General features: G+C 72.3%; 57 protein-coding genes and 1 tRNA gene (1 of these 58 running past the window's edge). 32 read left to right on the forward strand and 26 right to left on the reverse strand.

Annotated elements, in window-relative coordinates:
* Positions 1–31: 31 nt before the first annotated feature.
* From ACFYZR_RS02370 to ACFYZR_RS02380, 3 genes are all read right to left on the reverse strand, one after another.
* On the reverse strand, positions 32–157 hold the full coding sequence (locus ACFYZR_RS02370; RefSeq protein WP_229358432.1) for a SapB/AmfS family lanthipeptide: 126 nt from the start codon (positions 155–157) through the stop codon (positions 32–34).
* Between the two features lie 54 nt (positions 158–211).
* Positions 212–2,884, reverse strand: a complete 2,673-nt coding sequence (gene lanKC, locus ACFYZR_RS02375) for a class III lanthionine synthetase LanKC (protein WP_391903758.1) — start codon at positions 2,882–2,884, stop codon at positions 212–214.
* Between the two features lie 231 nt (positions 2,885–3,115).
* Positions 3,116–3,949, reverse strand: coding sequence for an NAD(P)H-binding protein (locus ACFYZR_RS02380; protein WP_391903761.1), 834 nt, complete (start codon positions 3,947–3,949; stop codon positions 3,116–3,118).
* A 139-nt stretch (positions 3,950–4,088) separates the two neighbouring features.
* On the opposite strand from ACFYZR_RS02380, the gene ACFYZR_RS02385 reads away from it, so the two are divergent.
* Positions 4,089–4,586 carry a cupin domain-containing protein gene (locus tag ACFYZR_RS02385; RefSeq protein WP_126913925.1) on the forward strand — a complete coding sequence of 166 codons (498 nt, stop codon included), beginning with the start codon at positions 4,089–4,091 and terminating at the stop codon, positions 4,584–4,586.
* Positions 4,587–4,708: 122 nt separating this feature from the next.
* On the opposite strand, the gene ACFYZR_RS02390 is transcribed toward ACFYZR_RS02385, so the two are convergent.
* The 3 genes from ACFYZR_RS02390 to ACFYZR_RS02400 form a co-directional block, all read right to left on the reverse strand.
* Complete coding sequence (locus ACFYZR_RS02390; RefSeq protein WP_391903764.1) at positions 4,709–4,948, reverse strand: ferredoxin; 240 nt, start codon at positions 4,946–4,948, stop codon at positions 4,709–4,711.
* Positions 4,941–6,422 (reverse strand): aldehyde dehydrogenase, encoded by a 1,482-nt coding sequence (locus ACFYZR_RS02395; RefSeq protein ID WP_391903768.1) that lies wholly within the window; start codon positions 6,420–6,422, stop codon positions 4,941–4,943. Before ACFYZR_RS02395 ends, ACFYZR_RS02390 begins: the two co-directional genes overlap by 8 nt.
* A gap of 120 nt (positions 6,423–6,542) precedes the next feature.
* The gene (locus ACFYZR_RS02400; protein WP_391903771.1) at positions 6,543–8,057 is read right to left on the reverse strand and encodes a serine/threonine protein kinase; all 1,515 of its coding nucleotides are present in this window, start codon (positions 8,055–8,057) and stop codon (positions 6,543–6,545) included.
* A 358-nt stretch (positions 8,058–8,415) separates the two neighbouring features.
* On the opposite strand from ACFYZR_RS02400, the gene ACFYZR_RS02405 reads away from it, so the two are divergent.
* The 8 genes from ACFYZR_RS02405 (at position 8,416) to ACFYZR_RS02440 (ending at position 17,660) form a co-directional block, all read left to right on the forward strand.
* The gene (locus ACFYZR_RS02405; protein ID WP_391903774.1) at positions 8,416–9,672 is read left to right on the forward strand and encodes a prenyltransferase/squalene oxidase repeat-containing protein; all 1,257 of its coding nucleotides are present in this window, start codon (positions 8,416–8,418) and stop codon (positions 9,670–9,672) included.
* Entirely contained in the window at positions 9,669–10,334 is a 666-nt protein-coding gene (locus ACFYZR_RS02410) for an SCO2322 family protein (protein WP_391903777.1), read from the forward strand. Before ACFYZR_RS02405 ends, ACFYZR_RS02410 begins: the two co-directional genes overlap by 4 nt.
* Positions 10,331–11,566 carry an energy-coupling factor transporter transmembrane component T gene (locus tag ACFYZR_RS02415; RefSeq protein WP_391903779.1) on the forward strand — a complete coding sequence of 412 codons (1,236 nt, stop codon included), beginning with the start codon at positions 10,331–10,333 and terminating at the stop codon, positions 11,564–11,566. The genes ACFYZR_RS02410 and ACFYZR_RS02415 overlap by 4 nt, the downstream gene beginning before the upstream one ends.
* Positions 11,563–13,173: an ABC transporter ATP-binding protein gene (locus ACFYZR_RS02420; protein WP_391903781.1), complete on the forward strand. Its 1,611-nt coding sequence runs from the start codon at positions 11,563–11,565 to the stop codon at positions 13,171–13,173. The genes ACFYZR_RS02415 and ACFYZR_RS02420 overlap by 4 nt, the downstream gene beginning before the upstream one ends.
* The gene (locus tag ACFYZR_RS02425; RefSeq protein WP_391903784.1) at positions 13,170–14,024 is read left to right on the forward strand and encodes an ECF transporter S component; all 855 of its coding nucleotides are present in this window, start codon (positions 13,170–13,172) and stop codon (positions 14,022–14,024) included. The genes ACFYZR_RS02420 and ACFYZR_RS02425 overlap by 4 nt, the downstream gene beginning before the upstream one ends.
* Before the next feature lie 605 nt (positions 14,025–14,629).
* A complete protein-coding gene (locus ACFYZR_RS02430; protein WP_391903786.1) occupies positions 14,630–16,066 on the forward strand; it encodes a flavin monoamine oxidase family protein in 1,437 nt (478 codons plus the stop codon).
* Positions 16,067–16,173: 107 nt separating this feature from the next.
* Positions 16,174–17,412 carry a cytochrome P450 gene (locus tag ACFYZR_RS02435; RefSeq protein ID WP_391903788.1) on the forward strand — a complete coding sequence of 413 codons (1,239 nt, stop codon included), beginning with the start codon at positions 16,174–16,176 and terminating at the stop codon, positions 17,410–17,412.
* Entirely contained in the window at positions 17,409–17,660 is a 252-nt protein-coding gene (locus tag ACFYZR_RS02440) for a ferredoxin (RefSeq protein ID WP_391903791.1), read from the forward strand. The genes ACFYZR_RS02435 and ACFYZR_RS02440 overlap by 4 nt, the downstream gene beginning before the upstream one ends.
* Positions 17,661–17,710: 50 nt before the next feature.
* Here the strand turns inward: ACFYZR_RS02440 and ACFYZR_RS02445 are convergent, their stop codons facing one another.
* Positions 17,711–18,880 carry a steroid 3-ketoacyl-CoA thiolase gene (locus ACFYZR_RS02445; protein WP_391903793.1) on the reverse strand — a complete coding sequence of 390 codons (1,170 nt, stop codon included), beginning with the start codon at positions 18,878–18,880 and terminating at the stop codon, positions 17,711–17,713.
* A 263-nt stretch (positions 18,881–19,143) separates the two neighbouring features.
* Here ACFYZR_RS02445 and ACFYZR_RS02450 point away from each other — a divergent pair, with 263 nt between their 5' ends.
* The 4 genes from ACFYZR_RS02450 to ACFYZR_RS02465 all read left to right on the forward strand — a co-directional run bounded on the left by ACFYZR_RS02450 (position 19,144) and on the right by ACFYZR_RS02465 (position 22,497).
* Positions 19,144–20,379: a cytochrome P450 gene (locus tag ACFYZR_RS02450; RefSeq protein WP_391903795.1), complete on the forward strand. Its 1,236-nt coding sequence runs from the start codon at positions 19,144–19,146 to the stop codon at positions 20,377–20,379.
* A 223-nt stretch (positions 20,380–20,602) separates the two neighbouring features.
* Complete coding sequence (locus ACFYZR_RS02455; protein WP_391903798.1) at positions 20,603–21,223, forward strand: DUF6230 family protein; 621 nt, start codon at positions 20,603–20,605, stop codon at positions 21,221–21,223.
* Positions 21,210–21,680, forward strand: a complete 471-nt coding sequence (locus ACFYZR_RS02460; RefSeq protein ID WP_391903800.1) for a DUF6114 domain-containing protein — start codon at positions 21,210–21,212, stop codon at positions 21,678–21,680. The genes ACFYZR_RS02455 and ACFYZR_RS02460 overlap by 14 nt, the downstream gene beginning before the upstream one ends.
* Before the next feature lie 154 nt (positions 21,681–21,834).
* Positions 21,835–22,497, forward strand: a complete 663-nt coding sequence (locus ACFYZR_RS02465) for a hypothetical protein (protein WP_391903803.1) — start codon at positions 21,835–21,837, stop codon at positions 22,495–22,497.
* Between the two features lie 34 nt (positions 22,498–22,531).
* On the opposite strand, the gene ACFYZR_RS02470 is transcribed toward ACFYZR_RS02465, so the two are convergent.
* Entirely contained in the window at positions 22,532–24,637 is a 2,106-nt protein-coding gene (locus ACFYZR_RS02470) for a bifunctional glycosyltransferase 87/phosphatase PAP2 family protein (protein ID WP_391903805.1), read from the reverse strand.
* A 175-nt stretch (positions 24,638–24,812) separates the two neighbouring features.
* Between ACFYZR_RS02470 and ACFYZR_RS02475 the strand changes: the two genes are divergently transcribed.
* From ACFYZR_RS02475 to ACFYZR_RS02485, 3 genes are read left to right on the forward strand one after another with little or no spacing between them, the layout of a single operon-like run.
* Complete coding sequence (locus ACFYZR_RS02475) at positions 24,813–25,496, forward strand: TetR/AcrR family transcriptional regulator (protein ID WP_391903807.1); 684 nt, start codon at positions 24,813–24,815, stop codon at positions 25,494–25,496.
* Positions 25,497–25,521: 25 nt separating this feature from the next.
* Positions 25,522–25,860 carry an antibiotic biosynthesis monooxygenase family protein gene (locus tag ACFYZR_RS02480; RefSeq protein WP_391903810.1) on the forward strand — a complete coding sequence of 113 codons (339 nt, stop codon included), beginning with the start codon at positions 25,522–25,524 and terminating at the stop codon, positions 25,858–25,860.
* A gap of 56 nt (positions 25,861–25,916) precedes the next feature.
* Positions 25,917–26,420 (forward strand): GNAT family N-acetyltransferase, encoded by a 504-nt coding sequence (locus ACFYZR_RS02485; RefSeq protein WP_391903812.1) that lies wholly within the window; start codon positions 25,917–25,919, stop codon positions 26,418–26,420.
* A 126-nt stretch (positions 26,421–26,546) separates the two neighbouring features.
* Here ACFYZR_RS02485 and ACFYZR_RS02490 read toward each other — a convergent pair whose 3' ends face one another.
* Entirely contained in the window at positions 26,547–28,631 is a 2,085-nt protein-coding gene (locus ACFYZR_RS02490) for an MFS transporter (protein ID WP_391903815.1), read from the reverse strand.
* A 215-nt stretch (positions 28,632–28,846) separates the two neighbouring features.
* Here ACFYZR_RS02490 and ACFYZR_RS02495 point away from each other — a divergent pair, with 215 nt between their 5' ends.
* The 3 genes from ACFYZR_RS02495 (at position 28,847) to ACFYZR_RS02505 (ending at position 30,797) form a co-directional block, all read left to right on the forward strand.
* On the forward strand, positions 28,847–29,506 hold the full coding sequence (locus tag ACFYZR_RS02495; protein WP_391903817.1) for an HAD-IA family hydrolase: 660 nt from the start codon (positions 28,847–28,849) through the stop codon (positions 29,504–29,506).
* Between the two features lie 40 nt (positions 29,507–29,546).
* Positions 29,547–30,152: an AAA family ATPase gene (locus ACFYZR_RS02500; RefSeq protein ID WP_391903820.1), complete on the forward strand. Its 606-nt coding sequence runs from the start codon at positions 29,547–29,549 to the stop codon at positions 30,150–30,152.
* Positions 30,153–30,221: 69 nt separating this feature from the next.
* Entirely contained in the window at positions 30,222–30,797 is a 576-nt protein-coding gene (locus ACFYZR_RS02505) for a Uma2 family endonuclease (RefSeq protein ID WP_391903823.1), read from the forward strand.
* Positions 30,798–31,020: 223 nt separating this feature from the next.
* Here the strand turns inward: ACFYZR_RS02505 and ACFYZR_RS02510 are convergent, their stop codons facing one another.
* The 3 genes from ACFYZR_RS02510 to ACFYZR_RS02520 form a co-directional block, all read right to left on the reverse strand.
* A complete protein-coding gene (locus ACFYZR_RS02510; protein ID WP_391903826.1) occupies positions 31,021–31,293 on the reverse strand; it encodes a GntR family transcriptional regulator in 273 nt (90 codons plus the stop codon).
* Between the two features lie 77 nt (positions 31,294–31,370).
* Positions 31,371–31,544, reverse strand: a complete 174-nt coding sequence (locus ACFYZR_RS02515; RefSeq protein WP_391903829.1) for a hypothetical protein — start codon at positions 31,542–31,544, stop codon at positions 31,371–31,373.
* A 127-nt stretch (positions 31,545–31,671) separates the two neighbouring features.
* A complete protein-coding gene (locus ACFYZR_RS02520; protein ID WP_391904363.1) occupies positions 31,672–32,139 on the reverse strand; it encodes an NUDIX hydrolase in 468 nt (155 codons plus the stop codon).
* Between the two features lie 19 nt (positions 32,140–32,158).
* Between ACFYZR_RS02520 and ACFYZR_RS02525 the strand changes: the two genes are divergently transcribed.
* The 4 genes from ACFYZR_RS02525 (at position 32,159) to ACFYZR_RS02540 (ending at position 34,325) form a co-directional block, all read left to right on the forward strand.
* A complete protein-coding gene (locus ACFYZR_RS02525) occupies positions 32,159–32,938 on the forward strand; it encodes a GntR family transcriptional regulator (RefSeq protein WP_391903831.1) in 780 nt (259 codons plus the stop codon).
* A gap of 131 nt (positions 32,939–33,069) precedes the next feature.
* Positions 33,070–33,249, forward strand: a complete 180-nt coding sequence (locus tag ACFYZR_RS02530; protein WP_391903834.1) for a hypothetical protein — start codon at positions 33,070–33,072, stop codon at positions 33,247–33,249.
* On the forward strand, positions 33,249–33,536 hold the full coding sequence (locus ACFYZR_RS02535; RefSeq protein WP_391903837.1) for a DUF6255 family natural product biosynthesis protein: 288 nt from the start codon (positions 33,249–33,251) through the stop codon (positions 33,534–33,536). Before ACFYZR_RS02530 ends, ACFYZR_RS02535 begins: the two co-directional genes overlap by 1 nt.
* A 138-nt stretch (positions 33,537–33,674) precedes the next feature.
* Complete coding sequence (locus ACFYZR_RS02540; protein ID WP_391903840.1) at positions 33,675–34,325, forward strand: hypothetical protein; 651 nt, start codon at positions 33,675–33,677, stop codon at positions 34,323–34,325.
* Positions 34,326–34,329: 4 nt separating this feature from the next.
* Here ACFYZR_RS02540 and ACFYZR_RS02545 read toward each other — a convergent pair whose 3' ends face one another.
* Positions 34,330–34,911, reverse strand: a complete 582-nt coding sequence (locus tag ACFYZR_RS02545) for a TMEM165/GDT1 family protein (RefSeq protein WP_391903843.1) — start codon at positions 34,909–34,911, stop codon at positions 34,330–34,332.
* A gap of 210 nt (positions 34,912–35,121) precedes the next feature.
* Positions 35,122–35,916 (reverse strand): ABC transporter permease, encoded by a 795-nt coding sequence (locus ACFYZR_RS02550; RefSeq protein WP_391903845.1) that lies wholly within the window; start codon positions 35,914–35,916, stop codon positions 35,122–35,124.
* Between the two features lie 250 nt (positions 35,917–36,166).
* Here ACFYZR_RS02550 and ACFYZR_RS02555 point away from each other — a divergent pair, with 250 nt between their 5' ends.
* The 3 genes from ACFYZR_RS02555 (at position 36,167) to ACFYZR_RS02565 (ending at position 38,318) form a co-directional block, all read left to right on the forward strand.
* Positions 36,167–36,808: an HNH endonuclease family protein gene (locus ACFYZR_RS02555; RefSeq protein WP_391903848.1), complete on the forward strand. Its 642-nt coding sequence runs from the start codon at positions 36,167–36,169 to the stop codon at positions 36,806–36,808.
* 214 nt (positions 36,809–37,022) lie between these two features.
* A complete protein-coding gene (locus ACFYZR_RS02560) occupies positions 37,023–37,508 on the forward strand; it encodes a DoxX family protein (protein ID WP_391903851.1) in 486 nt (161 codons plus the stop codon).
* Between the two features lie 213 nt (positions 37,509–37,721).
* Positions 37,722–38,318 carry a DedA family protein gene (locus ACFYZR_RS02565; RefSeq protein ID WP_391903855.1) on the forward strand — a complete coding sequence of 199 codons (597 nt, stop codon included), beginning with the start codon at positions 37,722–37,724 and terminating at the stop codon, positions 38,316–38,318.
* A 32-nt stretch (positions 38,319–38,350) separates the two neighbouring features.
* Here ACFYZR_RS02565 and ACFYZR_RS02570 read toward each other — a convergent pair whose 3' ends face one another.
* Both ACFYZR_RS02570 and snpA read right to left on the reverse strand, forming a co-directional pair.
* Positions 38,351–38,878, reverse strand: a complete 528-nt coding sequence (locus tag ACFYZR_RS02570) for a DUF1990 family protein (RefSeq protein WP_391903857.1) — start codon at positions 38,876–38,878, stop codon at positions 38,351–38,353.
* Between the two features lie 103 nt (positions 38,879–38,981).
* Positions 38,982–39,653 (reverse strand): snapalysin, encoded by a 672-nt coding sequence (gene snpA / locus ACFYZR_RS02575; protein WP_391903860.1) that lies wholly within the window; start codon positions 39,651–39,653, stop codon positions 38,982–38,984.
* Positions 39,654–39,907: 254 nt separating this feature from the next.
* On the opposite strand from snpA, the gene ACFYZR_RS02580 reads away from it, so the two are divergent.
* Positions 39,908–40,891 (forward strand): LysR family transcriptional regulator, encoded by a 984-nt coding sequence (locus tag ACFYZR_RS02580; protein ID WP_391903862.1) that lies wholly within the window; start codon positions 39,908–39,910, stop codon positions 40,889–40,891.
* A 129-nt stretch (positions 40,892–41,020) separates the two neighbouring features.
* Positions 41,021–41,566 carry a GNAT family N-acetyltransferase gene (locus ACFYZR_RS02585; RefSeq protein WP_391903865.1) on the forward strand — a complete coding sequence of 182 codons (546 nt, stop codon included), beginning with the start codon at positions 41,021–41,023 and terminating at the stop codon, positions 41,564–41,566.
* A 75-nt stretch (positions 41,567–41,641) separates the two neighbouring features.
* Here ACFYZR_RS02585 and ACFYZR_RS02590 read toward each other — a convergent pair.
* A tRNA-Val gene (locus tag ACFYZR_RS02590) sits at positions 41,642–41,713 on the reverse strand.
* 171 nt (positions 41,714–41,884) lie between these two features.
* On the opposite strand from ACFYZR_RS02590, the gene ACFYZR_RS02595 reads away from it, so the two are divergent.
* The 3 genes from ACFYZR_RS02595 to ACFYZR_RS02605 all read left to right on the forward strand — a co-directional run bounded on the left by ACFYZR_RS02595 (position 41,885) and on the right by ACFYZR_RS02605 (position 44,345).
* Positions 41,885–42,658, forward strand: a complete 774-nt coding sequence (locus ACFYZR_RS02595) for a DUF4097 domain-containing protein (RefSeq protein WP_391903868.1) — start codon at positions 41,885–41,887, stop codon at positions 42,656–42,658.
* A gap of 74 nt (positions 42,659–42,732) precedes the next feature.
* Entirely contained in the window at positions 42,733–44,109 is a 1,377-nt protein-coding gene (locus tag ACFYZR_RS02600) for a hypothetical protein (protein WP_391903871.1), read from the forward strand.
* 14 nt (positions 44,110–44,123) lie between these two features.
* Positions 44,124–44,345, forward strand: a complete 222-nt coding sequence (locus tag ACFYZR_RS02605; protein ID WP_391903873.1) for a zinc ribbon domain-containing protein — start codon at positions 44,124–44,126, stop codon at positions 44,343–44,345.
* Between the two features lie 20 nt (positions 44,346–44,365).
* Here ACFYZR_RS02605 and ACFYZR_RS02610 read toward each other — a convergent pair whose 3' ends face one another.
* From ACFYZR_RS02610 to ACFYZR_RS02625, 4 genes are read right to left on the reverse strand one after another with little or no spacing between them, the layout of a single operon-like run.
* The gene (locus tag ACFYZR_RS02610) at positions 44,366–45,031 is read right to left on the reverse strand and encodes an O-methyltransferase (protein ID WP_391903875.1); all 666 of its coding nucleotides are present in this window, start codon (positions 45,029–45,031) and stop codon (positions 44,366–44,368) included.
* A 52-nt stretch (positions 45,032–45,083) separates the two neighbouring features.
* The gene (locus ACFYZR_RS02615; RefSeq protein WP_391903878.1) at positions 45,084–45,896 is read right to left on the reverse strand and encodes an HAD family hydrolase; all 813 of its coding nucleotides are present in this window, start codon (positions 45,894–45,896) and stop codon (positions 45,084–45,086) included.
* A complete protein-coding gene (locus ACFYZR_RS02620; protein WP_391903880.1) occupies positions 45,893–48,445 on the reverse strand; it encodes a phosphoribosyltransferase in 2,553 nt (850 codons plus the stop codon). The genes ACFYZR_RS02615 and ACFYZR_RS02620 overlap by 4 nt, the downstream gene beginning before the upstream one ends.
* On the reverse strand, positions 48,442–49,629 hold the full coding sequence (locus ACFYZR_RS02625) for an HpcH/HpaI aldolase/citrate lyase family protein (protein WP_391903883.1): 1,188 nt from the start codon (positions 49,627–49,629) through the stop codon (positions 48,442–48,444). Before ACFYZR_RS02625 ends, ACFYZR_RS02620 begins: the two co-directional genes overlap by 4 nt.
* 232 nt (positions 49,630–49,861) lie before the next feature.
* Between ACFYZR_RS02625 and ACFYZR_RS02630 the strand changes: the two genes are divergently transcribed.
* Complete coding sequence (locus tag ACFYZR_RS02630) at positions 49,862–50,755, forward strand: TerD family protein (RefSeq protein ID WP_391903885.1); 894 nt, start codon at positions 49,862–49,864, stop codon at positions 50,753–50,755.
* A gap of 51 nt (positions 50,756–50,806) precedes the next feature.
* Here ACFYZR_RS02630 and ACFYZR_RS02635 read toward each other — a convergent pair whose 3' ends face one another.
* The 5 genes from ACFYZR_RS02635 to ACFYZR_RS02655 form a co-directional block, all read right to left on the reverse strand.
* Positions 50,807–51,550 (reverse strand): Tellurium resistance, encoded by a 744-nt coding sequence (locus tag ACFYZR_RS02635; protein ID WP_391903888.1) that lies wholly within the window; start codon positions 51,548–51,550, stop codon positions 50,807–50,809.
* Positions 51,551–51,647: 97 nt separating this feature from the next.
* Positions 51,648–52,799, reverse strand: a complete 1,152-nt coding sequence (locus tag ACFYZR_RS02640) for a DUF475 domain-containing protein (protein ID WP_391903891.1) — start codon at positions 52,797–52,799, stop codon at positions 51,648–51,650.
* A gap of 46 nt (positions 52,800–52,845) precedes the next feature.
* Positions 52,846–53,421: a TerD family protein gene (locus ACFYZR_RS02645; protein WP_189452058.1), complete on the reverse strand. Its 576-nt coding sequence runs from the start codon at positions 53,419–53,421 to the stop codon at positions 52,846–52,848.
* A gap of 143 nt (positions 53,422–53,564) precedes the next feature.
* Complete coding sequence (locus ACFYZR_RS02650) at positions 53,565–54,140, reverse strand: TerD family protein (protein WP_391903894.1); 576 nt, start codon at positions 54,138–54,140, stop codon at positions 53,565–53,567.
* 181 nt (positions 54,141–54,321) lie between these two features.
* Positions 54,322–54,555 carry the 3' portion of a peroxiredoxin gene (locus tag ACFYZR_RS02655; protein WP_391903897.1) on the reverse strand. 225 nt of this gene lie beyond the right edge of the window, so only the last 234 of its 459 coding nucleotides appear in the window; its start codon lies beyond the right edge, outside the window; the stop codon is at positions 54,322–54,324.

Consider the following 54,555-nt stretch of genomic DNA (forward strand, 5'->3'; position numbering starts at 1 on the left):
CCCACCCTGAGCGGTCACCCGCGAGCGTGGGTCACAGGCACAGCAGCACGCTGGCGGTGCTGATGCACGAGAGCAGGCTCACGGTGCTCTGCCCGCCGCCGCCGTGGCCACCGTCGTGGCTGTCGGACTCCATGCTCTGAAGGTCGAGAAGCGCCATGGCTCTGATTCCTTTCATGGGGACGGATGCAACTGGAACAGGTGGAGCGGTTGGTCACGACTCCACGACGTGGTGGAGCCGGCTCTGGGGCCCCTTCGGGGGCGGGAGGAAGGGCAGGCGGGCCGGGCCCTCGACCGATCCGAGCGCGAGCAGACAGCCCGCCGTGCCCGTCGCGAGGTCCATCGACAGCCGCATCATCTGGCTGCCGGGGAAGGCCAGTTCGCCCTGGTAGGGGATGCCGTACCAGCCCAGGGCGGCCACTTGGGCCGCGAGGTCGGCCGGGGCGGCGCCCGGCGCGGTGGTGCGGCCGAGGTGCCAGATCATTCCGGCGCGGCCCTGGAAGAGGCCGGGGTGGGCGTAGAAGCGGGACCGGGCGGCGGTCAGGATGGCGGCGCGGGCCTCGGTGAGGTCCTCGTCCGGGTCGGGGACGTGGGCGAGGTAGTCGTCCAGGACGGCGCCGATGCCGACGCTGCCGTCACCGAGGTAGGGCATGGTCCGCCAGCCCTCGTTCACGTCGAGGGCGCCGTTGGCCGTGCGGACGCAGCGTGCGAGGTCGGTGCGCAGGGCCGTGCCGGCGAGGTCGAGGAGGGCGGGTGCGCCGGTGCGTTCGTACAGCCGGAGGAAGAGGAGGGCGGAGCCGGTGGCGCCGCGCATCAGTCCGGCGCGCTGCTTCCCGTCGTCGGCGGCGAGCCGGTCGGCGAGCAATTGGGCGGCTTCCACCGCGCGTTCGTGGAAGTGCCGCTCGCCGGTGGTGCGGGCGAGGTGGTCGAGGTGGAGGCCGATGCCGGCGAGTCCCCCGCGCAGGGCGGAGGTGAGCTTCTGCCACTTCTCGCCGAGGAGGGTGGCGGTGAGGTCGAGGGCGCGCTGGGTGTGGCCGAGGCGGTCGAGGGCGTGGGCGACGCCCGCGAGTCCGTCGTAGAGGCCGAGCGGGGTGCCGGGCGGCAGCGCGCCGGGGTCGGTGTGGGCGAGCAGCCAGCGTTCGCCCTGCTCGTAGCGGTCGGCGCCGGTCTCGGCGAGGGCGTACAGGACGCCGGCGGCGCCGTGGGCGAGGCCGAGGCCGCCGCCCTCGGAGAACTGGGCGATGTCCCCGGGGAAGAGCCGGTCGTCGCGCTCGGGGGTGGCGGAGGCGAGGATGGCGCGGACCATGGAGTCACGGGCGGCGGGCCAGTCGTCGGTCGTGGGGAGGACGGCGGGCGCGGCCGGTACGGGCCCGGCGGACACGGGCCCGGCGAAGGCGGGGCCGGCCTCGTCGCCCGTCCGCCTCGTGATCTCGGCGACGGCCTCGTCGAGGAACTCCCGCGGTACGGCGGGGAAGTGTTCGGCGATGATGTCGGCGAGGTGCGCGGCCTTGGCCCGGTCGATGACGAAGAGCGTGGTGACGGGCAGGAACAGCGCGATCCGCAGACAGGCGAGGGCGTAGCGGTCGACGTCGGTGCCGGTGCGGTCCGGCGGGGCGAAGAAGCCGGGGTGGGCGACGATCTGCCGGCCGCCTTCCGCGACCGGCGCGGCGGCCTCGAAATCGATCAGGGTGACGGACTCCTCGCCCGACTCCTTGTCGGGCCCGACCATGATGTTGAACATGTGGAGGTCGTTGAAGACCACGCCCCGGTCGTGGACGGCCGCGACGGCCCGTTCCACGGCCCGGTGGATCCGCAGCGCCCAGTCGGTGTAGCCGGCGACGGCCGCCGGGTCGGGGTCGGCGGCGAGCAGGGGGTGGCGTTCGCCGAAGAAGGAGTTGAGGGGGCGGCCCTCGATGAAGTCCATGACGAGGAAGCGGTGGTCGCCGATGGTGAGCCAGTCGCGGACGCCGGGGGCGACGCCGAGGCCGGCGAGCCGGTCGAGGGCGTCCTTCTCGCGTTCCAGCCGGGCGATGGCGTCGGCGCCGTCGGCGGCGAGCCCGGCGTGCGGGCGGGCCTCCTTGAGGACGACCTGCGAGCCGTCGCGGGTGTCGGTGCCCCGGTAGACGCCGCCGCCGTTGGAGAAGTGCAGGGCCTTCTCGATGCGGTAGGGCAGGTCGGCGACGGTGGTCGCGTTGCGGGCGCCCAGGTGGGGCTCCAGGAACGCGGGCAGGGTCACCCAGGAGGGCACCTGGAAGGCGGGGTCGCGCGGGTCGGGGACGAGCGTGCCGTCCGCGTCCTCGATGGCGGGGACGAGGCTGCCGCGCGCGTCGACGCAGTAGCGGCGGGCGAACGCGCCGTAGCGCACGTACAACGGCCCGTCGTGCCAGCGCAGGTCGGTGAGGACGTACGGGCCCGGGCGCCCGCCGAGGATCTCCTCCAGCCCGGTGAGGGTGGTGTGCAGGCTCTCCTCGTCGGCGGGGTAGATCGTGACGAACTTTCCGCTGGCGTCCCGGGGCGCGTACTTGTTGTTGCGGAGGTGGAGCAAGTGGGGGGCGGGGACGAACTTGAACGGGATGCCCCGGGGGACGCAGTAGTCCCAGACGTCGGCGGCGGTCTTGTCGGCGCCGTCGGCCGTGGCCGACACATGGATCTTCCAGCCCTGCGCGGGCTGCCCGGGGAGGGACTCGCCCTTGCCGTCCTTGTCACCGACGGGCGCGAGATGAAGCCAGTCGCCGTTACGACCGCTGGCCCAGCCCTCGGGCACGGGGCGCCGGGCGGTTTCGAACAGAGCGTCCTCGGCCCGGCCTCCCGCCGGGCGGGACAGCCGGTCCGGGATCTCGTAGAAGTGCCTGTCGGCCAGGCAGTAGACCTCGTACCGCTTTTCCATCGGCCCCCCTCAGCTGCGACGGGAAGAGATTTCCACGCCGCGGGGGGCCGGGACAGTCGCATCTGTCACGAACATGCTGTGCGGAACGCATGCGTAAACATATGTACGGACCAGGGCGAACGCAGGTCAGCGCCGGTGGCGGGGCCCGCTCCGGCGCCGCGCGCTCCCGGGGCGCGCGCCGCGCGCCGGAGACGCGGGCTCACTCCCCGCACGGTGCGACATCCCGTGGGTTCAGCGGAAGGCGGCGGCGTTCTCCGCGGCCCACTGCCGGAACGGTCTGGCCGGGGAGCCGGTGACCTGTGAAACCGTGTCGCGCACCGTCAGTATCTCGTCGTTGACGTCCCCGCCCATGACGTCGAGTACCGCGTCCGCGGCCTCGTCCCCGAAGACGGCGGCCATCCGGGCGTGGGCCTCCTCCCGGCTGATCTCGGCGAAGGGCACCTCCCGCCCCAGCACCGCCGCGATGGCCTCGGCCTGCTGCCGGGCGGTCACCGGCTCCGGACCGGTCAGGGCATACGTCCGCCCGTAGTGGCCGGGCTCGGTCAGCGCCACCCGTGCCACCGACGCGATGTCCGCGGGGTGGATCGTGGGAAGTCCGGTGTCCACGTACGGTGCGCGGACCGTCTCGTGTTCACGGATCGACGCCGCCCACATCAAGGAATTCGAAGCGAATTGCGTCGGCCGCAGGATCGTCCAGGCCATGCCGCTGTCCTTGAGGAGTCGCTCGACCGCCAGGTTCTCGCCTGCGGGGCCGAGGTGCGGATGGGTCTGGACAGTAATGGACGACACGAGCACCACGTGCTCCACACCCGCCTGCCGGGCGGCCTCGAGGATCTCGGCATCCGAGCCCAGACGCGACACGAGGAACAGCGAGCGCACCCCGTCCAACGCGGGCTTCAATGACGCCGTGTCCGCGAAGTCACCTTCGACGGCCTCGACCCCTTCGGGGAACACGGCCCTCGCGGCGTCACGGGTGAGCCCTCTCAGCGGCCCGGCATCACACGCCCGCAGCTCCTTGAGCAGCGCGCTTCCCACGTTCCCGGTGGCTCCCGTTACGAGAATCACGAGCGTCTTCCCCCCGTCGTCAGATGATCAACTGGAGTACACGTTAGAACCTCAAGCGCACTTCAGGTCAAAGCGGCCGTGGCCTTCGAGCCGGCACATGGCATACGTTTCGGCGTGATCAACATTTCAGGAGCAAGCGATGTCTCTCTTCATCCCCGACTTCGACGAAACCGTCGTCATACGCGCCGCTGACGCCGAATTGACCGGCGCGGGTGGCCCGGTGACCAACCAGCTGCTCGTCGACAGCTCCGCCACGGGTGGCGCGCTCTCCAGCATGCGCGTCACCCTCGGCAAGGGCGCGAACGGCGCCCGGCCGCACCACCACGGCAAGTCCGCCGAGATGTTCTACGTCCTCGACGGCACCGCCCAGCTGCTGTCCGGCGATCAAGTGGTCACCGCGGAACGCGGAGACGTGGTCGTCGTACCGCCCGGCACACAGCATGCCTTCGCCGCCGCGCCCGGCGAGATCGCGGACATGCTCGTCATCATCACGCCCGGGGTGGAGCGCTTCGAATACTTCCGCCACCTCGAGCGCATCCGCTACGGCAAGGTCCCGCCGGAGAGCCTCCTCGAAGTCCAGGAACTGTACGACTCCTACTTCGGGACCAGTGCGGTCTGGGACGCCGCGCGCGGATAACGACGGCAAGGCCCTGCTGCCGCACCGTCCGGCCGGCGACTGCCTCGGCCACTTCGACCACCGCTCCGGCTGCGGACGCGCCACCCGCGGCCGGCGCGGTCCGGGCCGTCCTCCAGCCGGCGCTACTCCTCGGGCGGGAACACCGCCTCCCCCGTGCCGAGCACGCGGATGGCGACGGCCTCCACGGGGCAGCACTCCGCCGCGGCGAGGAGTTCCCCGTCGGGGGCCGTCTCCTCCGTGACCGGGTGGGAGCGCCGGGTCGTCGCGTCGAGCCGGAACGCGGCGGGCGCGACGCCCGCGCACTGGCCCGAGCCGACGCACCGCGTCCGGTCGACGGTCACCCTCCAGCGGGGATCACCCACCGCCCGTCCCCTTCGGCAGGTGGATCGTCTTCTGCTCCAGGTACTCGGCGTAGCCCTCGGGCCCGCCCTCCCTGCCCAGCCCGGAGTCCTTGTAGCCGCCGAAGGGGCCGAACAGGTCGAGGCTGAAGGTGTTGACGGAGTACGTGCCCGTGCGCACCCGGCGGGCGACCTCCAGGCCGCGTTCGAGGTCGCCGGTCCAGACGCTGCCGGAGAGCCCGTAGTCGGAGTCGTCGGCGATGGCGATCGCCTCCTCCGTGTCGTCGTAGGGCAGCAGGCAGACGACGGGACCGAAGATCTCCTCGCGGGCGACCCGCATGGTGTTGGTGACGTGGCCGAAGAGGGTCGGCTCGACGTACCAGCCGGTCGGGAGCCCGGCGGGGCGGCCGCCGCCGGCCAGGACGGACGCGCCGTCGAGCCGCCCGAGCCGGATGTAGTCGAGCGACCGCTCGCGCTGGCGGCGCGCGACCAGCGGGCCGACCTGGGTGGCGGGGTCGAGCGGGTCGCCGACGACCAGCGCGGAGGCGGCGGCCGCGAGGCGCTCGGCGAGTTCGTCGTAGTGGGAGCGGGGGGCGAGGACGCGGGTCTGGGCGACGCAGGCCTGGCCGTTGTTCATCCAGGCGCTGGGCACGATCCCGGCGACGGCGGTGTCCAGGTCGGCGTCGGGCAGGACGATCGCGGCGGACTTGCCGCCCAGTTCCAGGGTGACCCGGGTGAGGTTGCGGGAGGCGACCTCCATGACGCGCTTGCCGGCCGCGACGGAGCCGGTGAAGGAGACCTTGTCGACGCCGGGGTGGCCGACGAGGTACTCGCCGGTCTCCCGGCCCCCGGGGAGGATGGACAGCACGCCCTCCGGCAGCCCCGCCTCGTGGGCGATCCCGGCGAGGACGTACGCGTCCAGGGGCGTCTCCGGCGCGGGCTTGAGCACCACCGAGCAGCCGGCCAGCAGGGCGGGGGCGAGCTTGGCCGCCGCCACGAACTGCGGCACGTTCCACGGCACCACGGCCGCCACGACGCCCACCGGCTCCCGCCGCACCAGCAACGGCCCCAGGGCGCCGGCGCGCCGCTCCTCGTGGGGGAAGTCCCGGGCGATGGCGATGGCGCTGTCCCACACCATGACCGCGCCGAGCGCCTGCGCGAGGACGCTCCAGGAGTAGGGGGAGCCGTTCTGCGCGGAGATCAGCCGGGCGAGCTCCTCGTGGCGGGCGGCGATGCCGTCCTTGATCCGGGTGACGACGGCGATCCGTTCCGCCAGCGGCAGCCCTGACCACACGCCGGAGTCGAAGGAGCTCCGCGCTGCCGCGACGGCCCGGTCCACATCGATGCGCCCGGCGTGCGGGACGCGCCCGATGACGGCCTCGGTGTGGGGCGAGACGACCTCGATGACCTCACCGCGCGGCCCGGCGGCGGGCTCGGCCCATCTGCCGCCGACGAAGAGCTGTCCGTACTCGACGATGCCGCTGTCGCTGTCGCTCATGGCGGAGCCTCCCGGGCCTGACCGGACACGACCGGATCGGATCAGATCTGACACTGCATCAGCTCAGATAGCAGTTCCGCTCGCGGGGAGCAAGGGGTGACGGAGCGGAGCCCGTCCCCGTCAGCCATCGCCGTTCGCGGCGCGAATGCGTCCGTAGGTGCGTTGGAGCGCGTCGTACATCAGGCCGTTCGCCGCGAGCAGCAGCCATCCTCCGGACATGAAGCCGGTACGAATCCTGTAGGCCGGGTTGTCGTCGCCGATCCCCCCGAAGATCATCATCCCTATCAGGAACAGGGTGAAGAAACCGACCACCAGGAACCAGCCGAGGCACGTCTTGAGTGCCCAGTTGCCCCAGCCCTGGAGCCCGGGGCTCCTGGCCGCCGACAGCGGGACCCTGGCCGCGAGGACGAGCCCGATCGCGGTACCGAAGACGCCGATGGGTACTCCCAGCCAGTCCGGGTCCACTCCGGGAATGCCGCTCGACACGGCTTCCCACGGGTGGCGCCAGTCGAAGGACATCTCCACCCGCCCCGCTTGCTCGCCGGAGGACTTCCTCGTCCAGGTCTCCGAGAACATCGGCAGGAGGGTCGCGCAGACCAGCACCCCCACCCCCAGGAGGATCTCCGCGAAGTGGGCGGCGAGGATGCGACCCGTCACGACAGGACCGGTCCGGTCCGGCACTCGCTCCGGCGGGTTCGGCACGTCCGGGGTGTCCGGGGTGTCCGGCTCGTAGGGACGCGTCGGCGTCGGCGGCACCTCGCGTCGGGGCTCCGGCGCCTCGTGGCCCCCGGCGGCCAGGGCGTGCAACGCACCGGTCCGCTGCCTGATCGCCGCGCGGGCGCCGGTGATCCCCATCCAGGCACCCGGACCGAGCGCGTCGCCCAGTTCCTCCTCGCACCACTGCTGTACGAGCGCCGGTGTGGGGCGCCGGTCGCCGTCCTTGTGCAGACAGGCGGTGACCAGGCGGCGCAGGGGTGGCGCCAGGGCGGACAGGTCCGGATCGTCCGCGACGATGCGGTGGGCGACGGCCCACTCGTTCTCCGCCGCGAACGCCTCCCGGCCGGTGGCGAGGTAGTACAGGGTGGAGCCGAGCGCGAAGACGTCGGAGGCCTCGCCGACGGCGCGGCCCATCGCCTGCTCGGGCGACATGTACAGCGGGGTGCCGATCCGGGTCGAGTGGCTGCGGTACGTCACCGACTGCGTCAGGGATTTGACGATGCCGAAGTCGATGACCTTCGGGCCGCTCTCGTCCAGCATGATGTTGCCGGGCTTGAGGTCCCGGTGCACCACCTTCGCGGCGTGGATGTCGGCCAGGGCGTGGGCGATGCCCCAGGCCAGCAGCATCACCTCGGTGGCCGGCAGCGGCCCGTGGTCGGCCACCAGGTCCCGCAGGGACGGCCCGGCCACGTACGTCGTGGCCAGCCACGGCCGCCCGGCCCGGGGATCGGCGTCCAGCAGCGGTGCGAGGTGGGCACCGCGCACCCGCTGGGCGGCGCCCACCTCGCGCGCGAACCGCTGCCCGAACTCCGCGTCCTTGGCGAACTCGTCACGGATCATCTTCACGGCCGCGGGCTGCCCTCCCGGGGAGAAGGCCAGGAACACCTGCCCCATGCCGCCCTCGCCCAGCCGTGCCACCAGCCGGAAGCCTCCGAGGCCGTCCGGGTCGTGCGCCGATAACTCGGAAAACCGAAAAGCCGCCCTCGACACGAAGCACTTCCCCCGTCCGTCCACGGAATCTCGCCCGCAGCGTACTTCGGCCACCACATCGTCGAACACCTGTCGCCCCAGAAGTCGTGGGGGGCAAGACAGCGCGACCGACGCGGGGGGGGGGGGGGTACAGGCGGGGCACCCACGGCGGTAGCGGGCTCCCGGCGGGAGCCGGATAAAGTGTTCAGCCCCCCACCAAAGCGACACGTCGGCGACGTCCTGCCCCGGCAGGGGCCGTCCCGGCGGGGCCGCCCGACACCGTCATCCACCGAGAGGCACCGCTTTCATGGCCACCTCCTTCGCCGTCCTCGCGCGCCGCGGCGCCGCGGCCCTGGCCACCGCGGCCGTCCTGGGCGCGGCCGCGGCTCCCGCCGCCTTCGCCGACGGCACCTCGCCCTCCCCGGCCGCCCCCGGGCTCTACGGCACGGGCGACCCGAAGTTCGACGGTGTCTTCCGGCAGTCGCTGGCCTTCGTCGCCCAGCACGCGGTGGGGGTCTCCCCCACCGCGCAGGCCGTGGACTGGCTGGCCGGCCAGCAGTGCGCCGACGGCGGCTTCGCCGGTTTCCGGGCCGACAAGGGCACGCCGTGCGACGCCAAGGCGGGCGAGTTCACCGACGCGACCGCGGCCGCCGTCCAGGGCCTGGCGGCCGTCGGCGGCCGGGCCCAGGTCGTCACCAAGGGCCTGGACTGGCTCAAGGCCCACCAGAACGCCGACGGCGGCTGGGGCATGGGCCCCGGCAACCCCAGCGACGCCAACTCCACCGCCATCGCCATCGGCGCCTTCGCCGCCGTCGGCCAGGACCCGGCGAAGGCCGCCGCCAAGGACGGCAAGACCCCCTACGACGCGCTGCTCTCCTTCCAGATCCGCTGCCAGGAGAAGAAGGAGGACCAGGCGGGCGCCTTCGGCTACATGCCGCAGAACGGCGAGCTGCCCGCCAACGACCTCGCCTCGACCGCCGCCGCCACGGCCGCCCTCGGCAAGGGCTTCCTCGTGCCCGCCGCCAAGGGCGCGGACAAGCCCGTCAAGCCCGCCTGCGGGGACGGCGACGCGAACCAGTGGAACGCGGCCGACGCCGTCGCCGGCTATCTGACGAAGAAGCTCGACGCCAACGGCGGCTTCCTCAAGTCGTCCATGCCCGGCGCCCCCGAGGGCCCGGACACCGGCGCGACCGCCGACGCCGCCCTCGCCCTCGCGGCGGGCGGGCACCTGGAGGCCGCCGGCAAGCCGCTGAAGTGGCTGGAGTCCGCCGACAGCAAGACCGCCGAGTGGGCCAAGGGCAACCCCGGCCGCCTCGCCAAGCTCGTCCTGGCCGCGCACGCGGCGGGCGCCGACCCGCGCTCCTTCGGCGGCACCGACCTGGTGGCCGCGCTGAACGAGACCGGCCCCAAGCCGGAGCCGTCCTCTTCCGCTTCCGCAGAGAAGAAGGACGAGAAGAAGAAGGACGGCGGCTCCAACACCTGGTTGTACGTCGCGGTGTTCTTCGTCGCCAGCGTCGGCGCCGGCTTCCTGATCAGCGGCCGCAAGAAGAAGAACCAGCCGTGACGGCGGCCCGGGCCCGGGCCCTGTTCGTCTCCCTGCTGGCCGGCGCGGCCGCCGTGCTCGGCGCGGCTCCCGCGCACGCGGAGGGCTACCGCTACTGGTCCTTCTGGCAGGCACCGGCGGCCGGCGGGGCCTGGACGTACGCGACCCAGGGCCCGGCCACGCTGCGCCCCGCCGACGGCTCCGTCGTCGGCTTCCGCTTCGCCGTCAGCAAGGACTCCGCCGACGCGGCCAGGCCGCGCGGCGCCGCCGACTTCGCGGCGGTCTGCGCCGGCACGCCCGCCGAGGACGGCGGCAAGCGCGTCGCCGTCGTCCTCGACTTCGGCACGCCCGCCGACGCCCCCGCCGGCGAGACGCCGCCCGCCGCCCGTTCGGCGTGCGCGAAGGTCGGCGCCGACGGCAGCGCGGCCGACGCGCTGGCGGCGGTCGCCAAGCCGCTGCGCTACGACTCCAGTGCCCTGCTGTGCGCGATCTCGGGATACCCGAGGACAGGCTGCGGCGAGAAGGTCGGGGCGGCGGGGAAGCCGACGGAGACTTCGGAGGCCACCCCTGTGGACGACAAGGGCGACAGCGGCCCCTCCGCCGGCCTGATCGGCGGCATCGCGGCCGTGGCCGTGCTCGGTGCGGCGGCGGTGTGGCAGACCCGGCGGCGTCGTCGCGGATGACGGACCGTTCCTCCGACCGTTCCTCCGCGCTGCACGCCGGCGCGTGGTGGCTGTGGGCGCTGGGCCTGGCGACGGCCGCCTCGCGCACCACCAACCCGCTGCTGCTCGCCCTGCTGACCGGCGTCGCCGGGTACGTCGTCGCCGCCCGCCGCACGGACGCGCCGTGGGCCCGCTCGTACGGGGCGTTCCTCAAGCTCGGGCTGGCAGTGATCGTCATCCGGCTGGTCTTCGCGGTGATCCTCGGCTCGCCCATCCCCGGGACGCACACGGTCCTCACCCTTCCCGAGATCCCGCTCCCGGAGTGGGCGCGCGGGGTGCGGATCGGTGGCCGGGTGACCGCCGAGGGGCTGCTCTTCGCGCTCACGGACGGCATGAAGCTGGCCACCCTGCTGATCTGCGTGGGCGCCGCGAACGCCCTCGCCAACCCGGCGCGGCTGCTGAAGTCCCTGCCGGGCGCGCTCTACGAGGCCGGGGTGGCGGTGGTCGTCGCCATGACCTTCGCGCCCAACCTCGTCGCGGACGTCCAGCGGCTGCGCGCCGCGCGCCGGCTGCGCGGCCGCCCGGACCGGGGGCTCAAGGCCCTGCTCCAGGTGGGGCTGCCGGTGCTGGAGGGCGCGCTGGAGCGGTCGGTGGCGCTGGCCGCCGCGATGGACGCCCGGGGGTACGGCCGTACCGCCCAGGTCCCGCCCGCCGTGCGCCGCACGACGAGCGCGCTCACCCTGGGCGGGCTGCTCGGCGTGTGCGCCGGTACGTACGGACTGCTGGGCGACACCGGTGCGGGCTACGGGGCGCCCGTGCTGATCGCGGGCCTGGCCGCGGCCCTCGCGGGCCTGTGGCTCGGCGGCCGCCGCTCGGTCCGCACCCGCTACCGCCCCGACCGCTGGGGCGCCCGCGCGTGGCTGGTCTCCGCGTCAGGTGCTGCGGTGGCGGCCCTGATGATCTGGGCGGGCGACTACGCGCCCGCCGCCCTCCACCCGCCGGCGGTGCCGCTGACGGCGCCGGAGTTGCCGGTGTGGCCGGCGGTGTCGGTGCTTCTGGGGTTGCTGCCGGCGTTCGTGGCGCCGGTCGCCTCCCGCGAGGGGGCGACGACGATGACGGCCGGGCACCACCGGGCCGGCCGCCGGGGGCCGCGCGCCGCTGCGGCTCCCTTCCCGCCGCCGCGGCGATCAGCCACCGACAGCGAATCCGGCGGTGCCGAAACCGCCACCACCCGGAAGGAGACACCCCAGTGATCCGTTTCGAGAACGTCTCGGTCTCCTACGACAACACCCCCCACCCCGCAATCCGCGGCGTCGACCTCACCGTCCCCGAAGGCGAGCTGTGCCTCCTCGTCGGCCCCTCCGGCGTCGGCAAGTCGACACTGCTGGGCACCGTGAGCGGGCTCGTCCCGCACTTCACCGGGGGGACCCTGCGCGGCAGGGTCACCGTCGCCGGGCGGGACACCCGTACGCACCGGCCCCGTGAACTCGCCGACGTCGTCGGCACCGTGGGCCAGGACCCGCTGGCGCACTTCGTGACCGACACCGGCGAGGACGAGCTCGCCTACGGCATGGAGTCCCTCGGCGTCCCGCCCGCCACCATGCGCCGCCGCGTCGAGGAGACCCTGGACCTGCTGGGCCTGGCCGGGCTGCGCGACCGGCCCATCGCCACCCTCTCCGGCGGCCAGCGGCAGCGCGTCGCGATCGGTTCGGTGCTGACCGCCCACCCGAAGGTGCTGGTCCTGGACGAGCCGACGTCCGCGCTGGACCCGGCCGCCGCCGAGGAGGTGCTGGCCGTGCTCCAGCGCCTGGTGCACGACCTGGGCACCACCGTGCTGCTGGCCGAGCACCGGCTGGAGCGGGTGGTGCAGTACGCGGACCAGGTGATCCTCCTGCCCGGCCCCGGCGCGGCCCCCGTCGTCGGCGACCCCGCCGAGGTCATGGCCGTCTCCCCCGTCCACCCGCCCGTCGTCGCCCTGAGCCGGATCGCGGGCTGGTCCCCGCCGCCGCTGTCCGTGCGCGACGCCCGGCGCAAGGCCGCGTCCCTGCGGGAACGCCTGGCCACGCTGACCCCGCCGGCCCCGAAGGCGGTGCCGGACACCGAACGGGCCGCCTCCGTCACCGGCCTCTGCGTGCGCCACGACCACGTCACCGCCCTGCGCGACGTGGAGCTGTCCGTCCGCGCCGGCGAGACCGTCGCCCTGATGGGCCGCAACGGCGCGGGCAAGTCCACCCTCCTCCGCACCCTCGTCGGCATGCACGCCCCCGACCGGGGCACCGTACGCGTCGGTGGCGCGGAGCCGCGGCGCACGAGCCCGCGCGAACTGCTGCGGCACGTGGGCCTCGTCCCGCAGGAGCCGCGCGACCTGCTGTACGCGGACACGGTCGCCGCGGAGTGCGCGGCCGCCGACGACGACGCGCGGGCCGAACCCGGCACCTGCCGGGCGCTGGTGTCCGGGCTGCTCCCCGACGTGGCGGACGGCACCCACCCCCGCGATCTGTCCGAGGGCCAGCGGCTGGCGCTCGCGCTCGCCGTGGTGCTCACGGCGCGGCCGCCGCTGCTGCTCCTGGACGAGCCGACGCGCGGCCTGGACTACGCGGCCAAGGCCAGACTGGTGGAGATCCTGCGCGGGCTGGCCGGCCAGGGCCACGCCATCGTGCTGGCCACGCACGACGTGGAGCTCGCGGCGGAGCTGGCGCACCGGGTGGTGATCCTCGCGGAGGGCGAGATCGTCGCGGACGGCCCGACGGCGGAGGTCGTGGTCTCCTCCCCGGCCTTCGCCCCACAGGTCGCGAAGGTCCTCGCGCCGCAGCCGTGGCTGACGGTGTCACAGGTTCGCGACGCCCTGGGGGCGGCGTGACCGGCGCCCGTACCCCCGTCACCCCCGTCGCCCCCGTCGCCCCCGACCGGCAGGCGCACGCCGTCCACCTCGGGTGGCGCTCCGTCACCGCCCTGGCACTGATCAGCGCCATCGGCGTCGCCGCCTTCGGCTGGCCCCTGCTCGCCGGCTCGGCCTCCGGCCTGGCCCACTCGCAGGACGCCCCCTGGCTGTTCGCCGCGCTGCTGCCGCTGCTGCTCGCCGTGGTCGTGGCGACGATCGCCGACACCGGGCTGGACGCCAAGGCCGTCGCGATGCTCGGCGTCCTCGCGGCGGCCGGGGCCGCGCTGCGGCCGCTGGGCGCGGGGACGGCGGGCATCGAGCCGATGTTCTTCCTGATGGTGCTGTCCGGGCGGGTGCTCGGCCCGGGCTTCGGCTTCGTCCTGGGTTCCCTGTCGATGTTCGCCTCAGCCCTGCTGACGGGCGGGGTCGGGCCGTGGATGCCGTTCCAGATGCTGGCCATGGGGTGGGTGACCATGGGCGCGGGGCTGCTGCCGGGGGCGGACCGGCTGCGGGGGCGGCGCGAGCTGGTGATGCTGGCGGGGTACGGGGCGGTGGCGTCCGTCGCCTATGGGACGGTGATGAACCTTCAGGGCTGGCCGTACATCGGCGCACTCGCCTCGGGCGTCTCCTTCGTCCCGGGCGACCCGCTGCCGGAGAACCTCTCCCGCTTCCTCGCCTACTGCCTGGCGACGTCCCTGGGCTGGGACCTGCCCCGGGCCCTGGTGACCGTGGTCGCTTCGCTCACGCTCGGCCCGGCCGTCCTCAAGGCCCTGCGCCGGGCCACCCGCCGCGCGGCCTTCGAAGCACCGGTGACGTTCGAGGACGCCTGACGTTTCGTTGCGCCCACCACGGATGAGTGGGGGCAGACCCTCCGGTGACTCCGCGCATGCCAGGGCATGGATGACCGTTCAGTACAGTCGCGTCAAGGCCCTCAATGAGACATCACGCAGTCCGGGCCACACTGATCGATACGGGGGGACCAGAATGGTCACGAGTGGCTATGGCGCCGCGCCCGATGCGGGCGGGGACAACTCCTTCACGCGGCAGGGAACCACACCGATGTCACCTTCGGTGAGCAGCACCGGATCCGCTGCGCACGCATGACCGGCGGCGTCCGGCTCCTCTCCTGCCGCGCCTGATTGTTCAGCATCCCCGGCCTTTCCTGACGGCAGCCCGGCGAATCCTTTCGCCCCCACGCGACCTTTCCCATCGGCTGCCCGCTTGGGCACTCTGCCGCGTGGTCGCCGTCCATGACGGACGGCGACCGCCGGCCGGTGCCCGCCCATCGAATGACCATCGGGCCGCGCCGGAAAGTCACTGCACACGATGACGGGAGCAGTGCGCCCGAACGCCCTGGGGTTTCGCTCGCCAAGACGTTCTGTCGGCAATCGCAACGACCCGATGGCCGCAGCCAGACAAAACTCAGAGGACTCCCATGCACTCTCATGGCGCGAATTCGTCCATCGCCAACGCCGTCAACCGCCGTTTCGGGCGCCGATCGCTGCTCAAGGGCATCGGCGCCGGAGCGCTGACAGCCGGCCTCGGCGCAGCCGGACAGGGCATCGCCCACGCCGAAGAGGAATCGCTGGTCGACGTGGTCATCATCGGCGCCGGGTACGCCGGGGCCATGGTGGCGCGCGAGCTCGGCGCGAAGGGCCTGTCCACCGTGGTCCTGGAGGCGTCGGACCGCGTCGGCGGCCGCATCTGGACGGACACCTGGGCCGGCGAGCAGATCGAGGTCGGCGGCCAGTGGCTCGCCCCCCAGCACCAGCTGGTCAACAAAGAACTCGCCCGGTACAACATCACCACCTACGGGGACCCCATCCCGGACCGCGTCATCGTCGCCGGTTCCACCGGGCTGAAGGCGGTCACGCCCGATGAAGCCGCCAAGTTGGTGGTCCCCCTGTGGACCGAGTTCTACAAGGGCTCCGAGAAGTACTTCGAGCGCCCGGCCGAGCCGCTGTACCGCAAGGACCTGCTGGCCGCCGTGGACCCGCTCTCGCTGGCCGACCGGATCAAGCAGATGAACCTCTCGCCGACCGAGGTCAACCTGCTCACCGGCGAGACCTCCGTCTACTCCGGCGGCCCCAGCACCCTCGGCTCGCTGACCGGCATGGCCCAGTGGTACCAGCTCGCCGGCGGTACGTACGAGGCCTACACCAACACCATCGGCCGCCGGCCCGTCGGCGGTATGACCGCGATACTCAACGCCATGCTGCGGGAGAACTTCACCCCGGTCGTCAAGAACTCGCCGGTCACCAGGATCTCCGACCCCGGCACGGGGAAGGTCACGGTGTACACCGCCTCCGGCCGCCGCTACAAGGCCCCCGCGGTCGTCGTGGCCACCTCCACCAACGCCTGGAAGAACATCACCTTCGAGCCCGGCCTGCCCAAGGCACACGCCCTGGCCACCACCCAGGGCATCGGCGTTCCGCACGGCACCAAGATGTGGCTGCACATCAAGGGCAAGATCGACGCGACCACCGGTACCGCGCCCGAGGGCTCGCCGATCCTGATGATGGTGCCGCAGAAGCAGCTCGCCGACGGCCGGCTCATGATCGCGTTCACCGGCCCCGGGCTGGACGTCAACAACCCGGTGAAGGTCCAGGAGGCCGTCCAGCAGTGGATCCCGGGCGCCCAGGTCCTCAAGTCCCGCGCCATGGCATGGGGCACCGAGAAGTGGGCGGCCGGCGCCTGGGGCTTCCGCCGCCCCGGCCAGCTGACCGGGCTCTTCCCCCAGATCGAACAGCCCCACGGCCGGATCCTCTTCGCGGGCGCCGACATCGCCCAGGGCTGGCACGGCGCCTTCATCGAGGGCGCCCTCGAGTCGGGCTTGCGCGCCTCGAGTCAGGCCCTCAACCTCGTCAAGTAACCCGAACCACCGAGCACCCCAGGCGCGCCGCCCCCACGAGGGCGGCGCGCCCGCCCGCGTGACCCGTGACCCGTGACCGTACCCCTGTCTCGTCAAGGAGATCAGTGATGGCCGCATCCCCGCTGCCCACCGCACTGTTCGGCTACGAGTACTACCAGAACCCCTACCCGGCCTTCGCGTGGCTGCGCGAGAACTCGCCGGTCCACGAGTTCCGTTTCCCCGTCGGCGACGTGCGGACCTGGATCGTCACCCGGTTCGAGGACGTCCACGCACTGCTGGGGGACACCCGGTTCAGCAATGACGCGGCGGCCCACGCCGACCGCGAGTTCCTGGACTCGGGCATGGTGATGGGCGCGGACACCCCGGTGGCACGGATCCTCACGGTGCTCGACCCGCCGGACCACACCCGGGTGCGCAAGCTCGCCATGGGCGCCTTCACCCCGCGCCGGGTGGCCCAGTGGCGCGAGCCCACCGAGCGGATCGTGGCCGCCTCGCTCGACGCGCTGGCGGCGTCGGAGCGCCCCGACGTCGTGGAGTACGCGAGCGCCATCCCCGCCGCCGTCATCGGGGAGATCCTCGGCATCCCCATGACCCGTTACAACGACATGCTCCACGCGATCGACCGGGCCTTCCGGCCGGACGACGACAAGGACAAGATCCAGCGCGCCTTCGAGGACATCGCCGAGTACGGCCGTGAACTCATAGCCGAGAAGCGCACGATGCTCGGCGACGACCTGATGTCCGTCTTCATCGAGGCCCGCGACGGCAACGACCGCCTCACCGGCGACGAGCTGGTCTCCATGCTCGCCCTGATGATCATGGCCGGTCTGGACACCACCCGGAACCTGATCGGCTCGGCCGTCCTCGCCCTTCTCGACCACCCCGAGCAGCGCCGACTGCTGATGTCCGACCCCGAGCTCGTCCCGGGCGCGGTCGAGGAGTTCCTCCGCTACGACGGGGCCCTTACCGTCGGCCTCTTCCGCTTCGCCAAGGAGGACCTCGAGTTCGCCGGCAGCCGGCTGCCGGCCGGCGCCCCCGTGATCGCCGCGCTCCAGGCCGCCAACCGCGATCCCGAGCGCTTCACCGACCCCGACCGTCTCGACATCACCCGGGTCGGCACCCGCCACGTCGGCTTCGGCCACGGGCTGCACAACTGCCTCGGCGCCGCGCTCGCGCGCGTGGAGGCCGGGGTCGCCATTCCGGCGATCTTCGAGCGCTTCCCGGACCTGGCACTGGCCGTCCCCCGCGCCGAGGTGACCTACAGCGAGAACTGGCTGCTGCGCGGCCTGGCCTCGCTCCCCGTCCACCTGCACGACACCGACGGCAAGAAGGGCGGCGCGCGATGACGCCGAGGCTCGTGGTCGACAAGAAGGTGTGCGGCGGCGCCGGTCTGTGCGCGGCGATGTACCCGGAGCAGTTCCGGCTGGGCGACGACGGCCTGGCCGAGGCGCTGAAGTCCGGGCTGACCTCGCCGGAGGACATCGAGGCCGCCGAGGACGTGGTCGGCTGCTGCCCGACGGAGGCCATCACCCTCCTCGGCCTCGACGAGGACGGGAACGGCGGCGAGGACGAGGGCACCGCTGCCGGACGGTGACGGTGCCGACGGCGGTTGTGACGGGGGCGGCGCCCCCGTCACAACCGCCGTCACAGCCGCTGGATGATCGTCCCCGTCGCCAGCGCCCCGCCCGCGCACATCGTGATCAGCGCGAACTCGCCGTCCCGGCGCTCCAGCTCGTGCAGCGCCGTCGTGATCAGCCGGGCGCCCGTCGCCCCGACCGGGTGCCCGAGCGCTATCGCGCCGCCGTTGACGTTGACCTTCTCCAGGTCCTGCTCGAAGACCTGCGCCCAGGAGAGCACCACCGAGGCGAAGGCCTCGTTGATCTCCACCAGGTCGATGTCCCGCAAGGACATCCCCGCCCGGCCCAGCACGGCCCGGGTCGCGTCGACGGGCCCGTCCAGATGGAAGTGGGGGTCGGCGCCGACGAGCGCCTGGGCGACGATCCGGGCCCGGGGGCGCAGCCGCAGCGCCCGGGCCATCCGTTTGGAGGCCCAGAGCAGCGCCGCCGCGCCGTCGGATATCTGCGAGGAGTTGCCCGCGGTGTGGACGGCCGTGGGCATCACGGGCTTGAGCCCGGCCAGCGCCTCCATGCTGGTGTCGCGCGGGCCCTCGTCGCGGTCGACCAGGCGCCACATGCCCTGCCCGGCGTACTGCTCCTCCTCCGTGGTGGGCACCTGTACGGCGAAGGTCTCGCGCTTGAAGCGCTCCTCCGCCCAGGCGCGGGCCGCCCGTTCCTGGGAGAGCAGGCCGAGGGCGTCGACCCGTTCACGGGTGAGGCCGCGCCTGCGGGCTATGCGTTCGGCGGCCTCGAACTGGTTGGGCAGGTCGACGTTCCACTCGTCGGGGAAGGGCCGGCCCGGCCCGTGCTTGGAGCCGCTGCCGAGCGGCACCCGGGACATGGCCTCGACGCCGCAGCCGATCCCGATGTCGATCACCCCGCTCGCGATCATGTTGGCGACGAGGTGGTTGGCCTGCTGGGACGAGCCGCACTGGGCGTCCACGGTGGTGGCGGCGGTCTCGTAGGGCAGGCCCATGGCCAGCCAGGCGGTCCGGGCCGGGTTCATCGACTGCTCCCCGGCGTGGGTGACCGTGCCGCCGACGATCTGCTCGACGCAGTCGGGCTGGATGCCGGTGCGGGCGAGGACCTCGCGGTAGGTCTCCCCCAGCAGATAGGCGGGGTGGAGGTTGGCGAGCGCGCCGCCGCGCTTGCCGATGGGCGTCCGTACGGCTTCGACGATCACGGGTTCCGCGGCCATGTCCGGCTGTCCTCTCCTCGCGCGTCCGCTGGGCGTCCCGGCGCCCCCGGCAAAACGAGTACGCGTTCCAGTTCCGCTTCGGTCGGTAGTCTCCTCAGCGCCGCCCCCGCCGCACAAGGGTCGCGCACGCCCCGCGCGTGCGACAGATGGCGTCGCGTGCCTTGCCGGTCCACGACCCCGTCACTACGGTCGAACGACAGGTTTCTGATGGCCCATCAGCACAGCTCGCCGTCCCGGCGGCTCCCCGAACTGGAGTGGTGGCCATGCCGTCCTGTCCCGCGCTGCCCGAGGGCTTCGACTTCACCGATCCGGACGTCAACGCCCGTGGAGTGCCGCTGCCGGAGTTCGCCCTGCTGCGGCGGTCGGCCCCGGTGGCCTGGATCCCCCAGCCGCACGGCCTCGCGGGCTTCGACGACGACGGCTACTGGGCCGTCACCCGGCACGCGGACGTCAAGGAGGCGTCCACCCGGCCGGAGGACTTCTCCTCCGGCCGCAACACCTCGGTCATCCGCTTCCACCCCGGTATGCGGCGCGACCGGATCGACGCCCAGCGGCTGATGATGCTCAACATGGACCCGCCCGAGCACACCCGCGTCCGCCGGATCGTCCAGCGCGGCTTCACCCCCCGGGCGGTCCGGGCCCTGGAGTCGGCGCTGCGGGAGCGGGCCGGGCGGATCGTCACGGCCGCCCGGGAGCACGGCAGCGGCGACTTCGTCACCGACATCGCCTGCGAACTCCCCCTCCAGGCCATCGCCGAACTCATCGGCGTCCCCCAGCACGACCGGGCGAAGATCTTCGACTGGTCCAACCGGATGATCGCCTACGACGACCCCGAGCTCGCGGTCACCGAGGAGACCGGCAGCCGCTCCGCGATGGAGCTGATCGCCTACGCGATGGACCTCGCCGCCGCCCGTACGGCCCGCCCCGCGCGGGACATCGTCAGCCGGCTGGTGGCCGCCGAGGACGAGGGGAGCCTGGGCTCCGACGAGTTCGGCTTCTTCGTGCTGATGCTGGCCGTCGCCGGCAACGAGACCACGCGCAATGCCATCAGCCACGGCATGCACGCCTTCCTCACCCACCCCGAGCAGTGGGAGCTCTACAAACGGGAGCGGCCCGCCACCACCGCCGAGGAGATCGTCCGCTGGGCGACCCCGGTGATCTCCTTCCAGCGCACGGCGACGCGCGACACCGAGCTGGGCGGCACGGCGATCCGCGAGGGCCGGCGGGTGGGCCTGTTCTACGCCTCCGCCAATCACGACCCCGAGGTCTTCGACGCCCCCGGGACCTTCGACATCACCCGCGACCCCAACCCCCACCTGGGCTTCGGCGGTGGCGGCCCGCACTTCTGCCTGGGTCGCTCCCTGGCGGCGCTGGAGATCGACCTGATCTTCGCCGCCGTCGCCGACACCCTCCCCGGCATCCGGCTCGCCGGGGCGCCGCGCCGACTGCGCTCGGCGTGGCTGAACGGCATCAAGGAGCTCCGCGTCAGCTACGAGTGACAGATCAACTCCCTTTTCCGGCAAGGGAATCGGTCCATACCTGACCCCTTGTCAGGTACAGCGGTCCGACTTACTCTCGGGTACACCTTCAGGGACGGCGCAGGACGGCGCATGAGCGCTTCGGTCGCGCACCGCTGTGCGCCCTCCCCCAACGCACCGCACTTTCCAAACGCACCGCACTTTCCAAGGGCTTCACTCTCCGAGGACTTCCAGGGGCAGCCGCATGAAGGACGATCAGGGAAGACAGGTGACGGGACGCGTCAGGTGGCGGAGGTTCGCCGTCCTGGCCGTGCCCGGCTTCGCCGCCACGGCCGCGCTGGCCGTCGCGCTCGCGGACGGGGCACTGGCCGCCTCGTTCGCCGTCTCCGGCCAGGAGTTCAAGGTCGGGGCGAGCAGTCTGACGGGCACGGGCTTCGCCCAGTACGGCGGGATCGACAAGAACGTCCGCGGCAAGCTGCTTCCGGTGGCCGTCACCACCATGAAGGAAGCCAAGATCAAGGACCTGTGCCAGTCCGTGGTCACCACCCTGCCGGTGATCGGCGACATCTCCCTCAAGCTCCACGCCGGCCAGGGCCCGAAGACCGTCGAGGCCACCGATCTGTTCCTCGACGCCACCCAGATGTCCGGCGACGCCGAGTTCGAGAACATCGAGATCGGCCGTGACGCCTCGACCCTGAACAGGGGCCCCGCGTCGGCGCAGGGCCTCCAGGACGCGTTCGGCCAGCAGGCCAAGTCCGTCAAGATGACCGACATGCGGCAGGTGGCCTGGGCGACCAACGCCGGGAAGTTCAAGCTCGCCGGCCTCGACCTGAAGATCAAGCTCGGCAAGGATGAGTGCTTCTGACGTGCCGGGGCGCCGGGACGACACCGGGCCGTCGCCCATGAGCCGGGACGACACCGGGACGCCCATGTCGCCCATGGACCGCCGGGGCGGCACCGGATCGCCCGTCGGCATGTGGACCGCCTGGCGGCGATGGCGCAAGGGGCGCCCCTTCTGGGGCGGCCTGGCGGCCGTCGTCGCGGGCGCCGAGATCTGCGCCCTCCCGCTCGCCCCGCTGAAGATCATGCTGGAGCAGGGCATCGCGGGCATCCCGTCGGTCCTGATGGGCATCGTCATGATCGTCATGGGTCTGACCGCGTGGTTCGCCCCGCAGTACCGGAGCCTCGCCGGGATCCTCACCGTCCTGATCGCGACGGCCGCGCTGGTGATGTCCAACCTCGGGGGCTTCCTCTTCGGCACCCTCGTCGGCATCGTGGGCGGCGCGATGATCTTCGCCTGGCAGCCGGAATCCCCCGCCTAGCCGCGTTGTGGGCAATCGTTCCGCAGGCGGAACGGGTGGGCACAACGCGACCACCGGCCCGCACCACAAGGGGTCCGGGGCGAAGCCCCGGCTACGGGGCCCCGCGCGCCCTGCACAGCCCACCCACCGCTCCCTCCTCCCCCAAGGAGTCACCATGCGCACCCGTCCCCTCCTCGCCGCCACCGCCGGTCTCGCCCTCACCGCCGGCCTCACCCTCACCGGCGGTGGCCCGGCGGCCGCCGACGCGGCCGGTTCGACGACCGTCGGGCCCGCCGGCCACGCCTTCGCGGCCACGCTCAACGGCAGCGCCACCTTCAAGGCCGGCTCGGTCACCATCACGTGTACGACGTCGAGCTCCGCGCCGACCGGCGACAACAACCGCGTACCGGCCGCCCCCGGCAACACCAACCCCGCCGGCCCGGTGACCATTGCCGTCACCTCGCCGGTCTACAGCGACTGCACGGGCAGCCTCCCGGGTGTGGACATCAGCATCACCACGACCGGCGCCTGGACCGTCTCGATGCAGAACGGCTCGCCCAGCACGGCCACGCTCAACGCGCCCGCCCAGGGCATGGTGCTCAAGTCCAGCGGTCTGGCCAACTGCACGGTGACGGCCGCGCCGGACGGGCCGACGGCCATCACCACCACGTTCGTGAACGGAACGCCGTCACAGCTCGTCGCGACGGACGTGACGTTCCCGGTGAAGGTCGAGGGCGGCTTCGGCTGCCCGACGAGCGCGACGACGGCGACGCTCAACGCCACGTACGACATCACGGACGTGACGGACCCGTCGACCCAGATCACGGTGGGCAGCTGACGCCACGTCGCGGCCCGGGGCACGCCCCCGGGCGCTACCCCACCGCCCGCGCGGGCTCGCGCTCGGCCGCGGCCTCCGGCACGTCCCCTCTCCGCGCCCCCGGAATCGCCGCGAGCGCGACCCGCCCCGGCCCGGTCAGCACGTACTGGATCCCGAAGCCCGCGGCCACGACCAGCGCCCCGCCCACCGCGTCCAGCACATAGTGGTTGGCCGTCCCGACGATGACCGAGAACGTCATCAGCGGGTACAGCATGCCCAGCCACCTCGTCCACACCTTCGGCGCCACGACCGCGATCACGATCCCGCACCACAGCGACCAGCCGATGTGCAGCGAGGGCATCGCCGCGTACTGGTTGGCCAGCTCGGTCAGCGCGCCGAAGTCGGGGTGGGACAGGTCCTGCGGGCCGTTGGCGGTGTCGATGAAGCCGAGGCCGGGCATCAGGCGCGGCGGTGCCAGCGGGTAGAGCCAGAAGCCGGCGAGCGCCACGAGCGTGGCGAAGGCCAGGGACGCGCGCGCCCAGCGGTAGGTGGCCGGGCGGCGCCAGTACAGATACCCCAGCAGGGACATCGGCACGAGGAAGTGGAAGGTGCCGTAGTAGTAGTCCATGCTGTCCGCGAGCCAGCCCACGCCCGCCACGAAGTGGTTGACGCCGTGTTCGACGTCCAGGCGCAGGAACTCCTCGACGGCGAGGATCTGCCGGCCGTGGGACTCGGCGAGGGCGCGCGAGTCGGGGGCCTGGGCGCGGATGTAGGAGTAGAGCCAGTAGCCGACCCGTATCAGCATCAGCTCCAGGAGCACGTTCGGGCGGTTCAGCGCGCGTTTGAAGCGCAGCAGCGGCAGTGGCAGCGGCAGCCGGCGGAAGCGGCCGCGCTGCGGCGGGGCGACCGGAGTGGGCACGGGCCGGTCCCACAGCGCGGAGGAGCGGGAGAGGAACGGCACCGCGCAGGCGGCCACGAGGGCGGTGAGCAGCGGCGCGTTCCGGCCGATGGGGCCGAGAACGGGGTTCGGGGGGACGAGCACGGTGCTCGTCAGCGTCATGACGAGCACGACGAGCACGGGCCAGACGAGCCGGTCGGCGCGGCGGCGGCCGGCGCGGCCGACGACGGCCAGCAGGATCCACAGCTGCTGGTGCGGCCAGGCGGTGGGCGCGACGGCGACCGCGACGCAGCCGGTGACGGCCGTGGCGAGCAGCGGCTGTCCGTCGCGGGCGTAGCGGACGGCCCGGCGCAGGCCGGTCCGGACGACGAGGGCGGCCGACAGGGCGTAGAGCACGATCTCCGCCGGCCCGCGCAGGCCGATGCGCAGCAGCAGTCCGTGGAGGGACTGGTTGGCCAGGCCGTCGGGCCGCTCGCCGAGGCCGGCTCCGGCGGTGTGCTGGATCCAGTACGTCCAGGAGTCGTCCGGGAGGGCCGCCCAGGCCAGGGCCGTGCAGATGGCGAAGGTGGCGCCGGAGGCGATCGCGGCGCGGCGGCGGCCGGTGAGCCACAGCAGGGGGACGAAGAGGAGTACGGCGGGCTGGAGGGCCGCCGCGACGCCGACGAGGACGCCGGTCGTCCGTCCGCCGGGTCCCCGGCCGTTCCGGGGCGGGCAGCAGCCGAGGAGGACGAGCAGCACGGGGACGACGCCGGTCGGGCCGAGGCCGAGGCAGGGGGCGAGGGTGAAGGTGTTGCGGACGGGCAGGGAGACCACCGTCAGGATGACGGCGACGGGCGCGGCGAGCATGGCCGTACGACGGCCGGGCACGTCGTCGCCGGGACGTCCGCCTGGGCAACCACCGGGACGTTCGCCGGGGCGTCCGCCGGGACTTCTGCCTGGGCGTCCGCCGGGGAGGGCGCGGGCGGCGACGAGGGCGACGGCGACGACGAGCAGCAGGGTGCCCAGCGTCCAGGCGATGCCGGGTCCGGGTCCGGAGCCGGCCGCTCCGGTGAGGGGTTCGAGGACGAGTCCGGCGACGGGGGTGCCGGGGAAGCGCCGTCCCGCGGGGAGCCGTAGCACGGCCGCCGCCCGGCGCACGGCCGGCAGCCCGGCGAGGAGGCCGGCGAGAAGCCCGGCGAGCAGCCACAGCGCCGCCAGGGCCGCGCCGGACCGCGAGCCCGCCCTCGGCGGACCCACCGGTCCGCCCCGCTCCGCATCCGCCACGCTCCGCCGCTCCTCCAGTCGTCCGGCCCGGTCACGCTCGTCGGGGGCCTGCTGAGACCTCGCGCCGAGACCTCGCTCAGCCGCCCCGCACACACGCGGCTCACCCCCAGGACATCCCGCGGCCTCCTGGTAGTGGCCTGAGTCCAACGCCCTCGGGGGCCATTAGGGTGCGGTCATGAGCACCAGTGGCAGCAGTGAACGGCGGCCCCCGGCCCTGCGGGCGGACGCCCGGCGCAATCGCGAGGCCCTTGTCGCGGCGGCCCGGGAGCTCTTCGCCGAGCAGGGCCTGGAGGTCCCCCTGGACGAGATCGCCCGGCGCGCGGGGGTGGGCAACGCCACCCTGTACCGGCGTTTTCCCACCCGTGAGGCGCTGATCGAGGCGGTCTTCGGGGAGTACCTGGGCGCGAGCATGAGCGACGGCGAGCGGGCACGCGCGGGCGAGGACGCCTTCGCGTCGCTGACCGCCTATATGGAGCGGATCTTCGAGGGCCTGGCCGCCGACCGCGGCGCGATCGAACTGATGACGACGACCATCCAGGCGGGCCCCACCCTGGCCGCGCTGCGCGAGCACAACCACGCCACGGTGGGCACGCTCGTCCGCCGCGCGCAGGAACAGGGCACGATGCGCCCGGACGTGGTCGCCGAGGACCTCCTCTTCGCCCTGGCCGCCCTGGGCCGCTGCGTCCCCTCCGCCGCGGCCGTGGCCCCCGGCTCCTGGCGCCGCCATCTCGCCCTGCTCTTCGACGGCCTGCGCGCGGAGGCCGCCTCGGCCCTGCCCGCGCCGCCGCTGACGGCGGAACAGCTGGACGGCGTCCTGGCGGATGTGGGCGGGAGCGGGGGCGGCGGCGGGAACCGCTGAGAGCGCCTACGGCAGGATGGGTGGCATGAGCATCGTGAAGATCAATTCCCTCACCGTCCCGGCCGAGCAGCGCGAGGTCCTGGAGCAGCGTTTCGCGTCCCGCGCGGGCACGGTGGAGAGTGCCGACGGTTTCGAGTGGTTCGAACTGCTGCGCCCGCTGGAGGGCACGGACAACTACCTCGTCTACACGCGCTGGCGCAGCGAGGAGGACTTCCAGGCGTGGATGGAGGGCCCGATGAAGGCCGCCCACCAGGGCGGTGGCGCGGGTGGTGGCGACGGCGCCCCCAAGCACAAGCCCGCCGCGACGGGTTCGACGGTGTGGTCGTTCGAGGTCGTCCAGCAGGCCGCGCCGAAGCAGGGCTGAACGGCCTCCGGAAAACCGGCTGAGCGGACGGCCGCCCCCGTGCGACCATCCGCGCCATGACCACCTGGACCGTGTCCCCGCAGCCGGCCGGCTCCCCCGAGTCGGCCGGGCTGCTGCGGGAGTACCTCGTCGACGTCGCCGACCGCTGGTATCTGCTGCACGACGGGCGCCGGTGCGCGCCCGAGGAGATCGAGCGGCATCTGGCCGAGATGCGGAGCGAGGACCCCGTTCCGCCGGACGGGCTGCTGCTGGTGGCCCGGTACGGCGGGGAGCCGGCGGGGTGCGTGGGCCTGCGGCGGCTGGACGCGGGTACGGCCGAGCTGTGCCGGATGTTCGTACGGGCGGACCGGCGCGGGCTGGGCGGCTCGGGCGCGCTGCTGGGCGCGGCCGAGGAGGCGGCGCGCGCGTGGGGTGCGGCGCGGATCGTGCTGGAGACCCGGCGGGACCTGGTGGAGGCGCGGGCCCTGTACGCACGGCACGGCTTCGGGGACGTCTCCCCGTACAAGGCGGGGGACGCGTACTCGGAGGTGTGGCTGGGCAGGGAACTGACCGGGGCTTAGGGACCGCCTTCGGTAGTGCCCGAAGGGGCGCGGGGCGGTGTCGATGTGCGGCTACCGCCGCGTGGGCGCGACCAGCCACGACGCACCGGCAGATGACGTACCGGGCTAACCCGCGGAGCGGACCGCTCACCGGCGATGGTCGGGCTTGTCGCCCGCCGCCTCGCCGTCGCGCGGCTGTTCGGCGTCGGAGCCGCACAGTTCGCGGTTGAGCTCGTCGACGAGGAGGCGCAGGTCGTGGGGGCGGTCGGCGGCCGTCCACCAGTCGCCCAGGAGTTCCGCGAGCATCTCCTCGCGGGTCCGGAAGAGCGCGTCCGCCACCTGCCGTCCCTCGTCGGTGAGGACGAGCCGCAGCCCCTCGCGGCGGACCAGTCCCCGGACCTCCAGCTGGCGGGCGGCCTCGGTGACGACGCGCAGCGGGAGGTCCACGCGCTCGGCGAGGATCGCGGGCTCGGTGTGGCCGTCGCGTTTGATGCGCAGGAGCATCCAGTTGGCGGCGGGTTTGAGGTCCACTCCGGCCCGCCGGCCGATCTTCTCGTAGATCTTGCTGCGGCCCTCTCGGCTGCCGAGGAGGGAGAGGGCGCGGGCGACCTCGTCGCGCGAGGAGCGCTCCACGGGGTTGCTGGCGACGACCTCGCTGGTGTCGGGCGCGGTGACGCTGCCGCGCAGCGGCTCCTCCCTGAGCAGCCAGGCGAGGGCGAAGGCGACGAGGGCGGGCGGCACGGCGTAGAGGAAGACGTCGGTGATCGACTGGGAGTAGGCGTCGAGGACGCCGGTGCGCTGGGCGGGCGGCAGCCGGTGCACGATCCGGGGGTCGGACTTGAGGGCCTCGGGGGTGACGCCGGGCGGCAGGGGGGCGCCGGCGAGGGCGTCGGCGATCCGGGGGCCGAGCTTGCTGGTGAAGATCGTGCCGAAGATCGAGACGCCGAAGGAAGCGCCGATGGAGCGGAAGAAGGTCGCGCCGGAGGTGGCGACGCCGAGGTCCTCGTAGCCGACGGAGTTCTGCACGATGAGCACGAGGACCTGCATGACCAGGCCCAGCCCGAAGCCGAAGACGAAGAAGTAGACGCTCATCATCGCGGTGCTGACGGTCGGGTCCAGCTGATGGAGCAGGAGGAGGCCGATGGTCATCACGGCGGTCCCGGCGATGGGGAAGACCTTGTAGCGCCCGGTGCGGCTGACGATCTGGCCGGAGCCGGTCGAGGCGATCAGCAGACCGGCCACCATCGGCAGCATGTGCACCCCGGACAGGGTCGGCGACACGCCGTGGACGACCTGGAGGAACGTCGGCAGGTAGGTCATCGAGCCGAACATCGCGAAGCCGACGACGAAGCCGATCACCGAGCAGAGCGCGAAGGTGTGGACGCGGAACAGCCCCAGCGGCAGCACGGGCTCGGCGGCGCGCCGCTCGACGGCGACGAAGGGCACCAGCAGCAGTACGCCCAGCACGCCCAGGCCGATGATCCGCCAGGACGACCAGGGGTAGGTCGTGCCGCCGAGCGAGGTCATCAGCACCAGGCAGACGGCGACGACGGCGATGAGGAAGGTGCCGAGGTAGTCGATGCGGTGCGGGACGCGGCTGGCCGGGATGTGGAGGACGGCGGCGATGACGGCGAGGGCGACGACGCCGATGGGGAGGTTGATGTAGAACACCCAGCGCCAGCTGAGGTGGTCCACGAAGAGCCCGCCGAGCAGGGGGCCCAGCACGCTCGTCCCGCCGAAGACCGCGCCGAAGAGGCCCTGGTAGCGGCCCCGGTCCCGGGGCGGCACGATGTCGCCGACGATCGCCATCGACAGCACCATCAGCCCGCCGCCGCCCAGGCCCTGGAGGGCGCGGAAGCCGATCAGCTCGGGCATGTTCCGGGCGAGGCCGCAGAGCGCGGAGCCGACGAGGAAGATGACGATGGCCGTCTGGAAGAGCTTCTTGCGCCCGTACTGGTCGCCGAGCTTGCCCCACAGGGGCGTGGCGGCGGTGGACGCGAGCATGTAGGCGGTGACGACCCAGGAGAGGTGCTCCAGGCCGCCGAGGTCGCTGACGATGGTCGGCAGGGCGGTGGAGACGATCGTCTGGTCGAGGGCCGCCAGCAGCATGCCGAGCAGCAGCGCGCCGATCGCGACGCGCACACCGCCCTTGGGCAGCCCCTCGCCGGGTATGGGCGGCGCTCCGGGTGCGGCCTGGGCCGCTCCGGCCGGGCCCGGGGTGTCCTGGGCCATGGGCAACTCCTCGGGTTCGGATCGCTCCTCCCATGGTCGTCCGGATGGCCGATTCCGGCCCGTCGGACTACGCCGACCAGGGCCGTTGGCGTTCCCCCGGGTCCATTTTGTATCTTTGAGAAACAAAGTGGCTCCATCCGCACTCCCTGACCGGTGGGTGGAGCCACTTGCCTTCTTCCGCTCGTCTTCTTCCGCGCGCCTGCTTGGAGCTCCCCATGACGACCCTCACGGCCCGAGCCCTCCTTCTGGACATGGACGGCACGATCGTCAACTCCGACGCGGTCGTCGAGCGCTGCTGGCGCGGCTGGGCGGACGAGCAGGGCCTGGACGGCGACGAGGTCATGAAGGTCGTCCACGGCCGCCAGGGCTACGCGACCATGGCGGCCCTCCTCCCGGACCGCCCCATGGAGCGGAACCACGAGGAGAACCGCCGCATGCTGGCCGCCGAGACGGCCGACATGGACGGCGTCGTCCCGGTCCCCGGCGCCCCCGCCTTCATGGCCGCCCTGGCCGGCCTCCCGCACGCCCTGGTCACCTCCGCCGACCGCGCCCTGTCCGACGCCCGCATGGGCGCGGCGGGCCTGCCCATGCCGGCGGTACGGGTGACGGCCGAGTCCGTCAGCGCCAGCAAGCCGGACCCGGAGGGCTTCCTCAAGGGCGCGGCCGAGCTGGGCTTCGCCCCGCAGGACTGCGTCGTCTTCGAGGACTCCGAGGCGGGCATCGCGGCGGGCCGCGCGGCCGGCATGCGCGTCGTGGGCATCGGCCCGCGCGCGGCCGCCCACGGCCCGGACGTGGCGGTGCCGGACCTCACGGCGGTACGGGTCGAGACGGACGCGGACGGCGGGATCGTCCTGCGGATCACGACGGCGGGCTGAGGCTGGATGGCGGGCCCCTTGGCCTCGTTAGGCTCGCCGCATGCTCCTATGGATCAACGGCCCCTTCGGGGGCGGCAAGACCCAGACGGCGTACGAACTCCACCGCCGCCTCCCCGGCAGCGTCGTCTGCGACCCCGAGCACGCGGGCTTCGGCCTCCACCGGATGCTGCCGCCGGCGCTGCGCGGCGACTTCCAGGACCTGCCGGCCTGGCGCCGGGCCGTCCACGAGATGCTGGACATGGTCCTGACCGGGCACACCACGGGCCCGGTCATCGTCCCCATGACGATCGTGAACGGCACGTACTTCGCCGAGACGGTCGGCCGCCTGCGCGACGACGGCCACGACGTCCGCCACTTCGCGCTCCTGGCGCGCCGGGAGACGGTCCTGCGCAGGCTGCGCGAGCGCGGCCTGGGCGCGTCGCTGCGGCGCGAGACGTTCGCGGTGTCGAAGCTGGACGTGTGCCTGGAACGGCTGCGGACGGAAGAATTCGGCGAACACATCTGGACCGACGACATCGCCGTCCCCCAGGTCGCCGACAAGATCGCGGCCTCGGCGGGCCTGCGGCTGACCCCGAACACGGACGGTCCGCTGAAGGGCCACCTGCGCCGGGCGTGGACGGGCGTGAAGCACATCCGCTTCGACTGAGGCGCCTCGCCCTGTCGTCGGGAGAGGGAGCCGCCACGCCCAGGAGGGGCTGGACAGTACTCTTGAAACATGACCGAGCGCACCGTGTACGAACAACTCCGCAAGTACGCTGTCGAGCTCACACCGACCGCAGGGATTGATTACCCGGAAATCAGCCATGGCCAGATCGTCATGATGATGTCCCCGGTCAAGAGGCATGAACTCGCCGCTCGCCGTCTGCGCCGCCAGCTTGAACCCCAAGTGGATGAAACACACCCGGGATACATCGCCGAGACAGGGCCGCAAGTGGAGTCCGTGGCACTCGGGATCATGCGCCGTCCCGATCTCGTCGTCCTTCCGGAAGCATCGCTCGACGAGGAGGGGGCGAGCGTTGACGCCACCGAAGTGCTCCTTGTCGCCGAGATCGTATCCCGCACGAACCCCGAGAACGACTACGTAGGAAAAATGCGCGATTACCCCGCTATGGGTATCCCGCACTACCTCATCATCGACCCGCGCACCGGCGTATGTCATCACCACACCCGCCCTGTGGGCCACGGCGACCAGGCCCGCTACGACAAAACCAGGGACTACGACTTCGGCGAGATCATCACGATCGGAGAATGGACCGTCGACTCCGGCGAGTTCCCCCGGTACGGAAAGTGAACATTCGCGGCGGCTGAACGGGATCTCCTGAAGAACTGCCGCCCCGGCGGCCCTGGCTCCGACCGCGCACGTTTCGGCGAGGTCCGCGAGCGCATGACGTACGCACGGCGCACGGGCGAACCGTTCGCACGGGCTCTGGTACGGGGGGAGTTGCCGTAGGGGACGCCTTACGGCAGCGGAAATCACAGCCTGCGGCTACCGAAGGGGAAGGTTCGCGCTGCGGCTACGCCCGCCCCTTCGACTGCTGCTCAGTGACGAACGTCCCCTTCGCGGGCAGAGTGATCAGCAACCCACGATCCCGCAGCTCCTGGACGGCGCGGCGGACTGTGCCGACGGCGACGCCATACGCTACGGTCAGGTCGCGCTCCCCCGGCAGCCTGGCTCCGAGGCGCAGCTCACCCGCCGCCACCCGGGCGGCTATGTGGTCCGCCACCTGCATATAGACGTAGGCCGGCCGCGACGGATCCACGGGTGAAGTGCCGTGCGCATCTGCCATGTCGGCCACCATAGGACACTGGGCGGCGCCCCCTGCCGACCGCGCGCGAGCGCATCGGCGGGCAGAGGATGCCCTGTTCACAGCTTCCCGTCGACGAGTTCCAGGAACGCCACCTCGACCTTGGACACGTACTTCTCACGCTCGGCGAGGAAATGCCGAACATGCGGCTGTTGTTCGTGCGCGTCGAAGGCGGCAGTGGCAGCCGCATCGCGAAGCGTGAAGCGGACGACCAGTCCGAAGCTCGGAGTCATGAGCGCTCCCCTCCTCAGTCCATACGAAATCTCTCAGATTCCGGCCGGACGAGGAGGGTTTTCGCTGGGCCTCCTCAGCTGAGGGCATCCGGGTCCGGATCTCCCACCATCCCGTCCGCCCGATGCCCTAAACGCCCGGCATGAGCCGCTGCCCGTCGTGGATGCGTACCGACGGAGCAGTGCCGCTCAACGCGTCGAGCAGGCGGATGGCATAAGCCTCCGCCATCGTGGCGGTCACTTCCTCCGGGGTCAGCCAGGACACAGCGGCAGACTCGTCGGAAGGCCTCTCGGCACCGCCGACGGGGTGGCAGCGGAACACCAGGGCGACGATGCCACGGGTCATGTTCTTGTACACACCGGTCAACCGGTCCACCCGGACCTCGATACCGGTCTCCTCCAGCACCTCCCGCCGCGCTCCCGCTTCCGGTGCTTCGTCGAGCTCCAGTATCCCGCCCGGCAGCTCCCAACGGCCGTTGTCCGCCCGGCGGATCGCGAGAACGCGCCCGTCATCGCGTACAACAGCTCCTGCCACCGAAACCGAGTGAAGCGGAGCGGGCCTGTCACACTGGGGCGCTGTACTCATGCGGACGAGCATAAAAGGGCGGTCAGGGGCCATGCCGAACGAGATCGCAAGGGACTCGGGCAAGCCGCGGTACCTCCAGATCGCGGACGATCTGGCCGATCAGATCCGTGCCGGCGTCCTGGCTCCGGGCAGCCGGGTACCCAGCGAATCCACCGTCATGGAGCGCTATGGGGTCTCGCAGGGAACCGTGCGCAAGGCGGTGGCCGAGCTGCGGACGGCCGGGCTGGTGGAAACCCATCATGGGCGAGGCACGTTCGTGCGGAACCTGCCCCCTGTACGGCGCAAGTCGTCCGACCGGTTCCGCCGCTCCCACCGCGCGAACGGCAAGGCCGCCTACCTCGCCGAGGCAGAACAGGCCGGCCGGCGCCCGACCGTCCAGGTGCTCTACATCGGCCCCGTGCACGCGCCTGCCGAAGTCGCCCATCGCATGAACCTGCCGGACGGTGAACGGGTCCTCGCCCGACGCCGCCGGTACTTCAGCGACGGCACGCCCACCGAGGAAGCCACTTCCTACTTGCCGTGGACGGTGGCGACGGAGATTCCGGAGCTGTTCGACGAGAACCCGGGAAGCGGCGGTATCTACGCCCGGCTCGAAGAACACGGTCACGCTCTCGCCGAGTACGTCGAAACGGTACGAGCCCGCCTGGCCACCAAAGCAGAGGTCTCGGCACTGCAACTCAGCCCGGGTTCCCCGGTGATCCACCTCGTACGGGACGCAGTGACCTGCGACGGCAGGGTCGTCGAGGTCTGCGACACGGTCATGGCGGCGGATCGCTTCGTCCTCGACTACAGGATCGAAGCGGGCGACTGACGTGCCATCCGCTCCGAACACCGGAGTGTGAACTTTCCGCAAGTCGCTTGCCCCTCGCACAGGGGTCCGGCCAACCTCAACTCATGCACTCATCTACATGAGTGCATGAGTTGCGACCAGGAGGAGGTCCGATGGGAGAGCCGACGCGTGCCCTTGTCCCCGCCCCGGCGCCGAACGCAGCGGTGCAGCCACCGTGCGCCCAGTGCCACGAAATCAAGCAGAAGCGCTACGCCGCCGTCCGGCAGGGCGACCGGCGACGCGCCGAAGCCATGGCCACCGCCATGGGGCGGCATCAGCGGGCGGCCCACTGATGGCCGCCACCCTGACCGCCGCCGAAACCCCCGTCCGGCACTGCCCGCACCCCGCACGCAGTTGGACGGCCGCAGGCGGCCTCGCCACATGCGCGCACTGCGGCACGCGCCGCGTGCTCGACTTCCGGCCGCTCGGGTTGGCGTTGGAGCTGCCCGAGCGGATGGCGCTGTACGCGCCGACGACGGCCGGAAGCGGGCGTGCCCGCGAAGTCGTGCCGTACCGGCGGCGCGAGCTGCTCCGCAAGGTGCGCGAGGCCAATCGCCGGAGCAGCACGGGCCGGCCGTGACCGTAGTACGCCCCCGTACGCGCCACCCGCGCGCCCCCGTGCTTCCGGAGCGCGCTCCGGCGCGGTTGCCAATCCGCGCGCCCCGCACTGGAATGCGGAGCCGACGGGGGCATCAGGCGCCGTGAGAGGAGTCCGATCGTGATCCACATGACCGAGACCCTGGCCGTCCAGACCGTCGAGGGGTTTCTGACCCCCGACGAGACCGAGCGGCTCACCAAGTTCCTCGACGAGCACCTCGCCGCCACCGGCTGGCGGCCCGCCCGGCCCAGTGACGGGCTGGTGGCGCCCGGCGAGGTCCAGGAGATCCTGGCGGCCGGTGTCGAGCGGGCGCTGCCCGCCATCCGGCGCGTCTTCCCGTCCGTGGCGACCGTCACCCCGTGGGACTATCACGACCTCCGCCCCGGCGACAGCATCGAGCCGCATCTCCACGGCGTGGACGACCCCGACCGGCGGCGGCAGCGGGTCGCGCGGGTGGCCTTCCATCTCCAGGAGGCCGACCAGGGCGGGGCGTTCTACGTCGAGACCGCCTCCTCCGAAGCGCTGTGGACCGACCGGACCGCCGGTTCCGGCAGCGCTTTCACGCCCGGGACGCGCTTCGCGAGGGAGATTTCGCACCACGCAGGGCCCGAGGCCACCGCCGCGCTCGCCCGCGTCCCGCGCACCCGCTGGACGAGCACCCCGCCCGCCCGGACCGCCGTGGTCTACGGCGCCCAGCTCGTGCACGGCGTGGAGACCGTCCGCGCGGGGCGGCTGCGGAAGCTGATCACCAACCTCCTCAGCGGGGAGTGACCGGTCAGCCCATCGCCGCCTCGTACAGGCTGAACCCCGCCAGCGCCAGCATCACCAGCGCCGCCACCTTCGTGATCAGCGACAGCGGGACGTACCGCATCAGCGTCTTGCCGCCCACGATGCCCAGGCCCGCCACGGCCCACAAGCCGAGGGTCGCGCCGACGCCGACCGAGACCGGGTCGTCGTAGCGGGCGGCGAGGTTGGCGGTCATGATCTGGGTGAGGTCGCCGAACTCCGCGACGAGGATCAGCATGAAGCCCGCGCCGGAGACCTTCCAGAAGGACTGGTCGGCGGGCTTCTTGATCTCCTCCTCGTCGTCGTCCTTCTTCAGCAGCAGCATCGCCGCGCCCGTGAGGAAGAGGACGCCGACGATGGCCTGGAGGAGGCGGTGCGGGAGGAGGGTGAGGAGGCTGCCGGCCGCGATGGCCAGGGCGACGTGGACCAGGAAGGCCGCCGCGACGCCCGCGAAGACGTACGAGGCGCGGTAGCGGGTGCCGAGCATCAGGGAGGCCAGGGCCGTCTTGTCGGGGAGCTCGGCGAGGAAGATCACGCCGAAGACCAGGGCGGCGACGGTGAAGCTGAACACAGGGAGGGTTTCCTCTGTCATCGGTGGGCGGTGACGCGTCCGCACCGAGAGCAGCACCTGCGTCGAGGATCGAGGATCAGGGGTCGCTTCGGCACGGCAGCGTCATGGACACTGCGGCCGAAGGTCTCGCTGGCGCGTCCCGTAAAGAGACGGCCTCCGGGCGCCGGCCGGGCACGAGGCCCAGCAGTATGTCGACGGTCCGGCGAAGAGCTACTCCCCTTCTGCTCCCCCCAGGGTACGTGATCGACTCAGCAGCCCGCGCGCCACGAGCTCCAGGACGACCGCCACCGCGACCGCCTGCACCGCCATCAGCGCGACCAGGACGAACAGCTGTACCACGCCCGCGAGCAGCGGGGACGCCCCGCCCAGCAGCATTCCCACGAAGGCGCCGGGCAGGGTGACCAAGCCCACGGTGCGGGTCTGGTCCAGGCCCGGGAGGAGGGCGTCGGAGGCGGCCGGGCGGGCGATCTCCAGGCGGGCGTCGCGGGGGAGGAAGCCCAGGGCCATGGCCGCCTCGACCTCGCCGTGCCGGGTGCGCAGCTCGTCCAGGGCGCGGCGGCCGGCCAGGACGGTGGCGGTGAGGGCGCCGCCGATGAGGATGCCGGTGACGGGGATGAGGGCGACACCCTTGACCGGTACGAGGCCGGTCAGCAGCAGGGCCACGACGACCGGCAGCACGCCCGCGGCGATCGGCACGGCCGCCCACCACCAGGTGTCGTTGTCGGTGATCCGGCGCCCGGCGGTGCGGACGGCGACGGCGAACATCAGCAGCAGGAAGCCCAGGAGCAGCGGTACGGCCCGGACCACCCAGCCGATGAGCGCCGAGACGGCGGCCAGCTGGAGGGCCGCGCGCAGCCCGGCGAGGGCGATGGCGCGCGCGTAGCCGCGCTCGCGGCCGTCGGCGAGGCGGGCGAGCGCCGCGACGGTGACGGCGACCGCGAGGAGGACGGCCAGCACCGCCCCGAGAGTGGCGTTGGCGGGCAGCAGAACGGCGGCGGCGAGCACGCGGCCACCCTACGGTCCGGCAACCTCCGTGCTCCTTCCCATAGCTGGCGGCGTGTCAGACATGTCGTAACGCAAGACCCGCGCGTCCCACGGAATGGAAGATTCCCCGTCAAGTCCCTTCCACAAAGCCTTGCTTTGACATGCGCGCGTCGTCATCCTGACACCTGGCGACCACCCCCCGTACGTCCGCCGCCAGCAAGCTGGCCGCGCTCCAGCGGCCCGTACCCCCTCCACCCTCAAGGGAGTTCCCATGCCCAGCGTCTACGCGCGTCGCTCCGCCATCGCGGCGGGACTCGCCGCCCTGGTCGGCACGCTCGTCCTGAACGGACCGGCGGCCCAGGCCGCCCCGCCCGCCCCGGTCGACGCCGCCACCGCCCGCGCCTACCTGGGCAAGCTGACGGTCGCCGGCGAGGGGCCGATGACCGGCTACAGCCGCGCCAAGTTCCCGCACTGGATCACCCAGCACGGCGAGTGCAACACCCGCGAGGTCGTCCTCCAGCGGGACGGCAAGGACGTGGAGCAGGACGACCGCTGCGCCGCCGTCTCGGGCACCTGGGTCTCGCCGTACGACGGCGCGACCTGGGACGACGCCTCGGACATCGACATCGACCACCTCGTGCCGCTCGCGGAGGCGTGGCGCTCGGGCGCGAGCAACTGGACCACCGGGCAGCGCAAGGCGTTCGCCAACGACCTGACCCACCCCCAGCTGGTCGCGGTGACCAACAGCGTCAACCGCGAGAAGGGCGACAAGGACCCGGCGAAGTGGATGCCGCCGCTGAAGTCCTACGCCTGTACGTACGCGCGGATGTGGGTCGACGTGAAGTACACGTACAAGCTGTCCGTCGACTCCGCGGAGAAGAACGCCCTGACGGGCATCCTCGGCGGCTGCTGATCGGCCCATCGACCGATCGACCCATCGACGACGGGGGCGGGCACGGTGACCTGGGTCACCGTGCCCGCCCCTCCCGCTCCCTATTCCCCGATCGGGGAAATGTGACATCATCCAAAACTTAATTATTGAACTTGCAAGCATTGATTAGGCCCACCTAACCTGAAGCCCTCGTCGTTCCCGTCCCCGATACGACCCGATACGAGGAGCCCCACCCATGTCCCCCACGCCCACCGCCGCATCCCCGACGGCCGGCGCGCGCGACTCCGCCACGGCCGAGCCCACGCTCTCCGCGCGCCTCGACGCCGCCCGCCCGTACGCCCTGTCGCTCTTCCGCGTCATCGTCGGTCTGCTCTTCGCCTGCCACGGCGCCGCGTCGCTCTTCGGCGTCCTCGGCGGAGCCGCGGGCAGCAACGGCGGCACGATCGCGGCCGGCACCTGGCCGGGCTGGTACGCCGCGGTGATCCAGCTGGTGGCGGGCGTGCTCGTACTGCTGGGCGCCGGCACCCGCAGCGCCGCCTTCATCGCCTCGGGCTCGATGGCGTACGCGTACTTCGACGTCCACCAGAGCATGGCCCTGTGGCCGATCCAGAACGGCGGCGAGGCCTCCGCGATGTTCGCCTGGGCCTTCCTGCTGCTGGTCTTCACCGGCCCGGGCGCCCTGTCGGTGGACCGGTTCATAGGCCGCGGCAAGCGGAACTGACGCCGCCGGATACCTCCCGACATGTCCGTGGGGTGCGTGATGCGAACAACATCACGCACCCCGCGCTCATTTCCCGGCACTTTCAGGCGTACGCTGTACGGTTGTCAAGGCCGCCCCTGCCGCTCCCCTGCGACGTCGCGGCGGGGGACCGTACCGGGAGATCAGGACGTGCTGGAGCAGTTGGGGGCCTTGGCCGGAACCCCATGGATATACGTGATCGTCGGCTTGTCCGTCCTCCTGGACGTCTTCCTCCCCGTGCTGCCCAGCGGGGTGCTGGTGATCGCCGCCGCGACCGCCGCGGCGGGTTCGGCCGCGGGCGCGGTGGGTGACGCCGCCGTCCACGGCCACGCGGGCTTCGCCGACATGTTCCCGTTGGTGCTGTGCGCCGCCACGGCCTCGGTGATGGGCGACATGGTCGCCTACCGCCTCGCCTGGCGCGGTGGCGACCGCTTCGACCGCGCGATCGCCCGCTCCCGCCGCCTCACCGCCGCCCAGGCCAAGCTGGGCACGGCCCTGCTGCGCGGCGGCGGCCCGCTCGTGGTGCTCGCCCGCTTCGCGCCCGCCGGCCGCTCGGTGGTCAGCCTCGGCGCGGGCGTGATGCACCGCCGGGTGGCCGAATTCCTCCCCTGGTCCGCGCTGGCGGGCCTGACCTGGGCGGCGTACAGCGTGAGCCTGGGCTACTTCGGCGGCCAGTGGCTGGGCGCGAGCTGGCTCAGCACGGCGGTGTCAGTGTTCGCGCTCTTCCTGGCGGGCTCCGGGGCGGTCTACCTCATGCGCCGGCCGGAGGAGCCGGAGGCGCAGGCCTCGTAGCAGGCCTCCTGTCAGGCTTCCTGACAGCTTCCCTACCCGCCGGCCCCCGCGCACAGCCGGCGCAGCGCCCGCCCGCACTCGCGCCCGTACGCCCGCTGGACGATCCGCACGAGCGGCCCGGCGGCGCGGGTGAACCAGCGCGCGGGCCTGCTGAAGGCGAGGACGGTCAGCGCCACTCGCCCGTCCTCGTCGATCGCCACGACGAACGCCTCCTCCCCGCACTCCGGGTGCCCGGGCAGCGTCCCGTAGGCGAATCCGGCCGTCGTCTCCTCCCGTACGACCCGGACCACGGCGCACTCCCCCGACAGCCGCAGCGGCCCGAAGCCGATCGCGGGCCGGACCCGGACGCCGGGCGCGACGGGCGGGGTGCCGGCGGGGATACGGACCCCGGTCATCGCGCGGTGCATCCGCCAGTCGAGCACGGCCTCGGCGGCGGCCCGGAAGACGGCGCGGCCCCGGCCGAGGCGCGTGGTGACGCGCAGGTGGTGGTAGCCGGCGGGCAGCGGGGTACGGGCCGTGGCGCCGACCTCGGGGTAGGTGAACGGGGTCGCGGTCGTCACGGCGCCAGTATGCGCCGCGTCGGTCAAGCGCGACGACCACGTGCGACGGCCCGGCTCCGTGGCGGAGCCGGGCCGCGTGCGTCCCGCTATGCGCGCCGTCGGGTCAGCGGACGATCTTGGTGAGACCCTTGTCGGTCGAGCCGGCCTTCAGGCCGTTCGCCCAGAGCTGGTTGACGCGGTTGCGCTCGGTGGTGTTCGGGTACGGGTTGGTGCAGGACGGGCCGGGGCCGCCACCGGACATCAGCTCGCTGCACGGGCCGGAGTAGTGGTCCGGCAGGCCGAGGACGTGGCCGGTCTCGTGCGCGGTGACGCGGGTGGAGTCGTACTGCTCGTTCTGCTGGTAGTCGAGGAAGACGTAGCCACGACCGTGCCCGTCGGTGCTGGCGTACGAACCGCGGGAGTCGTTGCCCTCGTAGTATCTGAAGTCGGCGTTGGAGCCGGCGCGCAGCTGGACGTTCCGGACGGAGCTGTTCCAGATCTGGGCGCTGTTGGCTATCTCCTGCGCGAAGCTCGGCGCGCTGCTCGGGTCGTAGGTGACCGTGACCGTGCTCAGCTGCGGGTTGGCGGCCTGCTTGGCCTTCGCGGACTTCATGACGGCGTCGAAGAACGCCTTGTTGTTGGCCTCCTCGGCCGCCGAGCCGATGTAGGCGGACCGCGACGCGACCGTGCTGACCTGCGAGGAGCTGTGATCCACCGCCACCGCCGGTCCGGCGGTCATCGTGGCGGCGAGGCCGAGGCCGAGCGCGGCCGACAGCACCATCGTGGAGCGCTTCATGTGGGGGACTCCATTCATGCCGAGAACCCGCTTCGGCCGTCACGAGGTGGGACGTGACGACAGGGGTTCACCGGGTGAACTCTTGTTCCCCTTGAGTCTCTGACGAGTTATCAATGGTGCGGATGATGCCAGTTGGCCATAGCGCCATCCAATCGCCTATCCTCCGCCACCCCTCGCCGCGCCAACCCGTACCAACCCGTTCAACTGCCCGTATGCGTCCGGGATGTGTCTGGTGTGACGTACGGGGCGCGGATATGCTCCCCCTCGTGGAGCTTGAGGTCAGGCACCTCCGTGCACTTTGCGCCATCGCGGACACCGGGAGCGTACGGAAGGCCGCGTTGCAGCTGGGCATGACCCAGCCCTCGCTCACCACCCAGCTCCGGCGCATCGAAGGCACCATCGGCGGGCTGTTGTTCACCCGTGGACAGACCGGAAGTCGCCCCACGCCGCTCGGCCATTCCGTCCTGTCCCGCGCCCGGCCGATCATCGCGGAGATGTCGGCGCTCGTCACCGCGGCGCGGGAGGCCGCCGTCGGCGTCGGGGGGCTGCGGCTGCGCATCGGCAGCATCGGCAGCCGCGCGGTGACGGGCTGGCTGCGCCGGATCCACCGGCGGCTGCCGGACACCGATACGACCATTCATATAGAGGTGTCCTCGAACACCCTGCTCCAGCTCCTCGCGACCAATCAGCTGGACGTCGCGTTCGTCCACGAGGCCGCGGGCTTCCCCCTGCACATACCGCCGGGGGTGGAGCGGCGCGTCCTGATCGCCGGCGAGCCGCGCTTCGTCTCCCTGTCGGCCGCGCACCCGGCGGCGGCCCGGCCGCTGGTCCGCCTCGCCGAGCTCGCCCACGACGCCTGGATCGTCGACCCGACGGCGGACGAGGAGGCCGCTGCCCTGCGCCGGGTCTTCACGGCCACCGGCCTGGACCCCCGCCTCGTCCACGTCCGCGACAACACCACGGCCGCCGACCTCGTCGCCTCCGGCGAGGCCGTACGCCCCTGCCAGCCCACCGCCGACCCGGCCCCCGGCACGGTGATCCGCCCCCTGACCGGCGACCCCCTCACCGCCCAGCTCGCCCTGGCCTCCCGCCCCGGCTCCTTACCCCTACAGGAACTGGACGCGCTCTACGGCGACTTGATGGACGCCTACGTCGCCGTCGCCGAGGCCAACCCCACCTACCGCGCCTGGCTCGACCGCAACGGCAGCCCCTTGCTGCCGTCGGTGGGGAGTCACTGAGGGCTTTCCGGCCTCCCGACGGCACCTCCGGGCCGCATGGCAGCGCCGGCCCTCACGCTCTCCGCCGCCCCGGCGGGACTTCCGCTGGCAAGGCGGGCCCGGCGAGGCGGCTCTGGCATCCTGCGCCCCATGCCGCACGAAGCCACCCCCCGCCTCACCCAGATAACCGGCCCCCACGACGTCGCCCCCGCGCTCCGGCAGGAGCTCGTCGACTGCTGGATCGCCGTCACCAACGCCGGTGGCGCCGCCGGGTTCCCCTTCCCGCCCGTCGGGCAGGACGACGTCGCTCCCGTCATGGACGGGCTCCTCGGCCGGCTCGACCCGGGGCGGAGCCGGCTCCTCGTCGCCCGGGTCGGCGGTGTGCTCGCCGGATGGGTCGTCCTCAAACGCGATCCCCACCGGCTCGTAGGGCACTGGGGCACCATCCATCACCTCCAGACCCATCCCGCCTTCCGCGGTCGCGGCATCGGTTCCGCCCTCGTCCACGAGCTCCGGAGGATCGCCCGCGACGAGCTCGGGCTGGAGCAGCTGCGGCTGGCGGCCCGGGGCGGCGAGGGGCTGGAGGAGTTCTACGGCCGGCTCGGCTGGCGCGAGACCGGCCGCTGGCCGGGTGCCCTCCGGTTCGCGCCCCACGACACCCGCGACGAGGTCCTCATGATCCTCGACCCGCTCTGAGCCCCGATCCGACGACAGGGCGTCCGTGAACGGCGAAAGCCCCCGGCCGTGATCGACTGGGGGCCTTCGTACACGTGGGCACAGACGGATTTGAACCGCCGACATCCGCTTTGTAAGAGCGGCGCTCTACCGCTGAGCTATGCGCCCTGGCACGAAATGACAGCCTACCTTGCCCCACCCCGGTCCTCGCAAACCCATGGCGTACGGGGGTTAACCCCACCCCCGGTCCGGTAGGGAGCGGGATCCCGGAGCCATCGGACCCGTACATACGATCAAGGGAGCAGTGAGCAGTGCCCCCCACCTCCTTGGAGACAGCCCATGAATGCCCGCGTCCGACGCGCCGTCCGTGTTTCAGCCCTCGCCGGCGGTGCCCTCGTCGCCGCGACGGTGCTCACCGGGTGCGGTACGGCCAACGCGGACGACGCCACGCCCGAGGACCGGACGTTCTCGATCAGTGGGAAGCAGCTCACGGTCGACTCCGACAACTCCGTGATCGAGCTCGTTCCGGTCGCCAAGGACGGCAAGGACATCAAGGTCACCCGGTGGTTCGACGGGTGGACGCTGGGCGGGTCGGCCGGGGTGTCGTGGGAGATGCGGGGGGACACGCTGAAGCTGCGGCTGAAGTGCAGCGGCATCAGCGTGGGCTGCGAGTCCAAGCACCGGATCGAGGTGCCGCGCGGCGTCTCCGTCAAGGTCGACGACTCCAACGGCGAGATCAAGGCCCGCGACTTCAAGACCCCGCTGACGCTCAGCAGCGACAACGGCCGCATCGACGTCCGCGACTCCAACGGCGCCCTGGAGCTGAAGACTTCCAACGGCGAGATCAACGCCGACGGCGTCGGCGCGCCGAGGGTCACGGCCACGTCGTCCAACGGGCGGATAGCGATCAGCGCGACGAAGGCCCCCGAGAGCATCGACGTCGAGACCGGCAACGGCGAAATCCGCGTCACCCTCCCCCGCACCGGCTACAAGGTCGACGCCCGCAGCGACTCCGGCAACGCCAAGGTCGGCGTCCCCCGCGACGACGCCTCCGGGCACTCGGTCCGCGCGCACAGCTCCAACGGCATCGTGGACATCCGCCCCGCCGGCTGACCGGCTCGTGTGCTCGCTCCGGCCGGGTGGGAGAATGGCACCCGGGCCTGGGGCGATCCATCGGGAGAGGGCAAGTGACGGCGACGTTCTCGCGTACGGTGACGGCTGCGGCCCGAGAGGCCCTCGCGCTCGCACTGCTGCCCCTCCCCCTGATCGCCGCTGCCGTGGCCCTCGCGCCCGCCGCGTTCACCGGCGGCGGCAGTGGTGGCACCCGCCGCTGGGGCTGGGGGCGCGGCGACGGCCGCCGCGAGGAGGCGCAGGCCGCGAAGGACGCGGCGGCCGCCGCCTTCTACGAGCTGGACACCGCCCAGCGCGAGCTGCGCATCACCCTCGAGACGATCACGGCCGTCGACTCCTCCCCCGCCGCCCGCAAGGCCACCGCCGACTTCGAGGAGTTCGGCCGGCGCATCGACGAGGTCTCGGCCGCCTACATCGCCACCGTCGACTCCCACGACCTCGACCGCGACGACCTGGAAAGCGCGGCCGCCTCCCGCGCCCGGGGCGAGCTGACCCGCGCCAAGGACGAGCTCGTCCGGGTCAAGGGGGAGCTCGAACGGTTCGGGGAGAGCCTCGCCCCCCTCCTGACCAGGGCCGAGAGCCAGCTCGCACAGGTCGCCCCCGCCGTGGAACGGGCCCGGCAGGGGCTGCGCGCGGCGAGCGGGGCGCTGGACGGCGCCCGGGCGACGGGCCTGCGCGCCGACGACCTGGCCGCCCGGCTGGCCGCGCTCGCCCCCGAGCTCACCAAGCTCAACGAGGGCGCCGGACGCCACGGCGTACAAGGCACCGTCCAGCGCGCCGAGGACGTACAGCGGGAGGCCGAAGCCATCCGCGACGAGGCCGAACGGCTGCCGCAGCGGGCCGCCGACCTCGACAAGCGCCTCGTCTCCCTGCGCACCCGCGCCCAGGCGCTGACCACCCGGGCCGAGGCCGTCGGCCCGGTCCTCAGCGAGCTGCGCCGCCGCTACAGCGCGGCCTGCTGGCAGGACCTCCAGCGGGTGCCCGACGAGGCACGGCAGGCCGTCGCCGCCGCCGAGGCGAAGCTCGCGGACGCCCGTACCGCCCGGGACGAACAGCGCTGGGCGGACGCCACCGCGCTCCTGGCCACCACCCGCGCGCTGCTCAACACCACCGACGAGGGGATCACCGCCGCCGGCGACCGGCTGCGGCGGCTGGACGAGGTGGCCTTCGACCACGGCAAGGAGGTCGAGCGCACCCGCTTCGCCCTCCGGGACGCCCAGCGCCTGGCGATGGACGGCCGCAGCACCCCCGACCCCCGGCACGCCCGCCCCCTCGACGACGCGGTGGCCCGGCTGGAGCGTGCGGTCGACGGGCTGGAGGGCCGGCATCCGGACTGGTGGCACTTCCTGACCGAGACGGAGGCCGTGCGGGACACCGCCGCCCGGGTCGTCCAGGAGATCCGCGAGGAGCGGGGCCGGGGCGAGAACCGCTGACCTATGCTGCCCGCATGCCTCGTTACGAATACCGCTGCAAGTCCTGCGGCGACACCTTCGAGCTGACCCGCCCCATGGCCGAGTCCTCCGCCCCGGCCACCTGCCCCGGCGGGCACACGGACACCGTCAAGCTGCTGTCGACCGTCGCCATGACCGGTTCCGCCGCCCCCTCGGCCGCCCCGCGCCCGAGCGGTGGCGGAGGCGGCGGGTGCTGCGGGGGCGGCTGCTGCGGCTGACCGCCGCTCAGGGCAAGCGGTCAGCCGGCCCGGCGCGCCAGCGTCAGGCCGTCCGCGACCGTGAGCATCACCGACTCCATCCGCTCGTCCGCGCGCGCGTGCGCGTTGAACTCCCGTACGGCCGCCCCGGGCCCGCTGGTGACGGCCGGGTCGACGACCGAGCCGAAGAACAGGACGTTGTCCACGACCAGCAGCCCGCCCGGGCGCAGCCGGGGCACGAGCTCCTCCCAGTAGGCGATGTAGCCGTCCTTGTTCGCGTCGAGGAAGGCGAGGTCGATGTGCGGCTCGGCGGGCAGGGCGCGCAGTGAGTCCAGCGCGGGGGCGATCCGCAGGTCGATCCGGTCGGCGACCCCCGCCTCGGCCCACGCCGTACGGGCGTGGGCCGTCCACTCCTCCGAGATGTCCAGGGCGATCAGCCTGCCGTCGGCGGGCATCGCCTGGGCCATCGCGAGGGCCGACAACCCGGTGAAGGTGCCGACCTCCACGATGTGCCGGGCGCCCGTGAGCCGGACGAGGAAGGCCAGCAGCGACGCCTGCTCCTCGGTCACCTGCTTGATCGCGTGATCGGGGAACAGCGCGTGGGTGGTCTCGACCAGGGTCCGCTGCACGGGCACGAGCGGTGGGTTGTGGGCCAGGACGTACGCGTAGAGCTCGGCGGTGAGCGGAGGGCTCTTGGTCTCGGACACGCGATCTCCTCGTCATCTACTCGTCTACCGGTCGACGACTGCGGAATTGAGACTAGCGCTTCCGCTCCCGCCCGCTCAGGAACGCCCGGACGATCTCCTCTCCCGCCGCGACCCCCCGGGTCTCCAGCGCGGTGACGTGCGGCGCGGTCCAGCCCACGTCGGACAGTTCGCCGTGGCCCGGCCGCCAGGCGCGGTCGGCGGCCAGCAGCAGATCGGCGTCCAGGAGGGAGTCACCGGCGGCCAGCACCCGGGCCGCGCCCGTGCGCCGGGCCACCTCCGCCACCGCCGCGCTCTTGGTGAGCGGCTTCGGCACGGCGTAGACCTTGCGGCCCTGGAGCGAGACCGTCCAGCCCCGCTCACCGGCCCAGTCCGTCAGCTCCTCCAGCCAGCCGGCGGGCAGCAGCGGCCGGTCGACGACGAGGTAGGAGAAGAGGTCCGCCGCCGTACGCGCCTTGAGCAGCCACGCCGGGTCGGCGACGCGCAGCAGGTGGGCGTGGACCTCGGCGAGCGTGGCGCACTCGGCGGCCAGCGCGCGGCCCACCCGGGCCCGCCAGCCGGCGTCGGGCTCGCCCGCCACCAGCAGCTCGCCGCCGTTGGCGCAGATCGCGAACTCCGGCGCGGGGCCGGGCAGCCGGATCCGCTCGTACTGCTCGCGGGTGCGGGTGGTGGTGGGGACGAACGTGACCGTACGGGCCAGCTCGGCGAGGAGCCCGGCGGCCGTCTCCGTCATATAGGACAGCGGTCTGCTCTCGTACGTCTCCACGCACAGCAGGCGCGGGGCCTCGGCGTCCGGCATGGACAGGCTCAGCGCGGAGGTGGAGTAGATCAGGGTGCGGTCGAGGTCGCTGGCGACGAGGGTGCTCACAGCCCGGCCACCGACTTGCCGTCGGCGCCGGTGGCGCAGCGGGTGTAGCGGGGGTGGATCAGGCCGACGCAGCTGTACGGCAGGCCGTCCACCTCCTCCACGGGCACGCCGCGCTGTTCGGCCAGGAGCCGTACGTGGTCCAGGTCGGCGCCCGCGCCGCGTGCGGCGAGGACCTTCCAGGGCACGCGGCGCAGCAGGACGCGGGTGGTCTCGCCGACGCCGGGCTTGACGAGGTTGACGTCGTGGATGCCGTACTCCTCGCTGATCCGCTCGACGGCTGACCAGCCGGCCCAGGTGGCGGTGCGGTCGGCCGCCGCGAGCTCCTTGGCGGCGCGGGTCACGTCGTCCCGGAGGCCGGGGTCGGCGAAGCGGGCGGCGACGGTGTCGACGAAGGCCCGGGAGACGTCGGCGCCGGCGAGCTCGCGGTAGAACTTCGCGCCGTGGTAGTCGCCGGGCCCGACGAGGTCGTCGCGGAGCACGGTGCGGGATATCAGGCCGGAGACGGTGGAGTTGAGGCAGGCGGAGGGGATGAGGAAGTCGTCCCGGGTGCCGTAGGTGGTCACGCAGTGGCCGGGGTCGGCGAGCACGGCGAGGCGCGGGTCGAAGCGCGGGCCCCCTCGGTCCTTTTCGTGGGCCGCGAGCGCGGCGGCGAGTTCACGGGTGATGGCGCCCTTGCCGGTCCAGCCGTCGACGAAGACGACGTCGGCCGGGTCGTGGTGCTCGGCCAGCCAGCGCAGGGCGTTGGGGTCGATGCCCTTGCCGCGCACGATGGAGACGGCGTAGTGCGGCAGGTCCAGGCCGTGGGCGTGCCGGGCCCAGCGGCGCATCAGCACGCCCACGGGCGTACCGGCGCGGGCCAGCGACACCAGGACCGGGCGCGGCGAGCGTTCGGCGAGGACGGTCTCGGTGACCGTGCCGACGGCGAGCGCGATCCGGTGCGCGGAGGCGTCGAGGGCACAGTGGTAGAGGGCCTGGTAGCGCTCGTCGGGCTGGTACTCCACGGGCAGCGACTCGGCGTAGTGCGCGCCGCCGCTCTGGATGGCCTCCTCGCGCTCCTCGGTGGGCGCCTCCAGCCGTACGGAGGAGAGGTCCTGGAGCAGCCAACCGACGTCCTCGGGGTCGTACGAGGAGAACGCGGGGCCGCGCAGGGGGTCGGGCATGGCGGACATGGCGCGCATGGGGGGAGCCTGTCGTTCGGGTACGTACGAGGGGACGGCGGCCAGTGCCACGTGCGGGGTGTGGCCGGCGAGCCGGTCCAGCAGCCCGCCGGGGGCGTGGAGGGCGGGGGTGTCGGCGGTGGAGTCGACGACGGCTACGACGGCGTCGAAGCCGCCGCCCGCCACGTTGTAGGCGTAGCGGTCGCCGGGGCCGTCGTCGGGGGCGTCGGTGGGGTCGTCGTGGGCGGGGAAGGTGATGCGGGAGCGGATGGCGTAGCCGGGGTCGTCGACGGGGAGCACCGGTGACCGGGTGGTGGTCGAGAAACGGACCTCGCCGAAGGCGCCCTCGTTCTCCAGTGCCTGCGCGAGGCGCAGGGGGGCGTACATCAGCTCCTCGGTGCCGAGGACGAGTACGCGCCGCGCTCCCTGCGGGAGGGCGTCGCGGACGCGCGCCGCCATGCCGGGCAGTGCCGCCTCCAGGCGGGCCCGGTGGGCGGGGGTGAAGCCGTGCCGACCGCCGTCGGGCAGGCCGGCGGGCCAGCGGAGGTCGACGCGCGGGGTCCGGGGCGTGGCCCCGGTTTCGGGAAGGGGCGGGACCGGGGCCTCCTCCCCGCCGCCACGGCGAGCAACTCCCGCCGAGGTGACCGGCGGTGTCGAACCGGCCTCCGCCTCGTACCTCTCCACCAGCGCCCGCCCCAGTTCCAGCACCCCTTCCGGGAGGGAAACCGTGCCCTGAGCGAGAGCGACGAGCTCCACGTGGGCGCCCAGCTCGCGCGCGAACTCGTCCAGCCGCGCCCGGTCGGCGTCCGATCGCATGTCGACCAGCGCCACCACCACGTACCGCTCGCGCGGGAACCGCGCGTGGAGGGCGGCGACGGTGTTGAGGACCGTGCGGCCCGTGGAGAACTCGTCGTCGACGAGGACGAGCGGGCCGTCGCCCGCGAAGAACGCCGGGTCCTCCGGCAGCAGCAGGTGCGACGTGGCGTGGCTGTGCTCCTCCTCGAAGCCGCCCACGGGGGCGACCCCGGGCACGGCGCGCCGTGTCGAGTGGAGGTACGGGGCGAGGCCGAGGCCGTCCGCGACCGCGTGGCCCAGGCCCGTGGCCGTCTCGGCGTAGCCGAGGACGACGGCCCGGGCGGCGTCCGCGTCGCCCAGCAGGGCCCGGACCCGGCGGCCGAGGCCGGCCCCCGCCTCGTACACCTCGGCCGGCGACGCCGGGACGTGCTTGCCCAGCACGTTGGAGACCAGCAGATGCGCCCGCCTGGGGTTGCGCCGCAGGGCCAGCCCCAGCAACTCCGGCAGCCGGGCGTCGCCTTCCAGCGCCACACCCAGCCGGTCCGCGACCCACTGTCCCGACCAGATCACTTCTTCCGCGCCTTTCACGTGATTCATCCGCTCCGCAACCCCGCCGCCAGCAGCTCCACGAAGCTGACGTCCTCCCGTGCCACGCCGAACACCTCGGCGCGCAGCATGGTCCGCTCGGCCCAGGCGCGGTGCGGCTTCACTTCGTTCATCTTGTTCGTGTAGGCCGAGCGCAGGACTCCGCCGCCGTCGCGGTCGGGCCGCAGGATGTCGCGCGCGTCGCTGTACTCCTCGTGGCTGACGACGGAGAGGGCGTGGACGGGGGCGACGTGGGAGGGGTGGATGCAGGTCTTGCCCTGGAGGCCGTTGGCGCGGTCGAGGTGGATCTCGCGCAGGAGGCCGTCCATGTCGTGCTCGATGAGGGCCGTGCGCAGCGCCTCGGCGGGGCCGGCGAAGGGGCTGCGGCGCAGCTGGGGCTTGAACATCCGCTCGGGCTGCGGGAAGTACTCCCAGACCGGGCCGGTGACGGTGAAGCCGCTGCCGTCGGCCCGGCCCAGGACGTTGACGACGTCGCCTATGACGGAGGCGACGAGCTGGACGTCGTAGGCGGTCATGTCGGGGGCGCGGCGCAGCCCGTAGGCGGAGCAGAAGTCGGTGACGCCGAGCCGCAGGGCGAGGACGTGGTCGCGGTACTTCTCGACGGTTCTGGCGATGCCCGCCAGCGTCTCGGTGCGGCTCTCCAGATGGAGCAGTTCGGGTGATTCCAGGACGGGCATGGCGAAGAGCCGCCGTCCGGAGGCGGCTTCGGCGGCGGTCAGCTCCTCCAGGAACGGAAGTCCGCGCTCCTCGGTGAACTTCGGCAGTACGAATCCGGACAGCAGCCGGGCCGCCGGGCCGAGGCGGCGGACGAGATCCCCGATCTGGGCGGGCTCGCGGACGCGGACGAACAGCAGGGGGAGGTCCTCCTCGGCACCTTCCTCGGCCCCTTCCGCAGCCCCCGCGAGATCGGTGAGCTGCCGGACGAGGTTCTCCTCGGCGCTGGTGACGTCCGCGTCGTCGATGGAGTCCTCCAGGCAGAGCACCATGGACACCACTCCGCGCCGTGCCTGCTTGCGCACGTCGAGGGCGAGGGAGGGCCGGGTGGCGGGGCAGTAGAGGGTGGCCCCGAGGGCGACGGAGAGCGTACGGGCGGGAGAACCGGCGGTGAACTCGCCCGGCTCCCTATGGAACAGTCCCCTCCGCACCGTGGGCGGCAGGTATCCGAAATGCCTCATTGTTCTCCCCGAATGCCACGGTGTGGGCGCCTTCCCGCCGTTCGAACGGCACGGAAGTGTGGCCGATTATGTTACGTCCGGGGACGGGTCAAGAGTTCCCCAAGTCTGGGGCAAGCCCATGACCTGCACAGTTCCTTGAGGTAAACGCTTCGGTGCGCGGGGACGGGCGCGACTCCCCGCTCCCGGACCCCTGCGTTGTCCCGGAGCGGCACGGGAAGGCAGGATTGCGGACATGACGCACGCCATGCTGAAGGGGTCGAACATCCCGCTGGACGCCCCGACCGTGCGGGCCGTGCTGCGCTGGACACCCGGCCCGGGCATCCCGGACGTGGACGCCTCCGCCCTGCTGCTGGGGGACGAGGGCCGGGTGCGCTCGGACGAGGACTTCGTCTTCTACAACCAGCCGCGCCACCCCTCCGGCCTGGTCCGCCATCTGCCCAAGAAACGGCTGGTGGAGGGGGCGACGGACTCGGTCGAGGCGGATCTGTCGGCCCTCGATCCGTCCGTGGCGCGCGTCGTGCTGGCCGCGTCCGCCGACGGCGGGCCCTTCGGGCTCGTCCGGGACCTGTGCGTGCTGCTCTACGACACCGCGCGCGGCGGTACGGGCTCCACCGACGCGGAGCCCGTCGCCCGCTTCGACGTCACGGCCGAGACGGGCGACGAGACGGCCATGCTCTGCGGCGAGCTCTACCGGCGCGGGGACGGCTGGAAGTTCCGGGCGCTCGGGCAGGGCTATGCCTCGGGGCTGGTGGGGCTGGCGACGGAGTTCGGCATCTCGGTGGACGAGCCGGGGGAGGACGGCGCCGCCGCGCCCGCGCCCGTACCCGGTGTCGCACCCGCGCCCGTACCCGCACCCGATGCCGCGCCCGCCCCGGCCGGCGAGGGGGTCCGGCCCGATTCCGCGGCCGCGCCCGTCATGCCCCCGGCGCCCTCCGGCGGCTACGCCTATCCCCCGCCGCCGGCCGCCCCGCCCTCGATCCCGGCACCCGCCTACGGCTACCCGCAACAGCAGCACCAGTCGCAGCAGTCGCCCCAGCCGTCCTATGGCTACCCGCCGCACCAGCCCGTATCCGACCCGGCCTTCCGGCTGCCCCCGCAGGGCCCGCAGTTCCTGCCCGGCCGCTGACGGGCCCGTCAACGGCGCACCCGTCAGCGGCCGGGCACAGAGCCCTCGGGCTCAGACCTTGCTCTTGTACCCCCGGCCCCACTGGAGGCCCCACCCGTACAGCCGGTCGAGCTCGGACTGGAAGCCGTAGACGTACTTCATCTCACGCCGTACGAGGATCTCGCCCTTGATGTTCTCGATCAGCACCACGGCGCAGGACCGGGCCTCCGGGGCCCGCTCGTGCAGCGAGACCTCCAGCCGGGGGCCGTTGCCCGGGTAGAGGGTCACCATCGCGTGGGTACGGTCGAACGCGGGTGTGCCGTCATAGATGTAGACGAAGATCAGCAGGCGTTTGAACTGATCGCGGTGGTCCATGTTGATGTAGATCGTCTCGCCCGACCCGGACCCGAACCGGTCGTCGCCGCTGAGCTGAATATACGGCGGGGCGTTGATGCTGCCCAGTATGTTGCCGAGCGGCTGGACTACGCCTTTCGCCCCGTCCTGGAGCTCGTACATACAGGCGAGGTCGAGGTCGACGTTGACCATCGCCTGGCCCTGGGCCTGGACCACGTCGGGGGTGAACTTCCGCAGCGGGTGACGCAGCGAGGAGGCGAGGGAGGAGCCGCGGTCGTCGAAGTCCGAGGTCCGCATCCGCCAGGACAGATTGACCCGCAGATTGCCGGTGACGGCACCCTGCTTGGTCAGCGAAAACGTGGGATGGCGCTTGGTCAGCTCGACCGCGCCGTTGGTGCCGCTCGCGTCGAACTGACGCGTGGCGGCGTATCCCCAGTTGCCGAAGAACTTCTCCCTGATCATTGCCGAGCACCCCCACTTTGAGCACACATGCCACGGGGCGGCCCGAGGATGATCCTCGTGACCGCCCCGGTGAGAGCGTTCCTCAAATGTGCCGCTGTCACACCCCGGAGGAGACCTCGGCCTTCGATCCGGAGCCGTCGCCCGTGCCCGCCTCCCGGCGGTTGCGGATGACGGAGGACAGGAACGACAGGCCGATCAGGACCACGCCGATCCCGCCGGTGATGACCTCGTTGATCTCGTACTTGATGGTGGCCAGCAGGATCACGGCCAGGGCGCCGATGGCGTAGTGGGCGCCGTGCTCCAGGTACACGTAGTCGTCCAGGGTGCCCTTGCGGACGAGGAAGACCGTGAGGGAACGGATGTACATCGCGCCGATGCCCAGACCGAGGGCCATCTCGAAGATGTCGTTGGTGATGGCGAAGGCGCCGATGACACCGTCGAAGGAGAAGGAGGCGTCGATGACCTCGAGGTAGAGGAACATGAAGAAGGCGGCCTTGCCGGCCAGCCCGACGACCGACGGGCCCTTGTCCTTCTTCGCGGGCACGGCGTCCTGGACGCCGTCCTCGTCCTCGTCCTCCTCGTCATCCTCCAGGCGGTCCTCGAAGAAGCCCGAGATGCCGCCGACGATCAGATACGTCACCAGGCCGCCGATGCCGGCCAGCAGCACGGTGGCCGCCTTGTCGACCGTGCCCTCGCCGCCGTGCACGGGGACGGTGGTGGCGACGGTGGTCGCGGCGATCAGCAGCACGACCAGGGCGACGACGGTGGAGAGGGTCTCCAGCTTGCCGAGCCGGGCCAGCGGCTTCTCCAGCCACGCCAGCCACTTGATGTCCCGGTCCTCGAAGATGAAGTCCAGGAAGATCATCAGCAGGAAGATCCCGCCGAAGGCGGCGATGGCCGGGTGGGCGCTGGTGACCAGTTGCTCATAGCGGTCGTGGTCCTGGATGGCGACCTTGACCGCTTCGATCGGCCCCAGTTTGGCGGTGATCGCGACGATCACGACCGGGAAGACGAGCCGCATGCCGAAGACGGCGATGAGGATGCCCACGGTCAGGAAGATCCGCTGCCAGAACGGGTTCATCTTCCGGAGGATCCCGGCGTTGATCACCGCGTTGTCGAACGAGAGCGAGATCTCCAGGACGGAGAGGATCGCGACGATCGCCAGCCCCTGCCATCCCCAGAGAACGCCTGCCAAGGCCAGTCCGGCCGCCGTGATGGCGAACGACCAACCAAAGGTTTTCAGGAGCACTGGCCACCCAATCCTTCGTTGTCCGGGTCTCCGCGCGGACGCGGCTTTACGAAACGTTGACCCCGAAGTCTAGGGCGATACCCCGAAGGCCCGACGCGTACCCCTGGCCCACGGCCCGGAACTTCCACTCGCCGCCATAGCGGTAGACCTCGCCGAAGATCATCGCGGTCTCGCCGGCGGCGTCCTCGCTGAGGTCGTAGCGGGCCAGCTCGGAGCCGTCGGCCTGGTTGACGACCCGGATGTAGGCGTTGCTGACCTGGCCGAAGCTCTGACCGCGCACATCGGCCTCGTGGATGGAGACCGGGAAGACGATCTTGTCGCAGGTGACCGGCACCTTGGTGAGGTCGACGAGGATGGACTCGTCGTCGCCCTCGCCCTCACCGGTGAGGTTGTCACCCGTGTGTTCGACGGAGCCGTCGGGGCTCTTGAGGTTGTTGTAGAAGACGAAGTACTCGTCGCCCAGCACCCGGCCCGCGGAGCACAGCAGCGCGCTGGCGTCCAGGTCGAAGGGGGCTCCGGTGGTGGAGCGCGCGTCCCAGCCGAGGCCGATGGTGACGTTGGTGAGATTCGGCGCGGCCTTGGAGAGGGAGACATTGCCTCCCTTGGCGAGCGTGACACCCATGGTCTTTTCCTCCCCGAGTTGTGGTGCGGCCCGGCGGCGGCCCGTTGCTCGCCGGCCGGAGCGGTGTCGCCGGTGCGCGTCCGGCGCCGCACCCCCGCGAAGACGGGGCTGCGGCGCCGGACGGGCGGCTCGGACGCGAAACGTCAGACGTTGACGCCGAAGTCCTGGGCGATGCCGCGCAGACCCGAGGCGTAGCCCTGGCCGATGGCCCGGAACTTCCACTCGGCGCCGTTGCGGTAGAGCTCGCCGAAGACCATGGCGGTCTCGGTCGAGGCGTCCTCGCTGAGGTCGTAACGGGCCAGCTCGGTGTTGTCGGCCTGGTTCACCACGCGGATGTAGGCGTTGCGCACCTGGCCGAAGCTCTGCTGGCGGGTCTCGGCGTCATAGATGGAGACCGGGAAGACGATCTTGTGAACGTCCGCCGGGACACCGGCCAGGTTGACCTTGATGACCTCGTCGTCGCCCTCGCCCTCACCGGTGAGGTTGTCACCCTGGTGCTCGACGGAGCCGTCGGGGCTCTTGAGGTTGTTGAAGAAGACGAAGTTCTGGTCGTTGGCGACCTTGCCCTGGTCATTGGTGAGCAGGGCGCTGGCGTCCAGGTCGAAGTCCGTGCCGGTGGTGGTCCGGGCGTCCCAGCCGAGACCGACGACCACGGCCGTCAGGTTCGGGGCCGCCTTGGTCAGGGAGACGTTGCCGCCCTTGCTGAGACTGACTCCCACGAGTCCTCCATTGGTTCGGGGGGCCAGGCGTTTCCCGCGCCCCCGGTTGTTCGATGGCACCCGATCAACGGTTTGATCCTAGTGACCGGTTCCCACCGTAAACAGGCTCTTGCGCTTCAGACGCCCGGGACACCTGTAGGGGTTGCCCCGGGCGGCTCGGAAACATGCTCGAACGGCGGCCTCAGAGCGCGGCGAGAGCCTTGGTGTACTCGTTCAGGTCACGCGCGTCGGGCAGGCCGTTGACGATCGTCCAGCGGACGACGCCCTCCTTGTCGATGATGAAGGTGCCGCGCAGCGCGCAGCCCTTCTCCTCGTCGAAGACGCCGTAGGCGCGGCTGGTCTCGCCGTGCGGCCAGAAGTCGGACAGCAGCGGGTACTCCAGGCCCTCCTGCTCGGCGAAGACGCGCAGGCTGAA

The organism is Streptomyces sp. NPDC001678, assembly GCF_042892945.1.
In the GTDB taxonomy this organism is placed as follows: Bacteria; Actinomycetota; Actinomycetes; order Streptomycetales; family Streptomycetaceae; genus Streptomyces.

Excerpts from the sequence above, each read along its gene's own strand:
- ACFYZR_RS02370 (WP_229358432.1), bottom strand. The coding sequence starts at position 157 with ATGGCGCTTCTCGACCTTCAGAGCATGGAGTCCGACAGCCACGACGGT.
- lanKC (WP_391903758.1), bottom strand. The coding sequence starts at position 2,884 with ATGGAAAAGCGGTACGAGGTCTACTGCCTGGCCGACAGGCACTTCTAC.
- ACFYZR_RS02385 (WP_126913925.1), top strand. The coding sequence starts at position 4,089 with ATGTCTCTCTTCATCCCCGACTTCGACGAAACCGTCGTCATACGCGCC.
- ACFYZR_RS02395 (WP_391903768.1), bottom strand. The coding sequence starts at position 6,422 with ATGAGCGACAGCGACAGCGGCATCGTCGAGTACGGACAGCTCTTCGTC.
- ACFYZR_RS02405 (WP_391903774.1), top strand. The coding sequence starts at position 8,416 with ATGGCCACCTCCTTCGCCGTCCTCGCGCGCCGCGGCGCCGCGGCCCTG.
- ACFYZR_RS02415 (WP_391903779.1), top strand. The coding sequence starts at position 10,331 with ATGACGGACCGTTCCTCCGACCGTTCCTCCGCGCTGCACGCCGGCGCG.
- ACFYZR_RS02430 (WP_391903786.1), top strand. The coding sequence starts at position 14,630 with ATGCACTCTCATGGCGCGAATTCGTCCATCGCCAACGCCGTCAACCGC.
- ACFYZR_RS02435 (WP_391903788.1), top strand. The coding sequence starts at position 16,174 with ATGGCCGCATCCCCGCTGCCCACCGCACTGTTCGGCTACGAGTACTAC.
- ACFYZR_RS02440 (WP_391903791.1), top strand. The coding sequence starts at position 17,409 with ATGACGCCGAGGCTCGTGGTCGACAAGAAGGTGTGCGGCGGCGCCGGT.
- ACFYZR_RS02445 (WP_391903793.1), bottom strand. The coding sequence starts at position 18,880 with ATGGCCGCGGAACCCGTGATCGTCGAAGCCGTACGGACGCCCATCGGC.
- ACFYZR_RS02450 (WP_391903795.1), top strand. The coding sequence starts at position 19,144 with ATGCCGTCCTGTCCCGCGCTGCCCGAGGGCTTCGACTTCACCGATCCG.
- ACFYZR_RS02455 (WP_391903798.1), top strand. The coding sequence starts at position 20,603 with ATGAAGGACGATCAGGGAAGACAGGTGACGGGACGCGTCAGGTGGCGG.
- ACFYZR_RS02460 (WP_391903800.1), top strand. The coding sequence starts at position 21,210 with ATGAGTGCTTCTGACGTGCCGGGGCGCCGGGACGACACCGGGCCGTCG.
- ACFYZR_RS02465 (WP_391903803.1), top strand. The coding sequence starts at position 21,835 with ATGCGCACCCGTCCCCTCCTCGCCGCCACCGCCGGTCTCGCCCTCACC.
- ACFYZR_RS02475 (WP_391903807.1), top strand. The coding sequence starts at position 24,813 with ATGAGCACCAGTGGCAGCAGTGAACGGCGGCCCCCGGCCCTGCGGGCG.
- ACFYZR_RS02480 (WP_391903810.1), top strand. The coding sequence starts at position 25,522 with ATGAGCATCGTGAAGATCAATTCCCTCACCGTCCCGGCCGAGCAGCGC.
- ACFYZR_RS02485 (WP_391903812.1), top strand. The coding sequence starts at position 25,917 with ATGACCACCTGGACCGTGTCCCCGCAGCCGGCCGGCTCCCCCGAGTCG.
- ACFYZR_RS02490 (WP_391903815.1), bottom strand. The coding sequence starts at position 28,631 with ATGGCCCAGGACACCCCGGGCCCGGCCGGAGCGGCCCAGGCCGCACCC.
- ACFYZR_RS02495 (WP_391903817.1), top strand. The coding sequence starts at position 28,847 with ATGACGACCCTCACGGCCCGAGCCCTCCTTCTGGACATGGACGGCACG.
- ACFYZR_RS02500 (WP_391903820.1), top strand. The coding sequence starts at position 29,547 with ATGCTCCTATGGATCAACGGCCCCTTCGGGGGCGGCAAGACCCAGACG.
- ACFYZR_RS02505 (WP_391903823.1), top strand. The coding sequence starts at position 30,222 with ATGACCGAGCGCACCGTGTACGAACAACTCCGCAAGTACGCTGTCGAG.
- ACFYZR_RS02510 (WP_391903826.1), bottom strand. The coding sequence starts at position 31,293 with ATGGCAGATGCGCACGGCACTTCACCCGTGGATCCGTCGCGGCCGGCC.
- ACFYZR_RS02515 (WP_391903829.1), bottom strand. The coding sequence starts at position 31,544 with ATGACTCCGAGCTTCGGACTGGTCGTCCGCTTCACGCTTCGCGATGCG.
- ACFYZR_RS02520 (WP_391904363.1), bottom strand. The coding sequence starts at position 32,139 with ATGCTCGTCCGCATGAGTACAGCGCCCCAGTGTGACAGGCCCGCTCCG.
- ACFYZR_RS02525 (WP_391903831.1), top strand. The coding sequence starts at position 32,159 with ATGCCGAACGAGATCGCAAGGGACTCGGGCAAGCCGCGGTACCTCCAG.
- ACFYZR_RS02530 (WP_391903834.1), top strand. The coding sequence starts at position 33,070 with ATGGGAGAGCCGACGCGTGCCCTTGTCCCCGCCCCGGCGCCGAACGCA.
- ACFYZR_RS02535 (WP_391903837.1), top strand. The coding sequence starts at position 33,249 with ATGGCCGCCACCCTGACCGCCGCCGAAACCCCCGTCCGGCACTGCCCG.
- ACFYZR_RS02555 (WP_391903848.1), top strand. The coding sequence starts at position 36,167 with ATGCCCAGCGTCTACGCGCGTCGCTCCGCCATCGCGGCGGGACTCGCC.
- ACFYZR_RS02560 (WP_391903851.1), top strand. The coding sequence starts at position 37,023 with ATGTCCCCCACGCCCACCGCCGCATCCCCGACGGCCGGCGCGCGCGAC.
- snpA (WP_391903860.1), bottom strand. The coding sequence starts at position 39,653 with ATGAAGCGCTCCACGATGGTGCTGTCGGCCGCGCTCGGCCTCGGCCTC.
- ACFYZR_RS02580 (WP_391903862.1), top strand. The coding sequence starts at position 39,908 with ATGCTCCCCCTCGTGGAGCTTGAGGTCAGGCACCTCCGTGCACTTTGC.
- ACFYZR_RS02585 (WP_391903865.1), top strand. The coding sequence starts at position 41,021 with ATGCCGCACGAAGCCACCCCCCGCCTCACCCAGATAACCGGCCCCCAC.
- ACFYZR_RS02595 (WP_391903868.1), top strand. The coding sequence starts at position 41,885 with ATGAATGCCCGCGTCCGACGCGCCGTCCGTGTTTCAGCCCTCGCCGGC.
- ACFYZR_RS02605 (WP_391903873.1), top strand. The coding sequence starts at position 44,124 with ATGCCTCGTTACGAATACCGCTGCAAGTCCTGCGGCGACACCTTCGAG.
- ACFYZR_RS02620 (WP_391903880.1), bottom strand. The coding sequence starts at position 48,445 with ATGAATCACGTGAAAGGCGCGGAAGAAGTGATCTGGTCGGGACAGTGG.
- ACFYZR_RS02625 (WP_391903883.1), bottom strand. The coding sequence starts at position 49,629 with ATGAGGCATTTCGGATACCTGCCGCCCACGGTGCGGAGGGGACTGTTC.
- ACFYZR_RS02630 (WP_391903885.1), top strand. The coding sequence starts at position 49,862 with ATGACGCACGCCATGCTGAAGGGGTCGAACATCCCGCTGGACGCCCCG.
- ACFYZR_RS02635 (WP_391903888.1), bottom strand. The coding sequence starts at position 51,550 with ATGATCAGGGAGAAGTTCTTCGGCAACTGGGGATACGCCGCCACGCGT.
- ACFYZR_RS02645 (WP_189452058.1), bottom strand. The coding sequence starts at position 53,421 with ATGGGTGTCACGCTCGCCAAGGGAGGCAATGTCTCCCTCTCCAAGGCC.